Genomic DNA, 57,671 nt, shown 5'->3' with positions numbered 1-57,671 from the left:
TCCAACGTTAATCAGAAAATAGAGACCGAAGGAAGAACCAGAGAATATAAAATCGTCCTTGATTACGACACCAATTATGATTTGCTGAACGTTAATCTTAAAGACGTTTTATCTCCTGATGAGCTTAATGTTTCCTACAGTAATTGGGAAGAAATCAATGGAATCAGATTGCCTAAAAATGTTAAAATAATTATAAAAGGCTCAAAAAACAGTCAGATTTTACTGGAAAATACGAAATTTGACTTTTCGAGGATGGATACACCTTATTCTGTACCATCCAGTTATAAGAAAATTGAGATTAAATGATTAAAAAATTTAGCTTTTTAATAAGTATTTTACTGTTCGGACTGCACTATGGACAAGGTGGTAAAAAAGAACAATTGCAAAAACAAAATGCTGAACTTAAAAAACAAATTGCTCAGATAAATACAGATTTAGCAAAAACAAGAAATGAATCAAAACTTTCTATAGCTTATCTTGAAAATGTTAATAAAAAGTTGATGTTGAGAGAAAAGGTTTATAACAACACTCAGAAAGAAAAGAGATTTATTGAAGATGAAATCTACCTTCGTCAGCTTGAAATTAACCGCCAGAACAGAGAGCTTAAAATCCTTAGGGAAAATTACGCCAAAGTTTTGGTGAATGCCTATAAAAATAAGGGCGTCCAAAATAAAGTAACTTTTATTCTTTCTGCTAAAAACCTGGGTGAGGCAATAAGAAGGGTTCAGTATTTAAAACAATATTCCGATTATCAGGATAAAAAAGCGGCGGAAATCACCAACGCTGCAACTAAAATTAAAAAATCTATCGCCCAGAAACAGAATTCTGTAAAAGAAAAAGCAAATCTTCTTGTCAATCAGCAGAAAGATTTAACAACGATTAATGCGGAAAGATCTCAAAAAGAACAGCTGGTAGCAGAATTTAAGAAAAACGAATCCAAACTTACGTCAGAGCTCAGACAAAAACAGGCACAATCAAAAGCATTGGAAGGGCAGATCAGATCAATTATAGCAGAAGAAATCAGAATTGCCAAAGCAGAGGAAGAAACAAGAAAAAAAGCCGAAGCTGAAAAAATTCGTCTTGCCAAAATTGCTGCCGAAAGAGAAAAAGCCAGAATTGAAGCTGAAAATAAAGCCCGTGCAGAAGCACTTGAAAAAGAAAGACGGGCAGCAGAAACTGAAGCAAGAAAAGCATCCGAGCTGGCGGCAAAAAGAGCCGAAGAAGAGAGAAAACGAAATGAAGATGCTGCAAGATCAGAGGCTACAGCAAGAGATGAAGCCAGAAAAATAGCTGCTAAAAAAGCGTCTGACGAAGCAGCTGCGAAAGCAAAAGAAGCCTCCGATAAACTGATTGCAGCAAGAGCCGCAGAAGCAGCTCTGGCGAAAAAGAATGAGGATGATAAAAAAGCTGCGGAAACAAAAGCAATGACCAATTATGGCGTAACAACTGTTGCAGGAAGCAATTTTGCAGATAATAGAGGAAGATTGGGCTATCCGGCTGATAAAATAGGACAGATTACCCACCGATTCGGAAGACATCCCCATCCGGTATTTAAAAATATTGACGAGGAGAACAACGGTATTAAAATTTCAGTACCGTCCGGAACGCGGGCAAAATCGGTATTTCCAGGAACTGTTTCTTCAGTATTGGCCAATAGTGACGGAACGAAAACTGTTATCCTGAAACACGGGAATTATTTCACCATTTATTCTAATCTCGGAAGTGTTAGTGTTTCCAAAGGCCAGCAGGTTTCGGCAGGAACTCCGGTAGGAGTAATAGGACAGGATTTTGATGGAACTTATACCCTTGATTTCCAGGTATGGAACGGAAGCACACCTGTTGATCCTTTAGGTTGGGTTTCTTATTAAAAAAGATTAACTTTGTAAAAAATTTAGCAATGAATACATTAACAATATTGTCATTATCTTGGCAACACATTCTGATCGTAGCCATCATTCTTCTTTTACTTTTCGGAGGTAAAAAAATCCCTGAATTAATGAGAGGAGTTGGTTCCGGTATTAAAGAATTTAAAGATGCAGTAAAGGAAGAAGACAAGCCTGGTTCTGAAAACAAAACCACAAACAACAATCCTTCAAGCAACTAAAAAATTCTATAACCGATGAATTTTACAGAGACCGCATGGAAAGTCTTCAACAAATCTATTGAAGATTATCACGTGTCTGATGACGTTAACACTCTAATTAATAATCCGTTCGAAAAAGACACTTTGGAACGAATTTTGTATGCAAAAAACTGGATTGATACCGTTCAATGGCATTTGGAAGATATAATTAGAGATGAAAATATTGATCCGGCTGAAGCGCTTCAACTTAAAAGGGCGATAGATGCATCCAATCAGAAAAGAACTGATCTGGTAGAATTTATAGACAGCTGGTTTCTTAAAAAGTATGAAAGTGTAATTCCTAAACCTGAAGCAAAAATCAATACTGAAACTATCGCATGGGCGGTAGACAGATTATCAATTCTCGCACTCAAGGTTTATCATATGTCGTTAGAGGCAAACAGAGATTCGGCTTCCGAAGAACACAGAGCCAACTGTAAGGCAAAATTAGATGTTCTTCTTGCACAGCATGAAGATCTTTCAACTTCTATTAATCAGTTGCTTACTGATATTGAGAACGGTGATGTTAAGATGAAAGTGTACAAACAGATGAAAATGTACAACGATGAAAGTCTTAACCCAGTCCTGTATCAAAAGGGGCAACAAAAATGAAACGATCACTTTTTTTTGGGGTATTACTAATTATAACATCTTGTGCAACGGAAAAACAAAACTTTTCTCCGTTGTCTACCGGCTTTTATAGCGAAACCAAAGGATCAGATTCCGATAAAGGAACAAAAAACAGCATTGATATTAATGTAAAAAGTAATGTAAATGCTTCCGAAATTTCCAATCTGATCGCCACTTTTCCCAAATTCAAAAATACAGCTTTAAATAGCGAAATCATTACTTTGAAATACAGCCTGCAAAACTATCTTTATGCGATAGATGCGGATAATCTGAGCGGGAAAAATAAAGCTTTAAAAGACTTTGAAAAATCTTATAAAAAAGTTCAGAAGCTGAGAACAAGTCTTAACAAGGATGATAATGAAATCCTGAACCGGTATCTGGTAAGATTAAAAACCAATGTTTCTGCAATTGAAGATTATATTAAAGCAAATTAAACTAACTAAGGGTATCAATGATTAAAATTCAGGCGGAGTCCAATGTTCCTACGGAATATGGTACTTTCCGAATGATTGCTTTATCCGAAAATGAGAATGACTGGATGCCTCACATGGCTATTGTCGCAGATAAAACAGATTTTTCAAAACCTGTAAACGTGCGTTTCCATTCAGAATGTATTACCGGAGAAGTTTTCCATTCAAAAAAATGCGAATGTGGGCAGCAATTGGATGCAGCCATGAAATATATCCATGAAAATGGAGGAGTTATTATCTACCTTCGCCAGGAAGGCAGAAATATCGGGATCATTAACAAGTTAAAAGCATATTCTTTACAGGAAAAAGGATTTGACACAGTAGAAGCCAATCTAAAGCTGGGACTCCCTGCAGATGACAGAAACTTCGGTGTTGCTATTGAAATTCTTAATTTATTGGATATAAAAGATATTAATCTGCTTACCAATAATCCTGAAAAGGTAAAATATGTAGAAGAAAGCAATATCCATCTTAATTCCAGAATTCCTTTACAAATTCCCGCCAATGAAATCAGCAGAGGTTATTTGCAGACAAAGAAAGATTATTTTGGCCATTTGTTGGATGAAAATGATAAATAAAAAGCAAAGCTCCGGAAATTAATTCCGGAGCTTTTTTGTAATTATAAAAAACTGAAAAGATATGTCTTAATTAACTTTGATTGTCGTTATTTTAGACTCATCAAGGTTATAATATTTCACTACCGCATTATAATCACTTGTATCAACTGCTGATGCACCTTTCGCAGGGCTTGCAGGAACCAAAACTACTCTGAACGTCTGGCTCGTAAGATACTGTGATACCTCAGAAGAAGTCATTGTTGTCTGATCAAAATTGGCTTCAGTATAAATTTCCACATTTTGAGAATCAAACAAAGCATTGTAATCGAGCTCTCTTCCACCTGACAAATAATAGGTCTTCGGAATTAACTGCCATGCATTACTTGCTGCAGGATCTCTTCTGTATATTAATACAACATCTGTATTTTGTATATTAATCGGAACTGTAAAGGAATATCCGTTTGCATTGGTAAAGCTTCCACTTACATCCCTCATTTTAGGGTAAGTATCGCCGTCTCCCACAACGTTATCATTATCATCACAGCTGAATATAAATAAGCTTACAAAAGCTAACAGCAAAATTGGAAGATATTTTTTCATTTTATAAAAGTTTAATTGTTCTTGTTATTTATAAAGCGTATTCAAATCATATACCAAAAAACTTAAAAACATTGTTTTCATCATCTTTTTAATTGTATTTTTGTTATTATTCAAAATTATGAAGAAACTGGTCTGTACATCAATCTTTATTATCTCATTATTCAGCCCAAAAATTGCGGCACAATATGTCCCTAAAAACCTTTCCAGGGAAGATATAAAAAAAGCTAATCATTGGGTTGATAAAACATACAAAAATCTTTCACAGGATGAAAAGCTCGGACAGCTTTTTATCATTGCATTATACACCAATAAAGGTGAAAATGAGATCAATACCGTACGGAATATTGTTGTAAATGAAAAGATCGGCGGTCTTATCCTGATGCAGGATGACGCGGCAAGAGAAATCAATCTGGTTAATGAATTCCAGCAAAAATCCAAAATTCCCTTAATGATCGGGATGGATGCGGAATGGGGATTGTACCAGAGAATTGCTGCCGCACACAAATTTCCCTGGGCCATGACCCTGGGAGCTATTCAGGATAAAAATCTGATCCGCCAGATGTCTGCCAAAATAGCAGAAGACTGCCAAAGAATGGGAATCAACTGGGATTTTGCTCCCGTTGTTGACGTAAACACCAATCCTGACAACCCGATTATCGGCAACAGAAGCTTCGGATCTGAAGTGGGCAACGTTATCCGGTCTGCATCTGCTTATGCCAGCGGTCTTCAGGACAATACTATTCTGGCGGCCATAAAACATTTCCCGGGACATGGTGATACCAGCACAGATTCTCACCTGGATCTTCCGGTAATCTCCCACAACCTTGACAGGCTTAATACCGTTGAACTTGCTCCTTTTAAAGCATTAATGAAAGAAGGCATCGGAGGCGTAATGGTTGCCCATTTATATGTTCCTACTTTAGAATCAGGAAAAGGAATTCCTGCTTCGGTTTCAAAAAATATTATTACCGGTCTGCTGAAAGAAAAATTAGGTTATAAAGGACTCATTATTACCGATGCATTAAATATGGGTGCAGTGGCCAGCAAATATAAACCGGGCGAACTGGATGCGATGGCTTTTAAGGCCGGAAATGATATTATGCTTTTCTCCCAGGGTGTTGCAGAAGGAAAAAAACTTATTCAGAAAGCAATTGATAATGGCGAAATTTCGCAGTCAAGGGTTGAAGAAAGTGTAAAGAAAATCCTTCTGACAAAATATTTCTTAGGCTTGGATAAGTACAGCCCGAAAAATCCTGAAAACATCAATTCAGATTTAAACAATGATTCTCATAAAACATTGGTTCAGAATTTATATGCAAATGCTTTAACATTATTGAAAGATGATAAAAAATTGCTTCCCCTGAAAGGAAATACAGTCTATTATATTCCTCTGGAGGAGGCACCTTATCAAACTTTTGTTAATGAAATGGGTTCTGAATTGATAATTAAAAAAGCAAATGAGATCAGTACAATTCCTGCGAATTCTACAGTGATTATAGGGTTGCATAAGGACAATTCCACAGCATACAAATCTTACAAAATTTCAGAGGCATCAAAAAAGATATTATATGAATTATCAAAAAATCAAAATGTTATACTGAATGTTTTCGGAAGCGCTTACGCCCTTAAAGATATTGACCTTTCAAATATTTCTACAGTCTTAGTTTCTTATGAAAACAACGATGATTCTATGACTGCTACAGCCAATGCACTGAAAGGAAAAACAAAAATAGGCGGCAGGCTACCTGTTTTAGTAAATGATAAACTGAAAGCAGGAATGGGAATTGATCTGAATGATTCACAAAAATAAATCCTATTAAAGCAGATGATATCAAAAATTATTAAACTTTTACTTTTTTTAGCTGTTGCAGGTTCCTTCACCGTAAAAGCTCAGCAATTTGATGCCACTCTCTACTTTTTAGATGGAAGCAAAAGAACAGGAAAAGCAGATATAGTGTCTAATGAAGAAAACAAATTGGCCTTCATAGAAAATGGTTCTAAAAAGAAAGAAAAAATTAAGGTTAGCTTATTAGATAAAGTTGAATATATTAATCCTAAAAACAATCTCCCTGTTACAGCAGAATATAGAGAGCTTATTTATTACTTTTTATCTGATAAACCAAAATCGGATTATGGATGGATCAGAAAAATATCAACTTCGGGAGAAATCTCAACATATGTAGCATATTCTTATGATGGAGGAGTAAGAGACAGTTATCATTATATTGTAAAACCTTCTGAATTGACCAATTTCTTTTTCCAGTACAAAAATGAAAAACCACATTTGATTTATTTTGATAATAGTATGTGGACACCAAATAAAAAACAGGTTATGAGGAGATTGATTAAAAATTTTTTCACAGATATCTGTCCGAAACTTGTAAGTGATTTTAATGATGGAAAAATTCAGATTAAAAATAATGATGTTAAAGTTCTTATAGATTATTATGAAAAGAACTGCAGAACAAATAATTAAGAAATACCGACAAAATAAATGAAAATAGGCATACTTTGCTATCCCACCTACGGAGGAAGCGGAATTGTAGCAACAGAACTGGGAATGTCGCTTGCCAACAAAGGTTATGAAGTTCACTTCATCAGCAATGCACTTCCGGCGAGATTGGATATTACCAATCCGAATATTTTCTTTCACAGGGTAAATGTGCAGACCTATCCCCTGTTCCAGTATCAGCCTTATGACATTGCACTGAGCTCAATGATCTACCGTGTTGTAAATCTCTATAAGCTGGATCTTCTTCATGCCCATTATGCTATTCCTTATGCTTATGCCGCATTTACCGCAAAGCAGATGCTGAAGGAAGATGATAATGACATTCCGCTGGTTACTACCCTTCACGGTACTGATATCACACTGGTTGGGCAGCATCCGAGCTACAAACATGCTGTAGAATTTTCCATTAATCAGTCTGATGCGATCACTTCCGTATCCGAAAGCTTAAAAAAAGACACTCTTCAGTTTTTCAATATTAAAAAAGAAATTCAGGTGATTACCAATTTTATTGATAATTCTGAATTTGATGAACCTAGTGACTGTCAAAGGACACAATTTGCAAATCCTGATGAAAAGATCCTGATCCACGTTTCCAACTTACGACCTGTAAAAAGGGTGGATGAAGTGCTTCAGATATTCAAAAGTGTACAGAAAAAGGTAAAATCGAAATTAATCATTATCGGGGAAGGGCCGGATATGGAGAAGGTTAATCAGTTCCTTGAGGAAAATCCTGACCTAATCTCAAAAATCCGTTTGCTTGGAAAGGTAAACGACCTGTACCGAATTCTTCAGTTATCCGATGTCTTTTTACTGCCTTCGGAACAGGAAAGTTTCGGTCTTGCCGCACTGGAAGCGATGGCTGCCTATACACCGGTTATAAGTTCCAACGCGGGAGGAATTCCGGAAGTGAACATCCAGGGTGAAACCGGATTTTTAGCGGAAATCGGAAACGTGGAAGCCATGAGCAACTATACCATTAAACTGCTGAGCAATGAAGAACTTTTAATTGAAATGAAGAAAAATGCGAAAGAACAGGCCATTAAATTCGATCTGAAAAACATTCTTCCTATCTATGAGGAAATGTATAGAACGACTATTGAAAAATTTAAAAATGAACTAACTAAAGTATAGGGTTTTAGAATCTAAAATACAGGCTGCATTTTTGGTAATGCAGCCTTTTTTGTTTGATGTTATCAATTAAACGTTAAGATTTTTATAAGGTTTAGAGAGAGTTAATAAAATATCTTTAATATTCCATATGAATTAATGATTCATTTTTGATCTCCCAACCTCAACCCCTTCTCACATTTTACTTCTTACATCTTACTTCTCACTTTCACATCTCATTTCTGGCACCATTCTCCGGAGCAGCCGTATCCTTACGGTTCACCAGCAGTACATTATATTGATCCGTAAGCGCATTCAGCTGATTGATGACGGTGGCGTATGGCGACGGCGGTGTTTCCACCAGAAGATGAAGCGCATCGATCCTGTCACGCAAAGCATAGTATGCGGCATTCACCTCTTCCCTTTTAGACTTAATGGTTTCCGGACTGGCATCTCCGTATTCCTGGGTACGGGAAAGATATTTTGTATTGAACAATTCATTGGCATTCTTCAGTTCCGCCACCCATCCTGAGAGTTGAAAATAGGAAATAGCATCCGCCAATTCCGGCTTATTTTCCCAATCCCTAATGAGATTATTAAGCGTGGCGGTTTCTGCCTGGTAATTGAGACGCGCAATGCTGCTGCCGTACAACGAAATACTGTCGAGAAGCAATTGAGCGTTCTCTTTTCTTGTGCTTTCGAAATGGTAAGACTGGGACAAAAGGTAATAATTAATCCCTATCACTGCATTATCCCTTCTTTCATCCAAAAGCAAAAGCTCCTGTGTTTTCTCATTAGCCAACGCTTTCTTATACAGGTTTTCCAGCTCGGAAATTCGGGCATTGAACGCTGAAAGCTTGGCATCGATCTGTAAGGTTGCGGGGTTGTTCAGGGCGATAATTCCTGAGAAGTCTTTTACGTATTGCAGGTATTCTGCGTTGCGAAGTTTTGGTAAGTCGATAAAATTCATTTGTGTATTATTTTATTATTAAACCGTATGATGCGATTATTTTATTCCGGCAGGCTCTGGTATAAAAATCCCTTCGGACGTTCCCGAAAACCTCCTGCAGGCTGCAGGAAGCTTTCGGAGTTTCCCGAAAAGCCGTTGCGAGGGTGCGACAAACTTTCGGGTGTTCCCGAAAAGTCATTACAGGGGTGCAACAGCTTTTCGGGAAAACAGGAAATTACTTGCGGCTTTCAGCCTGGGTTTTCCAGAAAGCAAGCTGGTCTTTCAGCTCAAATAATTTTTCAGCTAATTTACTATTTTTTATAACCCGTTGTGCATTTTGATTTATTTTCGTCTCTTCGAGTAGATTTTTTAAAAAATCGTATCGAGAAGTTTATAATTTTGAAGAGAGATTCCATCTCGATACATTTTTCTCCACTTTGTTGCGAAAAAACACTCGAAGTGACGAAGCTACTATCAAAATTTTTCAAAATTCATAATCGTATTTTTTATATTCAAAAAATACAACTTTTGTTGGCGTTTTTACAACTTTAGTTCAGATGCATGTGAAATATTTTCTTTAGATTTGCCGCATAACTATAGATTGGTTTTTATCTCTTTCCAACCTTACGGATAAAACATGCATCTATAGGTAAGAATTAATTTAACACACAACAAATGCAAATGATGAGAAAGAAAATTTCATGGCTGTTTTTATTAACGGTGTTCCTCACTCTTGTTTCCTGTAGAAATGAGCAGGATATTTTAAATGAAATCTCTGCAAACAGAAATCAGGATATTATTTCCTTTTCTGTTTTCCAAAAAGAAACACAGATTCAAAAAGTTGGAGAGGTAATTTCTCCACTAAACACCGCACAAAAAAACAGTCAGCATGACGACCCACTTTCGGGATTCCTCATTGATACAGAAACGATCAACCGTATTAAAGCCAATGGGGATATTTCTACCTATGCCTTTAGAATCTATTCTCTGTTCGGCAATCCCCAGGATGTCTATAATATGGTATACCGCAAGAGAAATGATGGCACGCTTCATTATTCTATTATAAGGATAATAGGGAACACTCCCTATGTGTATTACGATTCGGAAGCGGCTTCCATAGCCCAGAAACACACCCACAAAAATGCGGTTGCCAAAACTTCAAGTTATGAAGACTGCCTGGCTTCTTACAGCGTGAGTGTATGGCATTGTAAAAACGGTTGCAGCTGGGATGCATGCGACAAATGTGAGAGCTGTCTGGAAACCTTAACTGTTTGTGTAGGAAGTGGAGGTGGAGATAACTCCGGTGGTTTTGGCGGACCAAGTAATGGAAACCCTTCCAATCCACCTCCTCCTGTAGACCCTATTACAGAGGGTGGCTCTGCTGCATATCTTACCGACCCGAGCGGATATGTTTTTGATCCTAATGTACCGCCTTCTACCGATGCAGGCTATGTAAGAGCATTGAGAGCTTATCTTTTTTGGGAACAGCTTCCCGGAGCGTTGTACCGACAATGGGCAAATGAGCATGTAGATATTTACCAGAATATCATTGAGAGCTACCTCAACAATTATTCTATTGCCAACAATACAGAAAATTTGAATTTTCATAATGAAGCGGTACAATATTTTATGGACCATCCTAATGCTACGTGGGAAGAGTTTTATAATCAATATCTGTCAGCAGACAGCCCTTGTAAAAAAACAAAACCGGTTATTGATAAAGTTAATCAGGTTCTTAAAAGCCCTGTAGGGCAGCAAAAAATAAAGCAGGTTTTGGAGAATAAAGCAAATGATAATATAGAATGGGGTGTTGCTATAGGCCAAAACACAGCTTCAGGAGAGTATGAAGCAACCAATCCTGCTTCCGGAAATGTTTCTTCGGTATCTCCACCATTTAATCAACTGCAAAACTCTACAGCTATAGGTTCTGCACACTCGCATGCCGGTACGCCTGGAAGTCCGTCTGGCGGAGATTTGTTTTCTTTGCTTGAAAGGATGATAAACAGCAATAATACTATTAAATTCAATTTGGTATATGGAGTAAGTAATGGAAATAATGAAACCTATGCACTTATAGTTACGGATCCTGCACTTGCAGCCCAGTTTTTGACAGATTTTCCAAGAAGTGAAAACTACGACACCTTAACGCATAGCATAAAAGAGAAAACTAAACTTGGAAAAGAATTTGAAAAGGTGAAATATATTTTCGCATATAACTATGCTAATTCAATAGTATCAGGAGAATATTATAATAAGCGTGCTATAGCAATGGCATACATTCTTGATCATTTTAATTCAGGAATAAGTTTAGCGAAAGCAGATAGCAATGGTAATTTAAAGAAATTACAAATTTCTCTAAACGAAATAACTCTTGCTAATGGTGTAATAGATGAAAAATTAATAATCTCTAAATGTCCATAATAAATAATAAGCACTATGAAAAAAACAATAATAAAGATCATTTTAAAGGTAACATTTGTTACGAACATATTATTTCTGCTTAATTGCAAAGCTCAAACAGCAACAGACTATATTAACCATTATAATGATGTCGTTCCAAAATTAAACGGTATTATCCCAAATAAAATACAGTTTTACAACCAAAACTTTTCAAGCTTACAAAATGAGATGCTTAATAAAAATGTTCAGCCTAACGGTTGGATATATGATACGAAAATATCGTCCAGCAATAAATATTATGTTCTAAAGTTATTTTTTGTTGATATGGCTATGCTTAGAGTTTCATCTAAGAATTCTTTTCAATATCCATTAGTAATAATAACCTTTGAAAATGAAATTCCATTTCCTCAGGTACAAAGTTTAATGGAACAGTATCATGCGGTTTGGGATCCCAATGTAGCTCAATTTTTTTCTAATATGAAAATAGAGAAAATAGAGTTTACGGGAGTTAAAGGATATGATAGTGAGGATTACTCTGAATAAATAATTGTAAACCGTTTTTGGACGGTTTTTATATAAAAGTTATGAAATTAAATATTCAGAAAAGAACTATTATTCTATTTTTAATCTTCTTTGTCTCTTTTTATAAATCTCAGAAAGTTACCGTAAAAAGTATTGCAAGAGATACCACCAAGAACCGAAATTTTGTCATGATTGTGGTTAATGATACTTTAAAAAAGTATAGAGATATGAGAACTGCCACTAAAAGTTGGAGTGAAGATGGAGATATTTACCAAAATCTTTGTAAAAACAAAAAATATGTTACCCAGGCGGATAAAAAAGGTAATTATGAAATAAAAGCTAAGCCTACCGATACTTTATATTTTTATAGTTATAAATATTTTACTCAAAAATATAAAGTTGCAGATATTATAACGAAAAAAATAAAAGTTTACCTTGAACCGGAGCCATGCGTTACTTACATTCCCTGTGAACAAAAGCAACCTTCTAATTTTTATATCTTCGTAGGAGAACAAATATCCAAAAAATATGAAGAAGATCCTTATTACTGCAATGTAGTTACATTAGATGGCGGAGGCATGAAATATAAGTACAGAATTATCGATGAAGTTTATGGTGACTATCCCAATGATACTATAGAATTTACATCAAACAGCCACCTTGGTAGGCCCATGATTGAATATTATGATAAAGTACTGTTATTTGTAGGTGAATATTGCGGAAAGCTATATCAGGAAAAATATCAGTTCTTTGACGTATATAAAACAAAAGACGGCAAATGGGCAAGTCCGGGCGATCCTTTTAAATTTGACAATTATGCTGATTATAAAAAAGATACAACAATAAAAGCCCAATTGATAGAATTTGATTCTTTCATTCGAATAAATACAATACCTTCTATAGATGAGGATTATCCGGAAAGATTTCAAAAATACGAAGCTCCTTATTATAGACTGATAGGTGACAAAGCTGTCCCATTAATGGGAACCTATGTTGAAGATCTAATAAAAATAAAGATGAATGGTGGTCTAAAACGTATAAATATAGACTTAAAAAAAATTAAGATTTCAAAATAAAATAAAGCTGCCTCAAAAGAAGGCAGCTTTATTATTATCAGCAACAATTTCCTAAATTAGCACAACATAAAAACACTCATGACTGAAAAGCTACTCCAATATCTTTGGAACCATAAGATCTTTAAACATTTCGACTTCAGGGATATGGGAGGAAATCCCATTGAAATTATTGACTTCGGGAAATGGAACACCGATTCCGGACCGGATTTTTTAGAGGCTAAAATTAAAGTCGGCGGCGTTATTTTAGCCGGACACATAGAACTTCATATAAAATCTTCCGACTGGATCTTCCACAATCATTCCCAGGATCCGAATTATCAGAACATTATCCTTCATGCCGTTTATGAACATAACATGGACATTGATGAACTGAATAATAAAAACATTCCGACATTGGAACTGAAACACCATATTGATGAGGGTATGCTTTGGAAATATGAAAAGCTGTTAAGTGGAAATCAGTTCATTGCCTGCGAAAGCAGCTTCAATCCAAAACATATTCCTGTTGGTTTTCATGAACAAAATATCCTGAAAAAACTGAATGAAAAAGCTGAAGACCTTGAAAAAAAGCTGAAGAAATTCAACAATAATTTTGAAGCCATTCTGTTCCACAGCCTTGCCTATTCTTTCGGACTGAAGATCAATGCTGAGATATTCAGGCAAATTGCAGAAAGCATTGAATTTTCAATTGTTCTTAAAGTACGCCAAAACAAAACGCAGCTTGAAGCTTTATTATTCGGGATTGCGGGGTGGCTGGAAGATCCGAAGGATGAATTAGTAAAAATCTGGAAAAGGGAATTTGATTTTTTGAAAGCAAAATTTAAAATATCTGATGTAAGAATCCATCCTAAATTTTTAAGGCTGCGTCCGCCTAATTTCCCCACGCTGCGTCTGTCTCAGCTGGCGGATTTGTATCATCAGCACCAGAATTTATTTTCAAAAGTTATTTATGCAAAATCCGCAGAAGAATTGTTCAGTTTATTTAAAGAAATCAAAACTTCGGAATATTGGGACAATCATTTCAACTTCGGAAAAATTTCCACGGTACATCAACCCAAAGTATTGAGCAGAGACTTTGTAGAACTTATCATCTTAAACACAATCCTGCCTCTGAAATATACGTACCACCGATACCACCATGAAGAAATTACAGAGGAACTCCTTGCTTTTTATAAAAATCTGCCCGCAGAAAAAAACGCGGTGATTGACAGTTGGAGTAAAATGAATATAAAAATCCTCAGCTCCCTGGAAAGCCAAAGTTTCATTTATCATTTCAATCATTTTTGTGTACAAAAAAATTGCTTAAATTGCAGTATTGGATTTACACTTTTAAAAGAATCTTAAAATGCTAGATAACATCCGCCACAAAATGGAAAGAGAATGGTTCGGTGTTCTTACGAGAACCGGCGCAAAACTGGGTATTCCGGTATCCAAACTCAGAGTATTTTTTATTTACTCTACTTTTGCTACGGCAGGATTTTTCTTCCTGATTTACCTCGGACTGGCATTTACACTATGGGTGAAAGATATTTTCATCACCAGAAGACCTAATGTTTTTGATCTTTAAACTATGGAATTTTTACAGATTACTTCCCCGGAAGATTACAGAGTTGAGCAGATTTACGGTTCATACTGCACCACTTTTTGTGAAAACGAACGAAGAGACTGGGAAAAACTGGTTCCTTTGTTTACAAATCCTAAAGTAAAAATCCTATCTGTCCTCCACGAATCAAACAATATTGGGTACCTCATTCTTTGGGAACTCAGCACTTATACTTTTGTGGAACATTTTGAAGTTTTCGAAGAATTCAGAAACCAGAAACTCGGCTCACATATTACAAAATATCTTTTTGAAAACTATCCCAGAATAATCCTGGAAATAGAACCGGAACATGTGAATGAAAATGCGGCAAGACGCTATGCCTTCTATCAGAGAAACGGCTTCCGCCTTATCGATGAAATGTATGTACAGCCAAGTTACGGAAAGGGTAAAAAACCTCTTAATTTATGGTTATTATCCAATTATACGCCAGAGAATGTAAAAGATATTAAAGATGAAATTTACGATATTGTGTATCATTAATATCTGAACATATTTATTTTCCGACAGAACTTTCCTTCAATCTTTCAACGAACACCGGAAGAGATTCTTCCATTCTTGATAAAGCACCTGTGAGGTTTTTAGCCCTTACAAAAGCTCTTGTCTGTGGTTTGTCTAAAAATGAAAATTCAATAAACTCGGAGATCCTTTCTTTGGGAATGCCTTCTTTGATGAAATAATCATCCTCCACCCTTTCGCGAATCCATGCAATATCTTCCTGGAGGTCATCATATTTATACTGCCTTTTCATTCGCCTCGCATCTCCGCTAATAACATCATAAAGTCCCTGAATATTGAGATTTCCCAGCAAAATAGGAAGTAACACCTGTTTTATATCTGCCGGCGTTTCCCTCATTTTCCCAACAGGTTGCGTAAGTCCTACTGCATCTTCCACCAACTTTCCTTTATCGATTTTGGCCATCGCGCGGGAATCCTTTTTGATATCGCCGGTAAGGTTGGCGATTTCTACTTCTTCAATCTGTTCAGCGATTCTTATCAGTTTAATCGTTGCTTTATTTTCTGTAAGATATTTTGCCTGTATAGAAGACCTTTCATAGCCGGAACGTATGAACCGTAATTCATCTTCAGGCGCTGCTTCGATTGAAAAAGTTCCGTCTAAGGCAGTATAGGTCCTTTTCTCTGAAGAGATATTCATGACCATCACAGCAGGAAGCGCAACGCCGTCTTCATCAGTAATGGATCCTTCTATCGTTTTTTGTGAAAATACATGGAGAAAAGGAAATATTACAAAAATTAAAAGTTTGATTCTCATTACTTTTAAGATATATAATGAACCTAGGGAGTTTTATAGGCCGAGATTCTGTTTAGTACAGCATTTTTAAACCTGTTCAGATCCGCTTCGGTAACATAGCCGTATTTAAGGATATTTTTTCTTTCAAAACCTGTTCTCAGTATATAAAGGATAAAATGCTGTATCTGTGCTTTTTCAATTTTAAGATCTTCAAAAAACTCTGTTCCAAGGGCATTCTGCAGGTAATTCAGGAGATCCATATCATCCCACTTGTTTTTAACTTTTCCCAGAGAAAATACACCTTTTGTTACCGGCTGTACAAATTCCCCCGCACGCGGTGCTAAAACCGAAGGTGCTGATTTTCGCTTCATGTAGACAGCAAGATCACTCTTAAGTTTCTGGACTTTCTTTGGAGGGTTAAGGTTTTTGGAATCAATTTTAAGATCTCCTGTAATTTCTTTTTTCAGTTCTACTTCTGCAATAAGTGTTGCCGATCTCATGAGCATAACATTAACAGGTGCACTGATGTTTTCTTTATTGATTTTTCTGTTGGCTCTTTCATAACCGTTTTTCACAAACCGAAGCTCATCTCCTGCTCTTCCGGATATCATAAAATGGCCGTCGCGATTGGTTGAAATTCTTTCGTCAGTCCTTATATTAATGACCGTAACATCGGAAATTTCATTATTATCTTCAGAAGTCACCTTCCCGAAAATATAATCCTGGGCCTGAATATTGATGAAAAGAACGGTAAATAAGACAAAAAGTAGTTTAATTTTCACGGAAAGTTTTTTATTAGAGCAAAACTATAATTATTTTTAAATATTTCGGGAAGTTTAACCACAGTTAACGCGTTTTAGCATTTCTTTTTGATTTATAGCTTTAAAACTGTTAAATCAACCGCTCAATTTGTTAAAATTTCACTTAAAAATTAAGTAACTTGCACATTGAATTCCAATCGAAATGCAAAATTCTTATACCGTTATCAATGCTTCAGCCGGCTCGGGGAAAACCTATGCGCTGGTGCAGCGGCTTTTGATGATCTGTCTCCGGTATCCTAATCAACAGCAATCGATCAGGAATATTCTGGCACTCACTTTTACCAACAAGGCAGCCAACGAAATGAAAGAAAGAATCCTGAGCTGGCTGGGAAATTTCTCGTCGGATGATTTCGCGGAAAATAGTGATCTGAAAAATATCCAGAAAGCATTTGAACTTGAAGGCATTAAGATTACCATTGATGAACTTCATATCCGTGCAAAAAAACTGCTGGATTATGTTCTTCATAATTATTCTACTCTGAATATCGGAACTATAGACCGTTTCAACTCCAGACTTGTAAGAAGCTTTTCTTATGAATTGGGTCTGGCTAAAAATTTTAATCTTGAAATTGAAGCCGAGCCCTTCCTTATTGAAGCCGTGGATAAAATGCTTGACCAGATCGGGGAAAATGAAGTGATTTCCGAATCGTTCATGGATTATGTGGATTACAGCCTTGAGAATAATGAAAGAATTAATTTAAATAAAAACCTGTATGATTCTGCGAAAGAATTTGTAAAGGATATTCATTATGAACATCTGAAAAACAATAAAGACTTCGACAGCACGAATTACGAAAATATTAAAAATACGCTTCGTAAAGAGATTGTATTAAACAAAAAACAGGCGAGTGATCTTGCCGCAAAATCGATAGAATTATTCAGGTCGAAAGGTATTGAGATTGAAGATTTCGCGCAGGGCAAAAATGGAATCGGCGGATTTTTCACTAAAGTATTAGATTTTTACCAGCAAAAAAGAACGGGTTTTCCTTTTCCTACCACTGCAGAGGAATCCGTTGTCAATAATTACCGTAAAGGTGCTTCTTCAAAATCAAAACACAAGGAAGGTGATATTTTAGAAATTCTTGATCAGCTTCTTGAAAACAGGATGCAGCTGATTCTTCTTTATATTGAAACACAGAAAAAAGAGAAAATCCTTTCCGCACTTTTACCACTGAAAGTAAATAAAGATATTCAGGATGAGCTGAGAAAAATTGAACAGGAAAATGATCTTGTGCTATTAAGCAAATTCAATATTCTGATCAACGAAAATCTTAAAAATGAGCCGTCTGCTTTCATCTATGAAAAGGTAGGATCCCAGTTTCAGCACTATTTTTTTGATGAATTTCAGGATACCTCCGAGCTTCAATGGCAGAATTTCCTTCCGCTGAGAGACCATTCCATCTCTACTGAAAATACTTCGTTTACCTTGGTTGGAGATCCGAAACAGAGTATTTACCGTTTCCGGGGCGGAGAAAGCAAACTGATGCTTGATATTATCAACAAAAAAGAAATTACTCCCAAGGAAGCCGAACTTCTGGTGCTGAAAGATAACTGGCGGAGCGCTAAGAATATAGTCCGTTTCAATAATGATCTATATCGCTTTCATTCTGATATCTTAGAAGAAGAGCATAAGAATATTTTCGGGACAGACGCAGAACAGACTCCGAGATCTTCAATGGAAGGTCGTGTAAAAGTAAATTTAATTGAAAATCTTACGAATGAAGATTTTTATAATGATACTTCTGAAAGAATGCGGAAAGATATCCAGGAAAGTCTGGATAATGGTTTCAGATTTTCAGACATTACCATTCTCTGCCGCGGGAATTTTGACATTTTCAGTTATTCCCAGAAATTAGGAAATCTGAAGGTAAATTATAAAGGAGAGGAAACGAATATTAAAACAATTTCTGACAAAGGTTTAACACTGGAGCTTTCCAATACGTTAAAAGCCGTGATCGAATTCCTGAAATGGGAGGTTAATCCGAAGAATAAACCCAACCTGATTATGATGATGTACTATCTTAACCAGCTGGGAAGAATTCATATGGCAGATTTTACTCTGGAGATGAAAGAAATCCTTGATCTTAGTTCTCATGAAGAAATTTTAGATTTCATCCAGAACAGGTATGCCTTAAAGCTTAAGCAGGATCATTTCCCGAGATTTAATCTTTATAATTTTGTAGAATATTACATCAATGAATTTTCCGTTGAAAGTAAAGAAACGGATTTCCTGCTGAACTTTCTGGAAATGCTTTTTAATTTTACCCAAAATGCAGGGGCAAGTACTAAAGAATTCCTTAAATATTGGGACGAAGAAGCTTCTGCGTATACAATTCAGGCTTCTGAAAATATTGATGCGGTACAGATCATGACCATTCATAAGGCTAAAGGTCTGGAATTCCCAATCGTTTTTATCCCGATGATGAATAAAAACCGTGATGCCGAATTTACCAACTGGTTTGAAACTTCAAAAGACACTCCGCTAAAGTCGGTCAACATTAATCAATTCAGCAAAAATCTGGAAGTTTACGATGAAGAAATTGAAAAATTCAACAGACAAAATTCATACAAAAACTTTGTAGACCGGCTTTGCCTGCAGTATGTTGCCACAACGCGACCTGTGGAACAGCTTTTTTTCTATATTCAGAAAGCCAATAAAACATCAAATAATCTTGAACTGCTGGAGTTTCTCCAGTCGAAAAATCCTGAAAATCTTGATGAATTTGATCTGTACGAGGTTAATCCTGAAATGCTGAAAAAATATTCGAAGGAAAAAATTTCATCTTTTAAAACCAAGGACATCCGGGTTCTGAAAAACATCAGTGAAAACAATACTTCGATAAAAATCGCAACCCCTTCCAAGAACTATCAGGTAAGAAATGAAAAGGTGAGAATCGGTCTTTTTGTGCATGAACTTTTATCTCAGATCAATACCGCAAAAGACGTTTCTAAAGTTCTGGAATGCTATATTCTTGAAGGTCAGGTAACCCTTGAGGAAAGCCGTACGATACATTCCGAACTTGAAAAAATCATAGAAACCCATGCCGAATTCTTTGATGAAAAATGGGAAGTTATCAATGAAAAAGACATTATGATTTCCGAAAACGGTGAAAGTAAAGTGTACCGGCCCGACCGTATGCTGAAAAGTGATGAAGGCTATATTATCGTTGATTTTAAAACGGGAGAAGAATCTTCCAAAGATGAACGCCAGATTGAGAATTATAAAAATATTCTTGAAAAACTGGGGAAAAAGGTGTTGAAGACAAGGTTGATTTATTTGTAAATCAAAAACATGATAAAAATTTTCGGCGGCACCTTTGGTGCCGCCGAAAATTTTTATCATTAAGTTAATTCAATTTATTCTCCTTTAGGATTAAAAACCCTTTGTGCCAGTTCCTGGTCAAAAAGATATAGTGCTGAAGGGTTATCAGATACCATCTTAATTTTTGTTACCAGTTGTGAAGCACTTGCTTCCTCTTCCACCTGCTCATTAATGAACCACTGTAGAAATGAAGTGGTGGCAAAATCACCTTCATCATTGGCATTTTTAACGATATTGAAAATACTTTTTGTTACTTTTCTTTCGTGCTCCAATGCTTTTTCAAAAATATCAATTGCTCCAAGGAATTCATGTGGAGGCTTAGGAATTTCACCGATGATTATTTCTCCCCCCACATCGTTAAGGTAATCAAACATTTTATCGGCATGCATTAATTCTTCCTTACTCTGCACTCTGAAATAATTGGCAATCCCATCAAGATCTTTCCCCGAAAACCATGCGGACATTGACAGATAATATTGTGCAGCGTACTGTTCGTGAGCTATTTGTTCGTTAATTAATTTTGCAATTTTCTCGCTAACCATAGGGTATAAATTTACTTTCAAAAGTAGGGAATAAACTCTTAAAACAAAAGTTTTAGTAAAAATTAATAAAAAAGGGCAGGATAAATCCCGCCCTTCAACACATTAAAAAATCAAAATTATAAACTACTTTGTTGCATCCGGAGCTACCGTATTCATCGGCTTATGCATTCTGGTACCTCTCTCTTTCATCGCCATTCTTCTTTGCTCCATTTTAGCTTTTCTGTCGGCCTGCCATTTATCATATTGCTGAGGTGTTAAAATCTGCTTCATTTCAGCATCCATTTGTGCTCTTTTAGCTTTCATCTGCTCCGCTCTCGCCTGTCTTTCACCTTTATTTTTCTCAAACTCAGTTTTCATTTCAGCTTTTCTCTTATCATGAAGCGCTTTAATTTTATCAACCTGTGCCTGATTTAAATTTAAATCTTTCTGCATTTGAGCCATATGCTCCTGTTCTTTTTGCTGAAACTTCTGCTGCATTTCAGCTTTTTTTGCCTGTCTGTCCTGTGGAGTAGTCTGTTGAGCCATTGCAAAACCTGCGAATCCGATAAATGCTACCGCTAATACTAATTTTTTCATATTACAAATTTTTAAATATTTCTTGTATATCTTTTTGATTATCCGTTAAAATAAAAGTTAAATAGAAAATATCACAATTATTGTTAAAATTAAATATGAATAATTCAACATTAAGTACTAAAAAAAAGGCAGAATTATTACTCTGCCTTCACACCACTTAAATATAATATATGAAAATCTATTATTCAATTATTCTCTCTATATCTTTTTGATAATTAGTTAAAACAAAAGTTAAATGCAAAATATTATAATTATTGTTAAAATTAAATATGAATTTTATAAATATAAAAAGAGCAGATTTATAAAAACCTGCCCTTCACACCACTTAAATATAATATATGAAAATTAATTCTTTGCAAATCCGTTTCTGAAACCGCCGTTACCTCTCTTTTCACCACCATTATTCTGCTGTCTCGGTGCGGTATTTTCATTTCTTCTGAAACTTCCTTCATTTCTGAAGCCTCCGTTATTTTCTCTTTTAGGAGCCTCTTCTCTTCTAACTTCTCCACCTCTGAATCCACCGCCTCTGTTGCCATTATTTTCAGCTCTTGGAGCACGGAATCCACCATCATTTCTTACGCCGCTATCATTACCTCCTCTGAAACCTCCGTTATTTCTCGGCGCATTACCATTATTTCTGAAACCTGAATTATCATTACTTTTATTTCCAGCATTATTGTTGCGGAACCCTCCGTTATTGCCATTATTACCATCTCTCACCGAACCCCGGAATCCATTATTTGGTCTGTCGCTGGATCTTACAATATTAAAGGTAGGATTGTCCATTCTTCTGAATTTCGCCCTGTCCACTCTGTAAATATTGATATTTACATTTCTGTATCTTGGCATCGGTCTGCAGATTGCAGCATAATGTGTTCTTCTGTAATTCTGGAAATATACTACCGGACTGTATCCTCTGTAATAATTATTCTGAAACACTACAAAAACCCTTGGACCCATGATTCTCTGTAAAGCATAGAATCTGTCATAATACCATCTGTCCGGATTGTATCTGTAGAATCTGTTCCATGATGAAAAACTTATATACAGATTATTCAGTCTCAGGATCTGATCGATCTGCCATGGATTTAGCCTGTTTTGGGTAAAAAATACATTCCAGTTAATATTAACGATACTGTTTCGGTAATCGTTGTAATTACTCTGATAATAATTTTGTGGATAATAATCCTGTGGATAATTATAATAGTAATCATCCGGGAAATAATTCTGGTCATCTTCATCGCTGTAATAGCCACCGTCATTCTGATAATATCCGTCATTGTCATATCCGTAATCCGGATACTGCTGAGCAAAGGAAAAAACTCCGAGACTCAAGGCAAAACCGATCAATATTTTTTTCATTTTTAAAGTCGTTAATTGGTTAATAATATAGTAGAATTATTCATTCTATCTTTTGGATATAAATAGAAAAAAGAAGTTAAATCTTTCGATAAAACTTCTTTTAATTATACGTTAATAAATTGATAATCAATTGTTAAATTTACAACCTTCCACTATCTTTGATCCAATATGCTATCTTTTTATTGAAGTCGGATTCATGTTTAAGGTCGTCAAGCTTTAGATGCATTCTATACCTCCAATAATGTGGAAAAACGGCAGGATTGTTAATTCTTTCGTTATCCATTTCAATATTAGCCAATCGCTGATCGGTTGCCAGAAATTCCTGTATCGGGAAAATAGCCAGCATTGCATCATTATAAAGATGTTGTTTCATAATAATTTCAGCAAGATAAGGATCAAGATTTTCCGGTGCCTGTCCGTACTGGATCAGTTGGAGGTTAAAATACTGCTGGGTAAGTGAGGGGTTTTCTTTCCACCACTGTCTCAATGTTGAGCTGTCATGAGAAGAGGCCGTTACCACATTCAGGTATCCTGCATTTTTAGGATTATAAAAAGGAATGTTATCCGAAGGCATTCTCTGAACTTTCAAAGCAACGATTGCCAATTCATCCATTACTACCGGAACACAATCCGGAACCAGCCCCAGATCTTCACCACAAATAAGCATTTTGGTGGCATTCAGGATTACAGGTAATTTTTCCATGGCTTTTTCATACCAGAGATGATCCTGCCTTTTAAAGAAATAATCATGGTACAGATCGTATATTGCTTTCTTTTCCCAATCCGAAAGATATTTGTACGATTCTGTGTTATATACATTAAATCTCGGATGATAAACTATCTGTCCGTTTCTTTCTTCAATTAAAAATAAAACATTGGCACAAAGTGATATAAGCTGGCTTTCAATTGGTCCGCGAGGATTTTTCCTGAAGAAATCCGACAATTTTCTTTGGGTATTGAATTCTTCTTTAAAAGAATAAGTGCCGTCGTAATTATTGTCAATAAATTCAAGCGCATTTGCGTTTTCTTCTCCGAAGTAATTCCAAAGAATCTGATCATTGATATACGGCTTACAATACCTGTCGAAATTAAAAGGAATATTCCATTTACCGAATTCCTCCAGCGTAACCGGAACGGCAGGGTAAAAATATCCTAAAATTCCCTGTGTTGCGGAAATCGGCATTCTCCAGATCCTGAAAAAACCTAAAATGTGATCAATCCTCATCGCATCAAAATACTGCTCCAATGCTTTGAACCTGTTTTTCCACCACTTGTAATCATCCGCTTTCATGGCTTCCCAGTTATAGGTTGGAAACTCCCAGTTCTGTCCAAGCTCTGTAAACTGATCCGGCGGTGCTCCTGCCTGAAAATCCATTCCGAATAACTCAGGCTCCGTCCATGCTTCTACCGAATATCTGTAAATCCCGATTGGAAGATCTCCTTTAACGGAAACACCAAGTCTATGCGTGTAGTCAATAGCATCTTTCAATTGCCTGTGAAGCTGATACTGCACCCAGGCATGCAGCATAGACGCATCATAATCTTTACTTTTTGCGCTGAAAAAAGGCGCAATTTTTCCGGCAATATATTTTTTATGCGTCTTCCACTCGTTGAAATTCGGGGTTTTATATTTATCTCTTAAAACACAGAATGCAGCATACGGAATCAGCCAGGATTCATTGTCTTTAATAAATTTTTTAAAGTTCCTGTCTTTATATATTTTCTCTTTATCAGCATCAAAAACCGCTCTCAGGTATTTCCATTTTCCTGAGATCATTTTCTCATAATCGATTAGATCAAGTGCATTCAATTCGGATTTTTCAGCTTTATATTCAGCAAAAAGATCCTCGGGCAACGGGAAGTCCAGCTGTTCCAGAGAAATATACTGCGGATGAAGCGCATAGACAGAAACTGCCGCGTAGGGATAAGAATCTGTCCAGGTATAATTTGCAGTGGTATCGTTGATCGGCAGAATCTGAATAATTCCCAAGTTGGTTTCTTTCGCCCAATCTGCCAGTTTTTTAAGATCTGAAAATTCTCCCACACCAAAGCCGTCCTCTGTTCTTAAAGAAAAGATAGGAACAGCCACTCCGGCATCGTGATACATCTGGTAAAGTTTGAATTTAAAATAATGGTCTGCAACGATATGCAAAACATCTTTGGATTGATTGGGAAGGGCAAAACGGTTTTCGCCAGCTTCTACATCAAATACTTTTCCGGATGCTTTATCATAAAGACAATATTTATATTGTATAAATTCATTTTCAGGAATTTCAACTGAAGTTTCCCAGATACCGAAATCCGTCTGCGACAACTGAATAACCTTATCATAATCCCAACTTCCAAGAGAAGCCGTACTGCCGAACAGGACAACCGCCCAGTCGGGATTATAGATGGGCGCTTCAATTCTGAATAAATGGGTATGCTTTTTTAAAACCGATATTTTTTCGGGTTTAAATGTATTCAGCTTATTGTAAAGTATTTTATTGTTAAGGTAATTTTCAGGAAAATTTTTGTTGTTCCAGTGATCAAAAATGATAAACTCTTTATAATTATGAGGGAAATTCAAACGATGCAGGACAAATTCTTCACGCAGCATACTTCCTTTTTCATCTATAACCTGATATTGATAAGAAATAGATTTTGAAAAGTAATCCACTTCACATTTCCATTGTCCGTTTTCTTCATAAAACATAGGATGCGTCTGCGATACAGCATTTTCTTCGCTGATAACCAGCTGAAGTCTTTCTCCGACTTTTGTACTGTAACCTACATTAAAGTATATCTTCATTTACATTTTTTTATAAAAATACATTATAATATCGAAAAATAAAACTTATTGAATATCAAATATTCATTAAAAAAAACCTTCTCAAATATTTTGAAAAGGCTTGATATATTGTAAAGATAATGATTATTCTGTCACTACAATTTTCTTATTGAGTAATACTTTTCCGGATTCATCCGTAATGTTTACGAGATAGGCTCCGCTTACAAGATTTCTGAGATACACCTGTTGTCTCAAAAACCCGTCTTTTACAGATAAAGCTTGTGTGAGGACATTCTTACCGGAAAGATCAAAAATATTAAGTTTTACAGATCCTTTTACCGTTTTGTCATTAACATTAATGTTGATTAATTTTTCATCTACTCTTGTAGGATAGAGATCAATATTTGCCAAGACATTTCCTAAAGCCGCTTTATCATTTGCAAAATACTTGCTTGCAAGATCATAAATATGCAGATTTTGCTCTCCCGGAAGCTGTTTGGCCTGTAAAGTATTGAGGTCCACTTCGTATAACGGAGCTCCTTTTGCACTGGCAATAACAACATTTCCTTTTGAATTAACTGCGGATCCATTTACCGAATAATTATCAGGAATTCCGGCAATTTTACCGATAAATTTAGCTTTTAATTCTTTTGTCACGACTTTAAATACATTCCCTGATGCGGAAAACACATAAAAATTACCTTCTGCATCAGCAATCATATCACCACCAAAACCGGTTTCCATGATCGTGAAAGAACTTTTGCCGTTGGCAGCATCATCTGTAATGATCCCCAGATCAGTGACGTTATATTGATTTCCCGATTTACTTATTTTGATAAACTGTGTCCCTACATTATTAATTGCGTAAATACTTCCGTCATAGCCTGCAGTCATTCTTGTAAAATGAGAATTGATATCGCAGGAAGTAACTCTTGCCACGTTATTTTCAACCAATGTTATTTCGCGTGATTTTGCGTTTAAAACATAGATATTTGAAGAAAACATTGGCATATAAACCAGATTATTGTTGGAAGCATCGTAAGCCAGAGTCGCCATATTCACAGCCTGGGCGTTGTTATACGTATTCTTATCTTCCGTTACAGCACCATTTCTGTTTTGGGAAAAAACTTTTGAAGAAGAATCTTCCGTAAAAATTACCTCTCCGGAAACTCCTCTGTTTGCATCAATAGTACGGAAATCATTAAAAATAATACTTGGTGAATCTTTACCGACAAGCGCAAAAAAATCCTGTTGCGCAGAAGCATTAATACCGATAAACAGCAAAAATAAAGGGAATAGATGTTTTTTCATAGTATATAAATTTTAATTTTTAATCATTTTATTATGACTAAGTTACGTATTTTTTGAATTCATTTTAAAAAAATTTAAGGTTAAAGAAGAATTTTGAATGTGAGCTTTCTGTCATTCCGCTTTGCTCCATTCAGAATGATATCTATACAAAAAAACTCCCACAAAACAACTGTGAGAGTTTATAATATAAATATTTAAAAAATTCTAATTTAAAACGTATGTTGTTCCATCCCTTCCGTCTTTCAGCTCGATGCCTTCCGCAAGAAGCCTGTCGCGGATCTGGTCTGACAGTTCAAAATTCTTTGATTTTCTAGCCTGATTTCTTAATTCAATCAAAACCTTCAGCGTCTGATCCAGTTTTTCGTTGTTATTTTCTTCAATAGTCTGAAGTCCTAAAACATCGAATATTAAAGCATTTAAAGTAGATTTCAAACCTTCCAAATCATTTTTTGAAATGGTTTCTTTTCCATCCTTTAGAGCAAAAATATATTTTACAGCTTCAAATAAATGCGCGATAAGAACCGGTGAATTAAAATCATCGGTTAATGCATCATAGGCTTTATTTTTCCATTCTTCAAGGCTAAAACCGGATTGCTTTTCATCGTTTGGAGTAACGGATTGTAAAACTTTAACGGCTTCCATTAACCTGATGAATCCTTTTTCGCTGGCCAGCATGGCATCATTGGAAATATCCAGGACACTTCTGTAATGTGCCTGCAGGAAACAGAAACGTACAATTGCCGGATGGAAAGGCTTTTCGAAAAAGTCATTTTCTCCGGTTACCAGCTGCATCGGCAAAATATAATTCCCCGTTGACTTACTCATACGCTGAGAATTCATGGTAAGCATATTGGCGTGCATCCAGTAGTTTACCGGAGCGGTATCATTGCATGCTTTACCCTGGGCAATTTCACATTCGTGGTGCGGGAACTTCAAATCCATCCCACCTCCGTGGATATCAAATGTTTCTCCCAAATATTTTGTACTCATTGCTGTACATTCCAGATGCCATCCCGGAAAACCTTCTCCCCAGGGAGAATTCCATCTCATGATATGTGCCGGGGAAGCTTTTTTCCAAAGAGCAAAATCCTGTGGATTTTTCTTTTCTCCCTGTCCGTCCAGATCACGGGTATTTGCGAAAAGTTCCTCGATATTTCTTTTAGATAATTCGCCATAATTTAATCCTCTCCTATTGTATTCCAACACATCGAAATAGACGGAGCCGTTGCTCTCATAGGCAAATCCTCTCTCAATCAATTTCTGTGTAAGTTCAATCTGCTCCACAATGTGACCCGTTGCGGTGGGTTCAATATTCGGAGGCAATAAATTAAACATTTCAAGAACTTTATGAAAATCTACCGTATATTTCTGTACGATTTCCATAGGTTCCAGCTTTTCAAGGCGGGTCTGCTTTACGAATCTGTCGTTGTTAACATCTCCGTCATCGGTAAGATGGCCTGCATCAGTTATATTTCTGACATATCTTACTTTATACCCCAGATGAGTAAGGCTACGGTAAATGAAATCAAAGGAAAGGAAAGTTCTTACATTTCCCAGATGGACATTGCTATAAACAGTTGGTCCACAGACGTACATCCCGACATTTCCATCTAAAATGGGTTTAAATATTTCTTTTTCGCCGGTAAGCGAGTTGTATATTTTTAGTTGCATGATTTAATAAGTAGTAATTAATGATTAATAAATGATTTTTAAATTTAATTCAAGATAAATCTTTCACAACAAATAATGGTTGTGATAAAAATTTTATCTGAGATTTTTTTAAATTTTATCATTATTAAATAGCTTTTAAATGGTGTTGTAAATGACTAATATAATCATTAATAATGAATTCCAGTGTGAAAATCTGAGGCTCTGTTTTTGTCATATCACAGGTTTTCTGTAAAGCTTCATCCTGCATATTTTCCACAATGCGGACAATCTGATAATTCAGAAGTTTCCAAAGGGCAATAATATCCAGGGTTGGCGTATTCTGATAATTCTGCGCTTTTACCCAAAAATCCTGATCATAAACAATATTTTCATTTTCTTTATATTGTGTGATGACGAACCTCCTGAGGTTGACCATAGCACTGTCGCAAAGGTGTCCTAAAATTTCTTTTTTAGACCAATTTTCAGGAGAGGTTTTATGAGACCAGTCTTCTTCATAGATTTCTTCAAATCTTAGAAGCTGTTCATCAACAATATTTTTAAGAATCTGATAATCCATTTAATTCAAATTTAATCCAATTTCGCATGACTTCCCACATAGTGAAGGAATTCCTGTCTTGTAATAGGATTGGTTCTGAAAATACCACTTAATTCTGCAGTAATGGTAGAGCTTGCCGTATCTTTTATTCCTCTGCAATTGACACAAAGATGTTTTGCATCAATGATACAGGCAACATCTTTTGTACCCAAAGCTTCTTTTAAAGCATCAACAATCTGCATTGTAAGCCTTTCCTGAACCTGTGGACGTTTTGCATAATAGTCTACGATTCTGTTGATTTTAGAAAGCCCGATCACTTCACCATTGGAAATATAGGCAACGTGTGCTCTTCCGATAATCGGCAAAAAATGATGCTCGCAGAATGAATATACGGTAATGTCTTTTTCCACCAGCATCTGGCGGTATTTGTATTTATTTGAAAAGGTAGAAATGCCCGGTTTATTTTCAGGTAGAAGTCCGCCAAAAATTTCGTTAACGTACATTTTGGCAACCCTGCGCGGGGAATCTTTCAGAGAATCATCCGTCATATCAAGTCCTAGTGTTTCCATGATTTCTCCAAAAAGTACGGTTATTTTTTCTATTTTCTCTTCTGGTGATTTCTCAAAAGCATCTTTCCTGATAGGCGTATGTTCTTTTCCAGTGAAAATATCATCGTCGTTGTCCGTAAAATCAACCATTTTTATTTAATTTGCACAAAAATACGGATAAAATCTGTTCGTCATATTTAATTTAGCCGAAAAACATTATCTTTCGCCGCCAACATCACTTTACGTTATGATTATTGCTGAAGAAGTACAAAGCAAAGCCCGGGAAAGGGAATTTTTAGAGTTTCCGGGAAGACTTTATCAAAATGACCCAAACTATATCAGACCTTTAGATAAAGACATAAAAGAAATCTTTAATCCTGAAAAAAACAGATTCTTTAAAAACGGAGAATGCGCCCGGTTTTTGTTTAAAAACAAGGAAAATGACACCGTAGGAAGAGTTGCCGTTTTTGTCAACAATTTTTACGAACAGCAGCAGCCGACCGGCGGAATAGGTTTTTTTGATTGTATTAATGATCAGAAAACGGCGGACTTTATTTTTAATTACTGTAAAGAATGGCTCCAAAAAAGAGGAATGGAAGCCATGGACGGATCCATCAATTTCGGGGAGCGGGATAAATTCTGGGGTGTACTAACGGATGGCTTTGAACAGCCTCTGTATGGAATGAACTATAATTTCCCTTATTATAAGGAGCTTTTTGAAAATTATGGATTCAGGACCTATTTTGAGCAGCTCTGTTTTTCAAGACCTATTTTTGCGGAAGTTTCACGCGTTTTTATGGTTATGCATGCAAAGCACCAACGAAATCCTGACATTTCGGCTCAACCCATGAAAAAGAATGCCCTGAAAAAATTCGCAAAAGATTTTACAGAAATCTACAATAAAGCCTGGGCGGCTCATGGTGAAGGAAAATGCATGGAAGAATCTAAGGTACTGAAGATGTTTAAAACCATGAAACCTATTATTAATGAGCATATTTCCTGGTTTGTGTATGAAAATGAAAAACCTATTGCCATGTGGATGAATATTCCCGATCTGAATCAATGGTTTAAATATATGAACGGAAAATTTGGCTTTTTTCAAAAACTTAAATTCTTATGGGTAAAAAGATTCAAGAAAAATGAAAAAATGGTAGGCCTTGTTTTCGGGGTGGTTCCGGAATGGCAGAGGAAAGGGATTGAAGGGTATATGATCTGGGAAGGGACACAGCATTTAAGAAAACATACTGATTTTAAGGTTACGGAAATGCAGTGGATCGGAGATTTCAATCCTAAAATGATTAAAATTGCTGAAAATCTTGATACTACGGTAACAAGGAAACTGGCAACCTATCGATATTTATTTGATCGTAATAAAGAATTTGAAAGACATCCTACACTATAATCTAAAAATATATTTTATGAATTCAGTATTTGTTTTACTTGTTTTTTTTCTTTTCATCATATTATTGATTCCTGCCATTATTTTTCTTATCGCCTATCTTGCTGCGAGAAGCCGAAAGAAAAAGCAGAAAGTACTGCTCGAAAAAATAGGAACTCCCCAATATTATGCTTTTGTAAGATACAATATGGGAAATACACAAAATGAATTCTTTAAGCTCAAAGCATTTCAGGGCAGTGGAATTTTATATGTTGAAGGCCGAAATATTTATTTTGAAGATACTCTACATCAAAATCCGCACGTATTTCCTATGAGTGAAAGCAACATCAAATGGGAAGATGTTAATATTGTAAACGGACTTTTGAAATGGTTTTCTATCGCCGATCAGGAGAAGAAATATTATTTCAATATTGAAAGCGGAATGTTTATTTTCAATCTTGATTCTTCGAAACCTACTACCAAAAGTGTTTTTGATAAATTATTACAACATCAGAATGAAATTTGATGCGTTTAGTTTTTGGCGGCGGCGGAGCCGCCGCCAAAAACTAAAATAAAAAAACCTCATCCTGGATGAGGTTTTTTTAGATCGTATGAGTTTATCAGAATAATGCTCCCGCTACTTTTTTAATATTATCACTTTTACCCATTGAATAAAAATGCAGTACCGGAACACCGAAGTCAAGCAATTCTTTGCATTGATTGATTGCCCATTCTATCCCGATTTGTTTTACAGCATCATTATTCCTGGCGTTTTCCACTTCGCTGATCAGTTCTTCGGGCAGGTCAATTTTAAAAACCTGGGGAAGAAGTTTCAGATGCTTCTTCGTAGCAATCGGTTTGATTCCCGGAATAATAGGTACAGTGATACCCATTTCGCGGGCTTTGGTTACAAATTCCATAAATTTTTTATTATCAAAAAACATCTGCGTTACGATATAATCGGCTCCGGCATCTACTTTCTGTTTCAGCCATTTTAAATCATAATTCATGGAAGGTGCTTCAATATGCTTTTCCGGATAACCTGCTATGCCGACACAGAATTTATTGTGTTCATCACACTCCTGGTCTTCATTGTGCAGATATTTACCTCTTCCCAAATTATTAATCTGATGAACTAAATCCATCGCACTGGCATGACCACCTATAGTGGGCTCAAAATACTGATGTCCTTTCATGGCATCGCCACGAAGCGCCATTACATTATCGATTCCGAGGTACATACAGTCTACCAGAAGATATTCTGTTTCTTCTTTGGTAAAGCCGCCACAAAGCAGGTGCGGAACCGTATCTACATTGTATTTATGCTGAATAGCAGCGCAAATTCCCAACGTTCCGGGACGCATCCTTGTAATACGGCGCTCCATCAAACCATTTCCTTTATCAATATAAATATATTCTTCCCTGGAAGTTGTTACGTCAATGAAAGGCGGTTTGAATTCCATTAAAGGATCAATATTTTTGTAAAGATCTTCGATTCCGATGCCTTTTTGTGGCGGAACAACTTCGAGCGAAAATAAGGTTTTTCCGTTTGCGTTTTTTATATGGTCGGTGATTTTCATTTAGCTTAAAATGTTGTTTTTTAAAGTTTCGTTTTTAATTTTTAAAATTTCTCCAACTCCAATAATTTTTGCCCCTTCAAGGAATTCAAATTTTACTCCTTCATATAATTTATTTTTAAAAAGGTGTGGAGACATTAGTGTTATTTCAGCTTCGACTTCTTCACCAGGGAAAACCCATTCTTTATTAATAAAAACCTGTCTTCCAGATGAGGTTGATTTCTCAAAATCAAATCTTACTTGAGGTCTGTAATTTGATTGAGCAGGAGTCATGCGTCCTCCTTCATCAGTTGTCCGATATTTTAAATACGCAATAAAGTCAAAATCGTCTTTCATAATTCTTATTTAAATTCCATCTGCCAAATTAGGATTTAACCATTTTCTTGCTTCCTGTAAAGAAATTCCTTTCCTTACCGAATAATCTTTCAGCTGGTCTTCTGCAATCTTTCCCAGTCCGAAATATTTTGCGTGCGGACTTCCGAAATAATATCCGGAAACCGAAGCAGTAGGAAACATCGCTAAACTTTCTGTTAAATAAACACCAATGTTTTCTTCCACTTTCAGCAAGTCCCAGATGGCGTGCTTTTCCAGGTGATCCGGACAGGCGGGATAACCAGGAGCCGGACGGATTCCTTTATATTTTTCGGCTATTAATTCTTCGTTGGTTAAATTTTCCTGATTGGCATAGCCCCAATATTCTGTTCTCACTTTTTTATGTAAAAATTCGGCGTAGGCCTCTGCGAAACGATCTGCCAAAGCTTTTACCATGATGGCGTTATAATCATCGTTTGCTTTTTCATATTCCTGCGCCAGTTCGTCAGTTCCGAAACCTGTTGTCACACAAAAAGCTCCGACATAATCTGTTTTACCTGAATTTTGTGGTGCAATAAAATCACTCAGCGCCAGATAATCTTTTCCTTTTGATCGTTGCGCCTGTTGCCTTAACGTAATGAATTTTGCTTTTTGTCGGTTGTCTTCGTCAAAGAGGAGAATATCGTCCGTTTCAGTGGAATTGGCTTTAAAAATTCCGAAAATGGCTTTTGCTGTTAAGAGCTTTTCATCCAGAATTCTTTTTAAAATGACCTGAGCATCTTTGAACAGTTCTTTAGCCTGAACTCCGACAACCTCATCTTCCAGAATATTCGGATATTTCCCATGAAGATCCCAGCTTCTGAAAAACGGCGACCAGTCAATAAAAGGCAATAACTCTTTTAAATCCTGATTTTCAACAACGGTAATTCCTAATTGATTTGGAGTAAAAATATCTTCGTTTTCCCAGTCAATTTTAAACTTATTTCCTCTGGCTTCTTCGATGGAGACATAATCTTTCTCCACCTGCCGGTTCAGGAATTTTTCTCTGAATTCGGAATAATCATTTTTTAAATCCGCAACATATTCTTTATTTCGGTCACCTAATAAAGAACTTACCACGTTTACCGCTCTGGAAGCATCATTTACGTGAACGACGGCATTTTTATATTTTAAATCAATTTTTACAGCGGTATGTGCCTTTGAAGTTGTTGCACCGCCGATTAGTAAAGGAAAATTTAAATTCTGTCTTTCCAGTTCCTGCGCGATATAAACCATTTCATCCAGGCTTGGTGTGATCAGTCCGCTTAATCCGATCACGTCTACTTTTTGTTCAATGGCGGTCTGAATAATTTTTTCAGCAGGAACCATTACTCCGAGATCCACAATTTCGTAATTGTTACAACCCAAAACCACACTCACAATATTTTTACCGATGTCATGAACATCTCCTTTTACCGTTGCCATCAGAATTTTCCCATTCGCTGGTTTCGAACCATCTTTTTCCGCTTCTATGAATGGCTGTAAATAGGCCACCGCTTTTTTCATGACCCTTGCTGATTTTACCACTTGGGGAAGAAACATTTTTCCGCTTCCGAACAGATCTCCCACAACGCCCATTCCGGTCATTAAATTAATTTCAATAACGTGAAGTGGCTTTTCCGCCTGCAATCTTGCTTCTTCAACATCTTCTTCAATAAAACGGTCGATTCCTTTTACCAAAGCATGGGTAATTCTTTCCTGCAAAGGATGATTTCTCCATTCTAAATCCTCAACTTTTTCTTTTTTTATGGATTTATGCTTTTCCGAATAATCTAAAAGTCTTTCGGTAGCATCTTCCCTTTTATCAAGGATAACGTCTTCCACCAGCTCAAGAAGTTCTTTATTGATTTCATCATACACTTCCAGCATCGCAGGATTCACGATTCCCATATTCATCCCGGCCTGAATGGCATGATATAAGAAAACGGAATGCATCGCTTCCCTCACCGTATCATTTCCACGGAATGAAAAAGAAACGTTTGAAACCCCTCCACTTACCGAGGCATACGGAAGATTTTGACGAACCCATCTTGTTGCTTCAATGAAATCAATTGCATTTCGGCGGTGCTCATCCATACCGGTAGCAACCGGGAAAATGTTTAAATCGAAAATAATATCTTCCGCAGGAAAATTTAAACGATTCACCAAAATATCGTAAGAACGCTTTGAAATTTCAATTCTTCGTTCGTAAGTATCTGCCTGTCCTAACTCATCAAATGCCATGACAATAACAGCGGCACCGTATCTTTTGATTGCTTTTGCCTGCCTGATAAATTCTTCTTCACCTCCTTTGAGACTGATTGAATTAACCACGCATTTTCCCTGTGCCACCTGAAGTCCTGCCTCCAAGATTTCCCACTTCGAAGAATCGATCATTATTGGGATTCTGGCAATATCCGGTTCGGATGCTATTAAATTTAAAAATTTGATCATGGAAGCTTTTCCGTCAATCAGTCCGTCGTCGAAATTGACATCCAGAATCTGCGCGCCACCTTCAACCTGATGGCGTGCTATATCCAATGCTTCAGCAAATTTTTCTTCTTTTATTAATCTTAAAAATTTCTTTGAGCCGGCAACATTGGTTCTTTCGCCAACATTGATAAAATTACTTTCCGGTGTTATGATCAAAGGCTCAAGCCCCGATAATCTTAAATATTTCATTAATTATTCTTCTAAAATAAAATAAGCGTTGTTTGCATTCTGCTTCAGCAATTCAACATGTTTTCCTAAAGCGGTCGCAATCGGAAATCGTTTATAATTTAATCCGTAATCTCTCGCAAACTGCTCAATTTCTTCTGTAATTTCATTATAATAAGCATAACTGTAATTTGGAAAAAGATGGTGGGCAACATGAAAATTGAAATTTCCCAGCACGTTTCTTACAAACCAGTTATTTTCCTGTAAATCATTCGTTACTTCAAACTGATGATGCAGCCAGCTGAAAGGCAATCCGTTTTTTCCATCCAGTTTCGGGAAAGCATTGTCAGGCAGCGGGTGTAATGGAAGCAATACAAAAAGTGCAAAAATACTTGCTGCAATTACCTGTAAAAACCAAGCTCCCAGTGCAAGACCTATTGAAACCTTAAAAAACAAAACCGGCACAGCAATCTGATAGAAAAAATAAAACAGTTTATAAGCAATCATCTTTACTTTTTCTTTTACCGGAATTGCTCCCTGCGTTTTCAGGATCACACGGTTGTTATCAAAAAAATCCCTGAAGTCCCTGATAAACATCCAGTTGAATAAATACAGCGGGTATACCAGGAAGAAAAACCGATGCTGATACTTCTGAACTCCTTTTGCTTTAATCCACGGAACAATCAGAAGCACACCACTTTGTTCAATATCAGTATCCCAACCGTCAACATTAGGATAAGCATGATGGCTTGCGATATGTCTTTTTTTCCAGATATAGGAATTAGCTCCTACAAAATCGAAAATCTGCAATACCAGACTGTTGAGTTTTTTACTTTTAAAAATATTATTATGTGCTGCTTCGTGAATCAGATTAAGATAAATTAAAACAAGCGATAATCCCATCAAAACAAAACTTAAAATATATAATCCGGCATTTTCCGCATTGAATAATGCAAAAACATACAGTCCGAAATACAACAAAGGCAATATAACGGCTTTGATCTGAATATAAATATCCCGGTTTTCAGGAATTGCTTCTACCCGCTGGTTCACTTTTTTTCTTAATTCATTAAACAATTTTGCATCCTCTGAATCTTTTAAGTAAATAGGTTTTTCCATTATATTTAAATTTTGTGTGATACTTAAAGATAATATTAAAAAACATTCCTTTTCTTCCTATTCAATTAAAAAATTCTATTAAATCAGACAAATTCCTTCAATTTTCTTGGTGGATATTGTGAAACCAGATCCGCAATCGCTTTGATATGATCCGGCGTTGTTCCACAGCATCCTCCGATAATGTTGATCAGTCCTTTTTCCACATACTCTTTGATCTGGGCAGCCATATCTTCAGGCGTTTCATCGTACTTTCCGAAAGCATTTGGTAAGCCGGCATTCGGATAGGCAGAAACATAAAATCCAGAGTTGTGCGCCAGAGTTTCCAGGTATGGCGTCAACTGATTTGCTCCCAAAGCACAGTTGAAACCTACGCTTAGTAAATTCAGATGCGAAACAGAGATTAAAAAAGCTTCTGCGGTTTGTCCGCTCAGTGTTCTTCCTGAAGCATCGGTAATCGTCCCTGAAACCATAATTGGAATGCTGATTCTTCTTTCATCTTGAATTTCATCAATAGCAAACAGGGCTGCTTTTGCATTCAAAGTATCAAAAATAGTTTCCACCAGTAAAATATCTGACCCTCCGTCTAATAATGCTTCGCACTGCTGTTTGTAGGCCACTCTCAATTCCTCGAATGTAATGGCCCTGTAACCGGGATCGTTCACATCCGGACTAAGGCTTGCCGTTCTGTTCGTTGGGCCGATAGATCCTGCAACGAATCGTGGTTTATCCGGGTTTTTAGCGGTGAATTCGTTACACACTTTTCTGGCGATTTTTGCAGATTCGTAATTTAATTCATATACCAGATCTTCCATATGATAATCTGCCATGGCAATCGTGGTGCCCGAAAATGTATTGGTTTCGATAATATCCGCTCCTGCTTCCAGGTATTTAATGTGAACTTCTTCGATGGCATGAGGCTGCGTTAAAGACAACAAATCATTGTTTCCTTTTACAGGATGTTCCCAGTTTTTGAAACGTTCGCCACGGTAATCCTCTTCTTCAAATTTATACCGCTGAAGCATGGTTCCCATCGCTCCGTCGAGAATTAAAATTCTTTCGGATAATGCTTTGTATAATTGTTCTGAATTTTTCATTTTTTATATTTTTTCTATAGGTTACACCTACGGCTATTATTGTTGAACCCTTCGGGTTCGTTGTTAATCCAATGCCTGTTTCAAGTCAGCAATAATATCATCTACATTTTCCAGACCAACAGAGCACCGTACCAAGCCTGCCGTGATTCCTACTTCATTCCTTTCGTGATCGGACAATTTGGAGTGCGTTGTTGATGCCGGATGCGTAACAATTGTTCTTGTATCGCCTAAATTTGCAGAAAGTGAACACATTTTTATTTTATCTAAGAAGTTCCTTCCCCCTTCAATTCCGCCTTTGATTTCGAAGGCTACGATATTTCCACCCAACTTCATCTGTTTTTTAGCGATTTCATACCCCGGATGGGATTTCAGGAATGGATATTTCACCAATTCTACATTGGGATGAGCTTCCAGAAATTCGGCAACTTTTAAAGCATTTTCACAATGTTTTTCAACACGGATCGCTAATGTTTCCAGACTTTTGGACAACACCCAGGCGTTGAAAGGCGACATGGCAGGCCCCGTATTCCTTGCAAAGAGGTAAATTTCGCGGATGAGATCTTCTCTTCCTACTGCCACTCCTCCTAAAACCCGACCCTGTCCGTCAATTAATTTTGTTGCGGAATGTACCACAATATCTGCCCCGTATTTTATCGGCTGCTGTAAATAAGGTGTAGCGAAGCAGTTATCCACAATAAAAATTAAATTGTGCTTCTTCGCAATCTGTCCGAAAAATTCTAAATCCAAAACCTCGATCGCAGGGTTGGTAGGTGTTTCCAGATATAAAATTTTTGTGTTCGGCTGAATATATTGTTCCACATTTTCAGCATCTTCCGCTTTGAAATAGGTTGTTTCAATATTCCACTTCGGGAAATATTTGGTAAACAATGTATGGGTAGAACCGAAAACCGACTGACAGCTTACGATGTGATCTCCCGCATTTAATAACGTGGCAAATGTTGAATAAATGGCCGCCATTCCCGTTGCAAAGGCATACCCTGCTTCGGCACCTTCCATTTTGGCTATTTTCTCTGTAAATTCTGTTACATTCGGGTTTGAAAACCGGCTGTACAGATTTTTCTGTTTTTCTTCCGCAAAACTCGCCCTCATATCTTCCGCATCCTGAAAAATAAAACTGGATGTTAAATATAAAGGTGTTGAATGCTCATCAAACTGAGTTCTTTCCGTCTGGGTTCTTATGGCGGAGGTTTCAAAATTATAATTTTCCATATTTTTTTGAAACCTTCAAGGTTTTCAAAACCTTGAAGGTTGTTTAGGTTGTTTAATTTATTTTGTTCTATAGGTTTCCCCTAAGGCTATTGATATTGAACCCTTTCGGGTTCAAATTATTTGTCCTATTTAGTTTCACTTACTCTTAAAATATCCCCAAAAACGCCTCTTGCAGTAACTTTGGCTCCGGCACCGGCTCCCATGATAACGATTGGATTTTCGCCATAACTTTCCGTGTAAATTTCAAAGATGGAGTCTGATCCTTTTAACTGTCCTAAAGCGGAGGTTGCAGGAACTGAGATCAGCTTCACATCAAGTTCGCCTTTTTCTTTTTGTAAATCACCGTGAAGATCTCCGACATATCTTAACACATGGCCGGATTTCTGATTGTTTTTGATCTTTTGATATTCTTCATCCAACTCGTTCAATCTTGAAAGAAATTCCGGTTTTGAAACGGAAAGCAAGCTTTCAGGAACTAAATTCTGGATATTGATGTCTTCAAATTCGTTGATTAAATCTAATTCTCTCGCCAAAATCAATAATTTTCTGGCGACATCATTTCCGGATAGGTCTTCTCTTGGGTCCGGTTCCGTATATCCTTTTTCCAGTGCTTCATTGATAATCGTTGAAAATGCGTCATCCCTCAAGGAAAAATTATTGAAAACATAACTCAGTGTTCCGGAAAAAACCCCTTTAATCCTGGTAATATTTTCTCCTGAAAGGTGTAGAAGCTTTATGGTGTCAATCAATGGTAAACCGGCTCCTACATTGGTTTCGTAAAGATAACGGCGGTTGTTTTTGTTCAATGTATATCGAAGCTGCTGATATTCCGAAATAGGGAGCGTGTTGAAAATCTTATTAGATGAAACCAGGTCAAATCCGTTTTCCGCTAATGCATGATAATTTTTAACAAATTCTTTGCTTGCCGTATTATCTACTACAATCAGATTTTCAAGTTGATTTTCTTTCGAAAAATTAATCAGTTCCTGAACATCTGACGGAATTTCCGCTGTTAAAACCTCATCATTCCAGTTGCTGTCAAACCCTTTTTTGTTAAAGGCAATTTTTTTTGAATTGGCAACAGCTACTACTTTAAGATCGATTTTTTTCCTTCTTTTAATTTCTTCTGAAGACTCCAGAACCTGTTCTATTAAGGTTTTTCCTACGTTTCCATGGCCGATAATGGCCAGATGAACTGTTTTTGGCTTTTTAGAAATTTCAGATTCTATGATATTTTTCGCTTTCTCGTCCTGAGAAGAAGTAACCACAATATTTACTCTTTTCTCTGCTGCAATCTGATTAAGCAACAGCGGGAAAACATTATTTCTGGCCAGCTCAGCCAGTATTTTATTTAAATCTTCCGCAACAAAGCCTAAAACCGATACGTTGTTGATACTATAAATCTGGGAAACCTTGCCCGATTTTCTTTCTGCTTCAAATTCATCAATAAGACAATTCACTGCTTTTTCGGAATCGCTTTCCTGTACAAGAATGGAAATCCCGTTTTCTATCGCCTGCTGTGAAATAACCCCAACACTGATTCTCGCTAACGTAAGCGCTTTAAAAATTCTTCCGTCAATACCGATTTCTCCTAAGAAATCCTCTCCTTCAAATTTGATGATTGACCTGTTTCTCAAAAATTTTATTTCGTTTGCATTGCTTTTCATCTCCTACAAAATATTTTTAATGATCGTATTTAATTGTTCATATTCCATTAGGAAAGCATCATGACCATGAATTGATTTAATTTCATGGTAGAATACATTCTCTTTATCTTTTTTTAATTTTTCAAAGCACATTCGGATTTCGGAAGCGGGAAAGAAAAGATCCGTATCTACAGCAATGAGATGTATCTGAGCCTTTATCCTTTTCAGTTCGGACTCATCCGCATCAATGGTCATCAGCAACTGATTCATTAACCGGTATGATGGTAAACTAAATCTTTCGTTCAGCGCATTACCGTGATAAATGAGCCAGTCTTCCGACTCCAACCTCTCCTTCTCATGATTGTATCTGTTTTGAAATCTGTCATTTAACGATTCCGGTGTTCTGTAACATAACATGGCATGAATTCTTGCCTTTTGCACGGGTTCTTCCTTATGATTTAATAAAAATTTCTGAACAAGACATTGCGCATGAAGCCAGTCGTGGGTTTTAAAATCACAGGCAATAGGAATAAATATTTCAGCGAGTGCCGGATTTTTAACCAGCATTTCCCAGCCGACACCTCCTCCCAGAGAGCCCCCGATAATAGTATGTAAGCTTTTAATATTTAAAATTTCAAGACCCTGTAAAAAGATATTGGCAATGTCTGATGCCGTAAAATATTCATAATCTTCTATGAAAAAATCATCATAGCCATTTCCCGGAATATTGAAGCACAAAACGGTGTACTGATGTGTATCAATAATCTGCTTTTTTCCAATCAATTTTTTCCACCATCCTTTTTCTCCAGCAACATCCGAATTTCCGGTTAAAGCATGATTTACGAGAATTACCGGTGCAGAAAACAATTCTCTCCCGAACAGCTGATAGCTTAACGAGATATTGTATTCCCTTCCGGAATTGGTGTGATACGAAAAATTAATATGTCTTAGTTCTGCTTTCAATTTTATTTATTTTAAATACAATTGAAAATGCCACAGGAAATGGCTGAAAAGAACTTCAGGTAAGTTATCTGTCCAAATTATTTGGTAGAACGTAGCACCTTCTTTGCTTGCGCAAAGGGTTGCTAAGGTTTCATCGGGTCTAATCCCTCAACCTTTCTTGATAACATTTTCAATATTTGAATGAACGAATGGTGCAAAGATAAAACTTTTATTTCAATTTTTTATAAAAATTTAACTTAACACTTCAACGCCTCATTTAAAAGGCTTTTCGGCATGATATTAAGTTTAATTCAAATTAAGGAAGTTGGAATTTTTTAACAAAAAGGCTACCTTCGTAATGAAAAATGATGAGATATGATTGCTGAAAAACATAGATTACAAAACACAGACTGGAAAAACTGGGGACCATACGTCAGTAACCGGCAATGGGGGAATGTAAGGGAAGATTACAGTCCCAATGGCGATGCATGGAATTTTGCCAACCATAATAATGCAGAAAGCTACGCTTACCGATGGGGGGAAGAAGGTATCGCGGGAATCTCAGACGCCAAACAGATTTTTTGTTTTGCCCTTTCATTCTGGAATAAGAAAGATAAGATGGTAAAAGAGCGTTTTTTCGGACTGAGTAATCCTCAGGGAAATCACGGTGAAGATATTAAGGAGATCTTTTACTACCTGGACAACACGCCCACTCACAGCTACATGAAAATGCTGTATAAATATCCTATCAACGCTTTCCCTTATGACGACATCCGTGCAGAAAATGCCAGAAGAGGCAAAAAGGAAGCAGAATACGAAATTTTCGATACCGGGATTTTTGACAAGGACGAATATTTTGATATTTTTATTGAATATGCCAAAGCGGATCACAACGACTTCTTAGTACGGGTAACGGTTTTTAACAGGAGTGATAATGCCGCCCCAATAATAATTGCACCAACAGTGTGGTTCAGAAATAACTGGAAATGGGGTTATAATACCTACAAAGGACAAACTGTGGCTTCGCACGACGGCTGCATTAATATTCAGCATGATAGTATTTCGATTAAAAAATTCTATTCAAGAGACACGGACGCGGAAAGTGTTTTTTGCGAAAATGAAACCAATAATCCCAAATTATACGGAGCTCCTTATCCCGGAAACACCTATTTTAAAGACGGGATTAATGATTATATTATTTATGGCAGCAATACTATAAATCCGGAAAAAACAGGGACTAAAGCTTCGTTCCTGCTGGATGAAATTATTGAAGCCGGAGAATCGAAATCTTTTGACTTCAGACTTTCTCCACAAGATCTTGACGAACCTTTTGAAAATTTTGATGAAATCTTCAGTGCACGAATTACTGAAGCCAACGAATTTTATGAGGAAATCCAGAATGATGTAACAAACGAAGATGAAAGAAATGTACAAAGGCAGGCTTTTGCCGGATTGCTCTGGAATAAACAGTTTTACCATTACAATGTCGGAAAATGGCTCAAAGGTGATCCTAATTATGAAGCGCCTCGTGATTTCTCAAATTATGTAAGAAATACGGAATGGAACCATCTCCATAATAAAGATATTATCTCAATGCCTGATAAGTGGGAATATCCTTGGTACGCTACCTGGGATCTTGCGTTTCATTGTGTTCCGTACGCTCTGATTGATGCCGAGTTTGCAAAAGGACAGCTTCTATTGCTTACAAAGGAATGGTATATGCACCCAAACGGACAGCTTCCTGCTTACGAATGGAACCTGAGCGATGTAAATCCGCCTGTACATGCCTGGTCTTGTTTCAGGGTTTTCAAGATTGATGAAAAACAGAACGGAAAGCCCGATCTTTTATTTTTAGAAAAAGTTTTCCAAAAGCTGCTTCTTAATTTCACATGGTGGGTAAACCGAAAGGATAAAAACGGAAAAAATATCTTCGGAGGAGGATTTTTGGGCCTTGATAATATTGGTGCTTTTGACCGGAATATGGTATTAAAAGACGGGCAGCATCTGGAACAGGCAGACGGAACCAGCTGGATGGCGATGTATGCATTGAATATGATGCGTATTGCAATGGAACTTGCCCAATATTATCAGGTGTACGAAGATATGGCCATTAAGTTCTTTGAACATTATCTTTATATTGCTGAAGCCATGGAGAACCTGGGCGACGGGACAAAAGGACTCTGGAATGAAGAAGACGGATTTTTCTATGATGTCTTACAGCTTGGAAACGGAGACAGTGTCTCCCTGAAACTGAGAAGCATTGTAGGCCTTATTCCGATGTTTGCCGTAGAAATTATAGATCATCACCTGCTTGATAAGATGCCTAATTTTGTTGAAAGAATGGATTGGGTGCTGAAAAATAAACCCGAACTTACAAAACTTGTTTCCCACTGGGAAGAAGAAGGCCAGGGAAGAAAGCACCTGATGAGCATTCTCAGAAAAACAAGACTTACAAAAGTACTGAGCCGTATGCTGGATGAAAAAGAATTTTTAAGCGATTATGGAATACGTGCTATGTCTAAGGTATATGAAGAAAATCCATTTGTCTTTTCTGTTCACGGAACACAGAATGTTGTATATTATACACCGGCAGAGAGTGACAGCCGAATGTTCGGAGGGAACAGCAACTGGAGAGGCCCGATATGGTTTCCTATCAATTTCCTTATTGTGGAGAGTTTACAGCGGTTCCATTTTTATTACGGAAACAGCATGAAGGTAGAACTTCCAACGGGAAGCGGAGATAAAAGAAATCTTGATGAGGTAGCCCAAAATATAAGCAATAGATTATGTTCTATTTTTCTAAAAGATGAGGTAGGACAGCGTCCTTTTAACGGAGGAAACGCCAAATTCAATTATGATGAAAATTTTAAAGATTATATTACATTCTTTGAATACTTCCATGGTGACAACGGCCGGGGAATAGGAGCATCCCATCAGACCGGATGGACAGCAACCGTTGCAAAGCTGCTGAAACCAAGAATGTCATTCTAAAAGTATTTTACTCATTACAAGCCTCTCTTCAGAGGCTTTTTTCATATACCACACTTTATTAATTCTTTCAATGATAGAATTCACAAATATAGTTAAAATCTATTTAATCATTAATATAAAAACATTATTACTGTAAAATAAATATAATATTTATAATATTTTTAAATTTGGATTGATTTTTTAACATTATAATATCTATATTAGCAAATAAATTTAATAAACTATTTCTTATGAAAGGAAAATTACTACCTCTTACAGCTTTGGTACTTTCAGCTGTATGCAATTATCAACTCAATGCCCAGGAATATCAGCCGCTGTCTATCCAGAGTGGTTTCAATGCTGATGTTATTGCCAATGGTGTTGGTCCTTCAGCATCTTCCACTAACAATGATGTAGATGGTGTAAGCTATGCTTTTATTTCACGGGATTTTCAACTGACCGCAACAAGCAATCCACTTACGTACGGACTTCCTACAAATGGAATTATCAATTCTGTTGTAGCTTCAACATCCGGCTTATCTTACCAACTTGGCGCTTACAGTTCAAACAATACCCTCAGACTTCAAAATGCCAACGACAACGGTACTTTAATTTTCACGACACCAATGCAGGCCATTACAGTATATATGCTGGCAACGGGAGGAAGCGGAGCCTGTACCGTAGATGTAGACGTCAATTTTACAGATAATACTTCTCAGACGTTCTCTGCAATTAGCATTTCCGACTGGTACGGCGGAAGCAGCTATGCGATTCAGGGAATCGGGAGAATCAATTTAAACAACGATAATCTTGAATCCGGTTCGGGAACCAATCCTAGGTTATATCAGATTCCTTTGGCTATCAGCACAGCCAATCAGTCGAAAAGTGTAAAGAGTGTAACGGTAACAAAAGTTGGAACGGGAGGTATTCCTAACATCTTTGCTTTTGCGGCAGACGCCTATAATGCATGCAGCACACCAACAAATATCACGGCTACCACTACCATGACAGAAGCAACACTAAGCTGGACAGCACCGGCAAGTGCGCCTGCTTCCGGGTATCAATATTATTACAGTACTTCACCTACAGCTCCTACAGCAACAACAGTTCCTACAGGAAATGTGACTTCAGGAACTACAGTAACTCTTAATCAACTTACAACAGGGCAAACATATTATTTCTGGGTAAGATCGAATTGCGGAGGTTCTTCACAAAGTTTCTGGAAAATGAAAGAATTTACACCGGGACAGATCAGCACACTTTATACAGCCGGCGACATCAATACACAATATAACAATTCCGGCGTTACCACTTCATCCACTACGAACTGCGCAGGAACCTTAAGTGTAAACGTGCCTTCGGGATATAAAATAAAATCTACAGCCGTTTCTTATAAAATGTCTACCGCTTCAAACGGATGGATGGGTGAGCAAAGAAGTCTTTTGGTTTGTACAACCAACAATGTTACAGAACCTTCAGTAACCTCAGGATCCGGATCTTCTTCAGGCACGTATTCTTACAACAGAACAGGACTCACGCTGGCTAATGATCTTACGGGAACCGTAAATTTCGAGCTGAGAGCATGGAGAACATACGGAGGATCAGATTGCACTGCAGAATATAATAAAGTTGATAACAACACATTTACCGTAACAGTTACCCTGGAACCTTTAGCTTTGGCAACAAATGAAGTTACCGTAAAAGAAAAAGAAAGAATTGCGCATCCTAACCCGTTTGTGGATACTTTATACCTTGAGAAGGCCGAAAATGTGAGAAAGGCAGTAATAACAGATCTTTCGGGAGTAGTGGTAAAAACCATTGAAAACCCTTCTTCAACAGTATTTTTAGGAGGACTAAAATCCGGAATGTACATCCTGACTTTACAAATGAAAGACGGCTCTCTGAAAAGCATGAAAACCATCAAGAAATAATAATTATAAATTATATTAAAAAACCCGCGGATAATTCTTATCCGCGGGTTTCTTTTTGTTAGTATAAACAGCCTAAGGCTGAACAACTTCTCCGTTAACCAAAACTTCAAATCCTATTTCTACAGTCGGTTCCAGGGTTTTGGAAACAGAACAGTATTTCTCAAATGACAACTGGGCTGCTTTCTGAGCTTTTTTAGGATCGATATTTCCTTCCAGTAAAAATTTTACTTTGATGGATTTAAAAGGTTTTGCATCGTCAACCTGAATTCTTTCTCCCTCTACCTCAGCTTTAAAGTCTGTAATTTCCTGTCTTTGCTTTTTCAGGATAGAAACAACATCAATCCCGCTGCAGCCTGCAACGGCCATCAGAACACTTTCCATAGGCGAAACACCTTTTGCGCCCGGTTGTGTTGTATTATCGAGAAGAATTGAATTTCCCTGAGCGTTGGTACATTCAAACAAAAAATCGTCGTTGATTCTGTTAAGTGTTATTTTCATTATTGCTTATTGCTTATTGCTTATTGCTTATTGCTTATTGCTTATTGCTTATTGCTTATTGCAAAATTATAAAATTCCTCTCGCTTTTATCTCCAGGTATTTATTGATAACATCGATATTCAAGTTTTCAGGAAGTGTATAAACCGTATAAATCCCGTATTTTCTAAGTTCCTGAATAATCAGTTTCTTTTCAAACTCAAATTTTTCGGCAATAATCTCATCATAAATTTCCTGCATATTTTCCGGATTTTTATTAATCAGCGTCTGAAGTTCAGAATTTTTAAAGAAAACCACTACCAACAGATGGTTTTTAGCGATGCCACGTAAATATTTCAACTGACGGTTAAGTCCGTCCAGCGTTTCGAAATTGGTGAACAGCAGTATAAGACTTCTCTGGTTCAAAGAATATTTCACATCCTGATACAGCCTGCTAAAATCACTTTCAAAAAAATCGGTTTTAATATTATAAAGCGCTTCTGATATTTTTCTGAGCTGACCCGATTTGTTTTCTGCGGCAATTTTATTTTCCGTTTTTTTAGAGAACGTCATCATCCCGGCCCGGTCTCCTTTTTTCAGGATAATATGGGATAAAGCCATTGTTGCATTGATGGAATAATCCAGCAGGCTCAATCCTTTAAAAGGCATCTTCATCGTTCTTCCGGTATCGATCAGCATAAAGATCCGTTGGGATTTTTCGTCCTGAAACTGGTTTACCATCAGCCGGTTTGTCTTGGATGTTGCTTTCCAGTTGATCGTCCTGATATCATCTCCCGGTACATATTCTTTAATCTGCTCAAACTCCATGGTATGGCCCAGCTTTCTTATTTTTTTAATTCCTCCTAATAGAAATTCGCTCTGAATAGCCATCAGTTCATATTTTCTCAGGTGGATGAAAGAAGGATAAGAAGGCAGATTGGCATCTTTCTGAAAATTAAATCTTTTAGACACAAAACCTAAAGGTGAAGAAACATACACATTCAGGCTTCCGAAATTATATTCTCCGCGCTCTTTAGGCTCAAGAATATATTGAAAAAAGGTATTTCTTCCCGGGAAAATTTGTTTTTCAATCAGAAAATCCCTCTTCTGAAATTGAAAAGGTATCTCATCGATTACCTTAACCGAAATTTTAAAATCATAATTATTTTTAATATCGATTTTCACAGGATTTTCATCTCCGTTGGATAATTTTTCAGGCAAAATCCTTTGTGCCGAAATTCCTTTATTTTTGTTAAAAACAAAGAGAGCATCTACCATTACCGCTAAAAAGCAAAGCAGTAAAGCAATATGCGCCGCCCACATAAGAAACGGGAAGAAGAATGCAAAGACATACAGGATTCCCACTCCGATGAGCACGTAAAAAAAGCGCGTATTGATGTATAAGTTTTTCATTTTTAAATGTCGGCTTTCAGGTTGCAGATAGCAGTTGAATGATCCTTCTATCTGGGAATTTCAATTCCTTCTAAAATTTGTCTGATAATTTCATCAGCGGTAAGGCCTTCCATTTCTCTTTCAGGCGATACGATTACTCTGTGTCTCAATACGGCATAACTCGATTCTTTGATATCCTCAGGAGTTATAAAATCCCTTCCTCTCAATGCAGCAAAAGCTTTAGAGGCTGTTAGCAATGCAAGACTTGCCCTTGGAGAAGCTCCCAGATACAGGAACTGATTTTCCCTTGTATTCACAATAATCTTGGCGATGTATTCCATCAAATGCGACTCAACAATAATCTCTTTTACAAGCTGTTGGTAATTTTTAAACTGCTGAGCCGTGATAACGCGGTTTACTACATCTGTTTTGTCTTCCGTTTTATTTTCGTGCTGATTTTTTATGATGGCAATTTCCTGCTGCAGATCAGGATATCCTACATTGATTTTAAACAGGAAACGATCAAGCTGCGCTTCCGGCAGTCGATAGGTACCTTCATGTTCAATAGGATTCTGGGTTGCCACTACAAGAAAGGGTTCTTCCATAATGTAGCGTGTTCCATCCATCGTAATCTGTCTTTCTTCCATTACCTCGAACAAGGCGGCCTGTGTTTTTGCGGGTGACCTGTTGATCTCGTCAATCAAAATAAAGTTTGAAAAAATAGGGCCTTTTTTAAATTCAAATTCGGAATTTTTTACATTAAAAACCGAAGTACCCAAAATATCAGAAGGCATAAGATCCGGCGTAAACTGGATTCTGCTAAAGCCTACATCAATGGTTTTTGCCAGCAATTTTGCAGTAATGGTTTTTGCAACTCCGGGAACACCTTCGATAAGAACGTGTCCGTTTGATAAAAGTGCAGCCAAAAGATGTTCTACCATGCTTTCCTGCCCCACGATTACTTTGGCAATTTCGGACTTTACTTTTTCCAGACTTGTTCTAAGCTCAATCATATCTATCCTAGACTGAAACTGGTCTTCTTTTTTATCAAGATGTATAGAATGCTGGTCTTCTGTATTGGGGTTTTCAAAATTTTCCATATAATATAATTTAACAATTTACCGATGTACCACCCAGGAGAGTTGTTACATTGTGATATTTTTAGATTGTTATACTTTTTTAAATTATTTCGTCAAGCAATTTATTCATTTTTCCAAGATCTTCTTTCATTACCTGTGCATACGGATCTTGTGCCTTTTTGATCAGATTCATTGCTTCATCAATCATTTCCATAGGTTTGCCGGTTTTTAGCTGAAGTTTCTTGGCAAATTCAGCGTCCAGATGCTGTGTGTCGATGAGGAGATCCATCCTTACTTTATTAAGGAAGTATTGTGCTTTTTTAGCCATCATATCATGAAAATCACCCTCCTGAAGGTATAGGTTTCCAATACTTTTCACAAAATCAACGGATGTATTTTTCAACGGTTCTATAATTGGAACAATACGCTGCTTTCTTTTAGCATTAAAGAAAATAAATAGAACCAGCCCTCCTAATAGCACCCACCATGCATATTTCAATGCCGGATTGGAAAGAATAAATCTCAGGAAAAACTGTGAAACTTTTGCATCGTTTTCTACAAACCAGATTGTTTCACGTTCATCAAGGTAAGAAAAAACATCCTGGGCGTACCTTACATTCCCACGTTTTAACAGATAATAGTTGGTAATGAAAAGGGGTTCGCAATGCACATAAATTTTTCCTTTTCCGAATGCAATCTTAATAAAATTGGCCTGGTCTGAATTGTTTTTCTCAACTGTTTTTCCCAAAACCTCAACACCCGGCTTTATAAAGGTGAAACCTCTTCCTGAAGGAAATTTATCCAAATGGATAAAATCGTTGCTGAATTTTTTGTCCGTAAGCTTCAGCACATTTTCATCTTCGAAAGAAATCTGTGAATCATAATAACCGATACTATCCGAGATTTGTTTAGGCATTTCACTCACGATAAGCATCGCATCCGAACCCTTGGATACCTGATCCAGAATCTTATTCCATGACGGTCTGTCGATTGTCTCTTCTATAACCAAAATATTATGCGGCTTCTTATCAGCCTGATAATAATCGTATGGTGTCTCTGATATTTTTTTGATTTTATTTTTAAAAAGCGTATTTACCTCATTGTTAAAAACAAACAAACCGAAAGGTGATTTCTGGTTGATATCAAAATTTTTCCTCCAGTCCGTTCTTTCCGTTTTATTCGCTTCAAACAATACCAGAATAATCATCACAACGATGAAAATTACAGCATATATTTTGAAAGTTTTATTCATGGCAAGATTTACGGTTTAAACGATTGATACTGGGTTTTAAATTTCTGATAGCTTTCTTCCGAAATGCTGAATTCTCCGTACCATACGTAATCAAAAATGTATGAAAGCTGAAAGAATTCGTCCTTAAGATGCGGGGCTTTTAGTTCTGCCACATAGTCTTTATTGGTTTTTTCAGGATTCCAGCCAATGAGTTTTTTATCACTGAGTTTTTTTAATACAAATAAAAACTGGTAACGCACCGCGGAACGGAAATCACCGGATTTTTCAAACTTCAGGATGCTTTCCGGAAAATTAATTTCGTGGATATTTTCATGAAGCTCTTCATCTTTAAGATCAACCTTTTTGTTTTTCTTCCCGAAAAGAAAACCTCCATCTTTACCGATAAGATATTTAATAATAAAGTACAGCAGGAAGCCTGCGAGAATAATTGCGAACAGCCTTACAAGCATTCCTGCAATATTGGCTGAGTTCGTAAAAACCGTTTCTCCGAAAATGCTGTTCAGGATTTCAACGATTTTTTTCATCAGCTTTTCCCATACTGACATTCTCGGTTTTGTTGTGGTATAGTCAAAATCTTCACCTTTATATCTTGACGGAACGTTTTCTTTAAATTTTTTAGGATAAACCGTATTATCTGTAAGCGGTTTGTTCTGCAATACAGAATCTGCCCGGTACATATTTTTGTAGTGGCTTGTACTGACAGAATCTACATACACTTCTGCAGTCGGCGGCGGATCATCCTGTGCATGAACATATCCTGCAGCTAAAAAAATCAGTAAAAAAATAAAAAACTTATTCATTAATCCCGATGGTATCTATTTCTGCCAGTTCCATTTTCTGATGAAGATCTGTGCGGCTGTCATAATACATTAATCCCGAGTTGATGTACAAAACATTCATCAGCAGGGTTGAAATAACGGAAGAAATCCCGTACATAACAAAAAACAAAGTTCCGAAGTTTCCGGCAAAAGGATTTTGCTCAAATTGTGCATCAGGAGCTGTTGTTGAAAGTTTCATAATAAATAGGATCATTGGAATAGATGAAAAGAACAGGCTCACAATGTAAAACAACACCATCATAATGATGGTTGCTCCCCAATATTTCCAATACGGAGAATTTTCTCTCACGTTTTTATAGGAGAACTGCGATCTTATGGCATAACTTAGTGATTCAAAAAATCCTCTTTTCCCGTTAAAATAATCAAAGCAGAAAAATAAAATGATATTAAACAAATTAGGCACCACAAAAAGCATAATTACCAATCCTATAATAATAAAAATAAGAATATATGAAATCCCGAAAATGACAAATGCTATGGGCAACACCAAAAATGTTAATCCGAAATAAGCAGCGGCTACTTTTTTACCGTTTGATTTAAAATCACTGAGGATATCATCTGCCTTTATATTTGTTTTTCCTTCCGCAATTCTTTTCATGTAAAAAACAGGAAACAGAAAGTTTACGATCATGAGCGCTGAAGAAAGAACGAATAACAAAATTCCGCATACAATAAGCATTCCCATATTATCACTGAGAAACTGCTCAAAATAATAACTCTGCCCTGCCATATTGGAACCGAAAATTGCTCCAAGGAATTCTTTATACCCGAAAACAATAACTACCAACATCAGAATCAGCAGCAATCCGTTCAGGAGCAGAAAATTTTTAAAATAATTCTTACCGTATAATTTGAAAAAAGTGAAACTGTCTGTGATAAAAGTTCCGAAATCTCTCTTTTTATAAAACTGCATCATGGATCTGGTTATTGATTTTTCTGTTAACGATGGAAGGATATATAAAATAGTAAAATCCGATAGTGAGAAGTGATCCGAAGATAATAATAAGGTTTAAAGACAAGGGCATATTCAGGGCATGTCTTGTGACGTAACCTTCGATAATTCCGGCACAGATGGTAAAGGGTACCGTACTTAAAAATATTTTAAATGAATCTTTAAAACCGTTCTTAAAAGAATTGAACCTTGAAAACGTTCTTGGAAATAAGATGGACGCTCCCAGAATAAGCCCACACATGGCTTCCACCACCATGGAAAAGATCTCAAAAACACCATGAAGCCATATTCCGCGTGCACTGTCGCACAAAGCTCCGTAATCATAGAAAAAATACTGGAAAGAACCGAGCATTACACTGTTTGACAAAAGCGCCCACAAAGTACCAACTCCTCCAAAAATCCCATAAATATAAAGTTTGGCTCCTACTCCAATATTATTGAATATAATCCCAATTGTACTTCCCCAGGTAGATCCGCTCTGATAAACGCCAACAGCATTACCTTTTTTGATATTTTCAATGGTCTGGTTTACATAATCTTCTCCCAAAATAATTTTAGCAAAATCTTTATCATAGACTGCAGAAAGCAAACCGATGAGGGTAAATAACGTAAAGAATAAAAATGCATAGACTAAATATCTTCGGTATTGGTATACAAGCAAAGGGACTTCCGTTTTGAAGAAATATACCATACGGTTTTCTTCTACTCTTTTAGTTTTATAAATTTTCTGAAAGATCTGTGAAGAGAGGTGATTCAGATAAACGGTTGTATTGCTTTTAGGATAATAGGTCTGTGCAAAAGAAAGATCGTTGATAAGATTAATGTACAGCGAAGAGAGGTCATCAGGATTTTTTTTAACTTTCCCCTGGATAACCTGTTCGATTCCCAACCATTTTTCTTTATTTTGTTTAATAAAATAAACTTCTCTCATAACTATAAGGCTAAAATAATAAAATTATGTCTCAAATTGCGATTAATACTTCACAAAATGTAAATATTAATTTCAACATCGCCAGTGTTGGAGACCGGCTGATTGCTTTCTTTATTGATCTTTTAATAAAAATAGCTTATGGGATCGCTGTTGTGTATATTTTCTTCACGGTTCTGAATCTTGGTTATTTATTACAGGGGTTGGATCAATGGTCAATTGCAGCAGTTTACATCATCCTGCTTTTCCCTACGGTAGTGTATCCCGTGGTTTTTGAAAGCCTTATGGAGGGTCAGACTCCCGGAAAAAAAGTTATGAAAATCCGTGTTGTAAAGATTGACGGTTACCAGGCGGGATTCGGAGATTACCTGATCCGATGGGTTTTCAGAATCATAGATACTTCTTTTGCAGGAGTTGTTGCACTTGTTTCGATGGTTGTTTCCAAAAATAATCAGCGATTAGGGGATATTGCTTCAGGAACTGCTGTAATTTCCTTAAAAAACAAGATTAATATTTCACATACTATTTTAGAAAATATCCGGGAAGATTATGTTCCTACTTTTCCCCAGGTGATTGCTCTGAGTGACAATGATATGAGAATCATCAAAGATAATTATCTCAAAGCCCTGAGAATTGATGACAGACATGTTATCAGTAAACTTTCCGATAAGATTAAAAGCATTCTCAAATTGGAAATAGATCCTACAAAAATGACGGAAAGGCAGTTTATAGGAATTATTATCAAAGACTACAATTACTACACCGGTAAAGATAGCTAAAGCAAAATGGTCAATCTAATTAAGATCTAAATCATATCATTATCAGAAATTGACAAGTACAGTGAGTTGACTGTTGACTATTACAATTAACGAATCAAAATCCACCATTTTCCTTTCTTAACGTACATCAAAAATTCCGCGGTGCAGTTTTTGTATTTTTACTTTACATAAAAACTTAGATTATGAGATTTGAAAATAATAAGTCAGGAAACGGCGGTGTGATTACTTTAAATAATGAGTTAAAAGAAATCGGAAGGTTAACCTATACTATTTTTCCGGATGAAAATAAATTTATCATTTCATTTGTTTTGGTACATCCAGAATTTGAAGGCCGCGGAATGGGAAAATATCTTGTAGAAGAAGCTATAAAATTTGCCCGGGAAAATAACTGGAAAGTTTATCCGCATTGTTCTTATGCAAGATCTGTTATGATGAGAATGAATGATGTGGATGATGTTTTTTTACAACGCTAAAACTTCATTCACTAAGATTTCTTCAATATCATCAGGATAATCCACTTTCAGATGGCGGTCTGAAGCTACCCAATTACGAATTTCTTCAAGATTTAAAATTTTAGAATTCGGTATTCCCATTTTGTCTAAAGCGCAGGCATTGCATTCCTGCTCATACTGATTATGAATAGGAATCACAAATAGTTTCTTATCCATGAAAAGGGCTTCTGCAGGAGTTTCAAATCCCGCATTGCAAAGAATTCCATCGCAATTTTCAAAACTTCTAAGATATTGAATTTCATCAATAGGAAAAATTTCAACATTACTATCTTTAAACTGGAGTTTCGAGTATTTGGAAAAAACTTTCCATTCAACCGGAATTTGTTTTAAAACTTTAATGATATTTTCATCTGAAAAACTTGGAAGATAGACCAGATAAAAGCCTTTTTTATTTGGGTTAAGGTTTCTTATTTTCCTTCTGATGACGGGCTTTTTAATCTGAGGATGATAATTTTCGAAATGAAATCCTATTCTTCTCTCACCAGGAACGTAATATTTCAGTACAAGTTCTCCAAAAAAATCTTTTTTTTCCGGCCTAGGTGTTTCTTTAAATAGCATGGAAGCCTGATGGCTCAATTCAATCATGGGGTACTTTTTGAATTTGCATGCCCAGCCGGTAAGCGGTTCATAATCATTAATAATAAGATCATATTCAGAAAGATCTATTTCCCTGATCGTTTTGAAAGCTTCCAGAAAATTATTATCCACAAAAGTTTTACGGTAGGATAATCCTCCTGTTTTATTGTACAAGAGGGAAATTCCTTTATGCTGGTAATTAATGTCAAAATCAGCCTTTAACTGTGACTGGTGACCGCTGATCAGTGTTTCAACAGACGCATACTTTTTCAGGATGGGAACAATTTCCTGAGCACGGGCAACATGCCCGTTTCCTGTTCCCTGAAATGCATATAAGATTTTCATTTCGTGAAATTGGTTACTATTTTTAAAAGATCGGTACTTTTAATATCCTGAATTTCGTCCGAAGCATCATCTTTCAAAGAATGCTTATGATCTTCATAATAAAAAATTTTCCATTCTTTATCATGATACTCCAAAGCAGAAAGATTTTCAATCCAGTCCCCGGAATTAAGATAAATGCAGGAACCTTTTTTATTAACTACTTCACGTATCTGTGGCTGATGAATATGCCCGCATACTACATAATCATAATGATTGTCAATAGCCAGTTCGGAAGCGGTCAGTTCAAAATCTCCGATATACTTAACTGCTTTTTTTACGTTATTTTTGATCTTTTTGGAGAATGAATATTTTTCTTTTCCCATCTTTTCCAAAAACCAATTTACGATATTATTGATAACAATTAACAGATCATACCCCTTTCCGCCGAGCTTAGCAATCCATTTAGAGTGCTGAACGGAAGCATCAAAAACATCGCCATGGAAAATCCATGTTTTTTTATCATCAATATTTAAACAGATTTTATTGCAGACTTTCAGATTACCCAATTCGAAATCGGTAAATTTCCGGAACATTTCATCATGATTTCCGGTGATGTAGTACACATCTGTATTTTTTGTAGCAAATGAAAGGATCTTTTTAATTACTTTCAGATGAGGCTTAGGAAAATATGACTTTTTGAATTGCCAGATGTCGATGATATCGCCATTTAAAACCAGCGTTTTCGGCTGAATAGAATTGAGATACCGCATCAATTCTTTAGCCTTGCATCCATAAGTTCCCAAATGCACATCCGATATCACAACTAATTCAACGTTTCTTTTCATAGTTTTATGCAAAGAAACTACTTGAAAATTAACTGTATATGAATGTTATATTATTTTTATGTATTGTTAAAAACCTCACAGGTTTTAAAAACCCGTGAGGCTTATATTGTATATGCTCCAATATTAAAGAGTATTCATCAGCTCTTCTAAAACCTCCATATTGTGATAAACATTCTGCACGTCGTCGTCATCTTCGAAACGCTCAAGCATTTTCATATTAGCTTTGAACTGTTCTTCGTTCACTTCTTTTGTGTTATTAGGAATCCTCTGAAGCTCTGCGCTTTTTGCCTCAATTCCAAGCTCATCTAATTTATGGGATAACGAACCGAAATCTTCGAAAGCAGTAGTGATCATAACTTCTTCTTCATCTTTTTCAACATCCTCCGCACCGCCGTCGATCATTTCCATTTCAAAATCGTCCCAATCCATTTTGATCTGAGACAAATCGATGGTAAAAATTCCTTTTCTGTCGAAGATAAAAGCCAATTCTCCGTTTTTGCCAAGATTACCGTCAAACTTATTGAAAACAGCTCTTACATTCGCAACGGTTCTTGTAGGATTATTGGTAGTACACTCAATAAAAAATGCGACTCCTCCCTGACCATAGCCTTCATAAGTAATTTCCTCATAGTTTTCAGCATCTGCACCACTTGCTTTTTTGATAGCTCTCTCCACATTATCTTTCGGCATGTTTGCTCCTTTCGCATTCTGGATACACCTTCTCAATGCAGGATTTGATTCCGGATCAGAACCGCCGGCTTTTACCGCTAGTGCGATATCCTTTCCTATCTTAGAAAAAGTTTTGGCCATCTTATCCCATCTGGCCATTTTAGAAGCTTTTCTATATTCAAATGCTCTTCCCATTTTATTTTTTAATTTTCAACAAAAATAATTAAAAGTGAACGAAAAAAAAATACCTCCAGAAAACTGGAGGTATTTATTATTTAGAAAAATTGATTATTTTTTCTTTTTAACTACTTTTTTCTTAGTAGTTTTCTTAGCAGGAGCTTTTTTCACTGGAGCATCTTCATAATCTTTCTTCTTCATTGCATTCCATTCGTTCATATCTTCGATAGCTCTTACCACTACTTTTCTGTCAACTTGTCTTTCAGCATCAGAAGCTGTAGCTGGAACTGTAGCTTTAGCTTTACCAACACCTACAGATTTAAGTGCGTTAGCATCTACACCTCTTGCATCTAAAGCAGCAACTACTGCAGCAGCTCTTTCTCTAGATAATTTCAGGTTGTAAGCTTCAGAACCTTTAGCATCAGTTTGACCTTCTAATAGATAGTTACCTCCATCTTTAACGATGATAGCAGCTGCTCTATCTAATGCTGGAGTTGATTCAGCTTTGATTGTAGCTTTGTTGAAATCGAAATATACATTTCTGAATTCTTTTTCAACTTCTTCAGCAGTTACTTTTTTAGGCTTAGGACATCCGTTGTATTCTGGAAGACCTGGAACCGTAGGACAAGCATCATCTTTATCTAAGATACCGTCACCATCTGTATCTGGCCAAGGACATCCGTTGTTTTCTGCAGGACCTGCAACTGTAGGACAAGCATCATCTTTATCGATTACACCGTCAC

Annotated in this window: 53 protein-coding genes and 1 riboswitch (2 of these 54 cut by a window edge); of the genes, 22 read left to right on the top strand and 31 right to left on the bottom strand. The window is 36.5% G+C overall.

The window, feature by feature from the left end; translation table 11 throughout:
• The 6 genes in view from lolB1 to ribA are tightly spaced (at most 29 nt apart) and all read left to right on the top strand, a layout consistent with a single transcriptional unit that may run on beyond the window.
• Positions 1 to 306, top strand: partial view of a lipoprotein insertase outer membrane protein LolB1 gene (gene lolB1, locus M0D58_RS13700; protein WP_248390410.1) — the 3' portion only. 543 nt of this gene lie to the left of the window's left edge; 306 of the gene's 849 nt are visible here — the last part of the coding sequence; its start codon lies beyond the left edge, outside the window; its stop codon occupies positions 304 to 306.
• Positions 303 to 1,868, top strand: coding sequence for a peptidoglycan DD-metalloendopeptidase family protein (locus M0D58_RS13695; RefSeq protein ID WP_248390407.1), 1,566 nt, complete (start codon positions 303 to 305; stop codon positions 1,866 to 1,868). Before lolB1 ends, M0D58_RS13695 begins: the two co-directional genes overlap by 4 nt.
• A gap of 29 nt (positions 1,869 to 1,897) precedes the next feature.
• On the top strand, positions 1,898 to 2,104 hold the full coding sequence (locus M0D58_RS13690; protein ID WP_029297620.1) for a twin-arginine translocase TatA/TatE family subunit: 207 nt from the start codon (positions 1,898 to 1,900) through the stop codon (positions 2,102 to 2,104).
• A 15-nt stretch (positions 2,105 to 2,119) separates the two neighbouring features.
• Positions 2,120 to 2,734: a DUF4254 domain-containing protein gene (locus M0D58_RS13685; RefSeq protein ID WP_248390405.1), complete on the top strand. Its 615-nt coding sequence runs from the start codon at positions 2,120 to 2,122 to the stop codon at positions 2,732 to 2,734.
• The gene (locus M0D58_RS13680) at positions 2,731 to 3,186 is read left to right on the top strand and encodes a hypothetical protein (RefSeq protein WP_248390402.1); all 456 of its coding nucleotides are present in this window, start codon (positions 2,731 to 2,733) and stop codon (positions 3,184 to 3,186) included. The genes M0D58_RS13685 and M0D58_RS13680 overlap by 4 nt, the downstream gene beginning before the upstream one ends.
• Positions 3,187 to 3,203: 17 nt before the next feature.
• Positions 3,204 to 3,800 (top strand): GTP cyclohydrolase II, encoded by a 597-nt coding sequence (ribA, locus tag M0D58_RS13675; RefSeq protein ID WP_248390399.1) that lies wholly within the window; start codon positions 3,204 to 3,206, stop codon positions 3,798 to 3,800.
• A gap of 66 nt (positions 3,801 to 3,866) precedes the next feature.
• Here ribA and M0D58_RS13670 read toward each other — a convergent pair whose 3' ends face one another.
• Positions 3,867 to 4,379, bottom strand: a complete 513-nt coding sequence (locus M0D58_RS13670; protein WP_248390396.1) for a hypothetical protein — start codon at positions 4,377 to 4,379, stop codon at positions 3,867 to 3,869.
• A 118-nt stretch (positions 4,380 to 4,497) separates the two neighbouring features.
• On the opposite strand from M0D58_RS13670, the gene M0D58_RS13665 reads away from it, so the two are divergent.
• Genes M0D58_RS13665 through bshA form a run of 3 tightly spaced genes read left to right on the top strand, consistent with a single transcriptional unit; the run spans position 4,498 to position 8,022 of the window.
• Complete coding sequence (locus M0D58_RS13665) at positions 4,498 to 6,189, top strand: glycoside hydrolase family 3 protein (protein WP_248390394.1); 1,692 nt, start codon at positions 4,498 to 4,500, stop codon at positions 6,187 to 6,189.
• A 15-nt stretch (positions 6,190 to 6,204) separates the two neighbouring features.
• A complete protein-coding gene (locus M0D58_RS13660; protein WP_248390391.1) occupies positions 6,205 to 6,855 on the top strand; it encodes a hypothetical protein in 651 nt (216 codons plus the stop codon).
• A gap of 18 nt (positions 6,856 to 6,873) precedes the next feature.
• Positions 6,874 to 8,022 carry an N-acetyl-alpha-D-glucosaminyl L-malate synthase BshA gene (gene bshA / locus M0D58_RS13655; RefSeq protein ID WP_248390388.1) on the top strand — a complete coding sequence of 383 codons (1,149 nt, stop codon included), beginning with the start codon at positions 6,874 to 6,876 and terminating at the stop codon, positions 8,020 to 8,022.
• A gap of 205 nt (positions 8,023 to 8,227) precedes the next feature.
• Here bshA and M0D58_RS13650 read toward each other — a convergent pair whose 3' ends face one another.
• Positions 8,228 to 8,968 carry a DUF6261 family protein gene (locus M0D58_RS13650; protein WP_248390385.1) on the bottom strand — a complete coding sequence of 247 codons (741 nt, stop codon included), beginning with the start codon at positions 8,966 to 8,968 and terminating at the stop codon, positions 8,228 to 8,230.
• 660 nt (positions 8,969 to 9,628) lie between these two features.
• Between M0D58_RS13650 and M0D58_RS13645 the strand changes: the two genes are divergently transcribed.
• From M0D58_RS13645 to M0D58_RS13620, 6 genes are all read left to right on the top strand, one after another.
• The gene (locus M0D58_RS13645) at positions 9,629 to 11,368 is read left to right on the top strand and encodes a hypothetical protein (protein ID WP_248390383.1); all 1,740 of its coding nucleotides are present in this window, start codon (positions 9,629 to 9,631) and stop codon (positions 11,366 to 11,368) included.
• Positions 11,369 to 11,383: 15 nt separating this feature from the next.
• Positions 11,384 to 11,890 (top strand): hypothetical protein, encoded by a 507-nt coding sequence (locus M0D58_RS13640; protein WP_248390380.1) that lies wholly within the window; start codon positions 11,384 to 11,386, stop codon positions 11,888 to 11,890.
• A gap of 41 nt (positions 11,891 to 11,931) precedes the next feature.
• Positions 11,932 to 12,945 carry a hypothetical protein gene (locus M0D58_RS13635; RefSeq protein ID WP_248390377.1) on the top strand — a complete coding sequence of 338 codons (1,014 nt, stop codon included), beginning with the start codon at positions 11,932 to 11,934 and terminating at the stop codon, positions 12,943 to 12,945.
• 78 nt (positions 12,946 to 13,023) lie between these two features.
• Positions 13,024 to 14,289: a DUF2851 family protein gene (locus tag M0D58_RS13630; protein ID WP_248390374.1), complete on the top strand. Its 1,266-nt coding sequence runs from the start codon at positions 13,024 to 13,026 to the stop codon at positions 14,287 to 14,289.
• Between the two features lies 1 nt (position 14,290).
• Entirely contained in the window at positions 14,291 to 14,512 is a 222-nt protein-coding gene (locus M0D58_RS13625; RefSeq protein ID WP_029297636.1) for a PspC family transcriptional regulator, read from the top strand.
• Positions 14,513 to 14,515: 3 nt separating this feature from the next.
• Entirely contained in the window at positions 14,516 to 15,028 is a 513-nt protein-coding gene (locus tag M0D58_RS13620) for a GNAT family N-acetyltransferase (RefSeq protein WP_248390371.1), read from the top strand.
• 13 nt (positions 15,029 to 15,041) lie between these two features.
• Here M0D58_RS13620 and M0D58_RS13615 read toward each other — a convergent pair whose 3' ends face one another.
• Both M0D58_RS13615 and M0D58_RS13610 read right to left on the bottom strand, forming a co-directional pair.
• Positions 15,042 to 15,818, bottom strand: coding sequence for a carboxypeptidase-like regulatory domain-containing protein (locus tag M0D58_RS13615; protein ID WP_248390368.1), 777 nt, complete (start codon positions 15,816 to 15,818; stop codon positions 15,042 to 15,044).
• Positions 15,819 to 15,841: 23 nt separating this feature from the next.
• Positions 15,842 to 16,579 carry a carboxypeptidase-like regulatory domain-containing protein gene (locus M0D58_RS13610; RefSeq protein ID WP_248390366.1) on the bottom strand — a complete coding sequence of 246 codons (738 nt, stop codon included), beginning with the start codon at positions 16,577 to 16,579 and terminating at the stop codon, positions 15,842 to 15,844.
• 181 nt (positions 16,580 to 16,760) lie between these two features.
• On the opposite strand from M0D58_RS13610, the gene M0D58_RS13605 reads away from it, so the two are divergent.
• Positions 16,761 to 19,901 carry a UvrD-helicase domain-containing protein gene (locus M0D58_RS13605; RefSeq protein WP_248390363.1) on the top strand — a complete coding sequence of 1,047 codons (3,141 nt, stop codon included), beginning with the start codon at positions 16,761 to 16,763 and terminating at the stop codon, positions 19,899 to 19,901.
• A gap of 74 nt (positions 19,902 to 19,975) precedes the next feature.
• On the opposite strand, the gene M0D58_RS13600 is transcribed toward M0D58_RS13605, so the two are convergent.
• The 8 genes from M0D58_RS13600 to folE form a co-directional block, all read right to left on the bottom strand.
• Positions 19,976 to 20,482 (bottom strand): ferritin, encoded by a 507-nt coding sequence (locus M0D58_RS13600; RefSeq protein WP_072883991.1) that lies wholly within the window; start codon positions 20,480 to 20,482, stop codon positions 19,976 to 19,978.
• 123 nt (positions 20,483 to 20,605) lie between these two features.
• Positions 20,606 to 21,058: a hypothetical protein gene (locus tag M0D58_RS13595; RefSeq protein ID WP_248390360.1), complete on the bottom strand. Its 453-nt coding sequence runs from the start codon at positions 21,056 to 21,058 to the stop codon at positions 20,606 to 20,608.
• 345 nt (positions 21,059 to 21,403) lie between these two features.
• Positions 21,404 to 22,420, bottom strand: a complete 1,017-nt coding sequence (locus tag M0D58_RS13590) for a hypothetical protein (protein WP_248390357.1) — start codon at positions 22,418 to 22,420, stop codon at positions 21,404 to 21,406.
• Between the two features lie 139 nt (positions 22,421 to 22,559).
• Complete coding sequence (locus M0D58_RS13585; protein WP_248390354.1) at positions 22,560 to 25,211, bottom strand: 4-alpha-glucanotransferase; 2,652 nt, start codon at positions 25,209 to 25,211, stop codon at positions 22,560 to 22,562.
• Positions 25,212 to 25,334: 123 nt separating this feature from the next.
• Positions 25,335 to 26,501: a T9SS type A sorting domain-containing protein gene (locus M0D58_RS13580; RefSeq protein WP_248390346.1), complete on the bottom strand. Its 1,167-nt coding sequence runs from the start codon at positions 26,499 to 26,501 to the stop codon at positions 25,335 to 25,337.
• A gap of 204 nt (positions 26,502 to 26,705) precedes the next feature.
• A complete protein-coding gene (gene cysS / locus M0D58_RS13575; RefSeq protein ID WP_248390344.1) occupies positions 26,706 to 28,172 on the bottom strand; it encodes a cysteine--tRNA ligase in 1,467 nt (488 codons plus the stop codon).
• 124 nt (positions 28,173 to 28,296) lie between these two features.
• The gene (locus M0D58_RS13570; RefSeq protein ID WP_248390341.1) at positions 28,297 to 28,728 is read right to left on the bottom strand and encodes a DinB family protein; all 432 of its coding nucleotides are present in this window, start codon (positions 28,726 to 28,728) and stop codon (positions 28,297 to 28,299) included.
• A gap of 11 nt (positions 28,729 to 28,739) precedes the next feature.
• A complete protein-coding gene (gene folE, locus M0D58_RS13565; RefSeq protein ID WP_248390338.1) occupies positions 28,740 to 29,405 on the bottom strand; it encodes a GTP cyclohydrolase I FolE in 666 nt (221 codons plus the stop codon).
• Positions 29,406 to 29,502: 97 nt separating this feature from the next.
• On the opposite strand from folE, the gene M0D58_RS13560 reads away from it, so the two are divergent.
• Together M0D58_RS13560 and M0D58_RS13555 are read left to right on the top strand one after the other, a co-directional pair.
• On the top strand, positions 29,503 to 30,657 hold the full coding sequence (locus tag M0D58_RS13560) for a hypothetical protein (RefSeq protein WP_248390337.1): 1,155 nt from the start codon (positions 29,503 to 29,505) through the stop codon (positions 30,655 to 30,657).
• Positions 30,658 to 30,673: 16 nt separating this feature from the next.
• Positions 30,674 to 31,159, top strand: a complete 486-nt coding sequence (locus tag M0D58_RS13555; RefSeq protein ID WP_248390335.1) for a hypothetical protein — start codon at positions 30,674 to 30,676, stop codon at positions 31,157 to 31,159.
• 94 nt (positions 31,160 to 31,253) lie between these two features.
• Here M0D58_RS13555 and metF read toward each other — a convergent pair whose 3' ends face one another.
• From metF to M0D58_RS18180, 8 genes are all read right to left on the bottom strand, one after another.
• The gene (gene metF, locus M0D58_RS13550; RefSeq protein WP_248390333.1) at positions 31,254 to 32,213 is read right to left on the bottom strand and encodes a methylenetetrahydrofolate reductase [NAD(P)H]; all 960 of its coding nucleotides are present in this window, start codon (positions 32,211 to 32,213) and stop codon (positions 31,254 to 31,256) included.
• A complete protein-coding gene (locus tag M0D58_RS13545) occupies positions 32,214 to 32,546 on the bottom strand; it encodes an EF-Tu C-terminal domain-related protein (RefSeq protein WP_248390324.1) in 333 nt (110 codons plus the stop codon).
• A 9-nt stretch (positions 32,547 to 32,555) separates the two neighbouring features.
• Positions 32,556 to 35,222, bottom strand: a complete 2,667-nt coding sequence (metH, locus tag M0D58_RS13540; RefSeq protein ID WP_248390322.1) for a methionine synthase — start codon at positions 35,220 to 35,222, stop codon at positions 32,556 to 32,558.
• 3 nt (positions 35,223 to 35,225) lie between these two features.
• Positions 35,226 to 36,317: a fatty acid desaturase family protein gene (locus tag M0D58_RS13535; protein WP_248390320.1), complete on the bottom strand. Its 1,092-nt coding sequence runs from the start codon at positions 36,315 to 36,317 to the stop codon at positions 35,226 to 35,228.
• 83 nt (positions 36,318 to 36,400) lie between these two features.
• Positions 36,401 to 37,411: a homocysteine S-methyltransferase family protein gene (locus M0D58_RS13530; RefSeq protein WP_248390315.1), complete on the bottom strand. Its 1,011-nt coding sequence runs from the start codon at positions 37,409 to 37,411 to the stop codon at positions 36,401 to 36,403.
• A 63-nt stretch (positions 37,412 to 37,474) separates the two neighbouring features.
• Positions 37,475 to 38,641, bottom strand: coding sequence for an O-succinylhomoserine sulfhydrylase (locus M0D58_RS13525; protein WP_248390313.1), 1,167 nt, complete (start codon positions 38,639 to 38,641; stop codon positions 37,475 to 37,477).
• 125 nt (positions 38,642 to 38,766) lie between these two features.
• The gene (locus M0D58_RS18185; RefSeq protein ID WP_428037162.1) at positions 38,767 to 40,308 is read right to left on the bottom strand and encodes an ACT domain-containing protein; all 1,542 of its coding nucleotides are present in this window, start codon (positions 40,306 to 40,308) and stop codon (positions 38,767 to 38,769) included.
• A 3-nt stretch (positions 40,309 to 40,311) separates the two neighbouring features.
• Entirely contained in the window at positions 40,312 to 41,250 is a 939-nt protein-coding gene (locus tag M0D58_RS18180; RefSeq protein ID WP_428037161.1) for an alpha/beta fold hydrolase, read from the bottom strand.
• Between the two features lie 61 nt (positions 41,251 to 41,311).
• Positions 41,312 to 41,417, bottom strand: a riboswitch (SAM riboswitch).
• A gap of 187 nt (positions 41,418 to 41,604) precedes the next feature.
• On the opposite strand from M0D58_RS18180, the gene M0D58_RS13515 reads away from it, so the two are divergent.
• Both M0D58_RS13515 and M0D58_RS13510 read left to right on the top strand, forming a co-directional pair.
• Entirely contained in the window at positions 41,605 to 44,220 is a 2,616-nt protein-coding gene (locus M0D58_RS13515) for an MGH1-like glycoside hydrolase domain-containing protein (RefSeq protein WP_248390310.1), read from the top strand.
• A gap of 230 nt (positions 44,221 to 44,450) precedes the next feature.
• Positions 44,451 to 46,130, top strand: coding sequence for a T9SS type A sorting domain-containing protein (locus tag M0D58_RS13510; protein ID WP_248390308.1), 1,680 nt, complete (start codon positions 44,451 to 44,453; stop codon positions 46,128 to 46,130).
• Between the two features lie 72 nt (positions 46,131 to 46,202).
• Here M0D58_RS13510 and M0D58_RS13505 read toward each other — a convergent pair whose 3' ends face one another.
• The 7 genes from M0D58_RS13505 to M0D58_RS13475 form a co-directional block, all read right to left on the bottom strand.
• Complete coding sequence (locus M0D58_RS13505; protein WP_248390306.1) at positions 46,203 to 46,628, bottom strand: OsmC family protein; 426 nt, start codon at positions 46,626 to 46,628, stop codon at positions 46,203 to 46,205.
• A gap of 66 nt (positions 46,629 to 46,694) precedes the next feature.
• Entirely contained in the window at positions 46,695 to 48,017 is a 1,323-nt protein-coding gene (locus M0D58_RS13500) for a DUF58 domain-containing protein (protein ID WP_248390304.1), read from the bottom strand.
• Between the two features lie 47 nt (positions 48,018 to 48,064).
• Entirely contained in the window at positions 48,065 to 49,096 is a 1,032-nt protein-coding gene (locus M0D58_RS13495; protein WP_248390303.1) for an AAA family ATPase, read from the bottom strand.
• Positions 49,097 to 49,175: 79 nt separating this feature from the next.
• Positions 49,176 to 50,327: a hypothetical protein gene (locus M0D58_RS13490; protein ID WP_248390301.1), complete on the bottom strand. Its 1,152-nt coding sequence runs from the start codon at positions 50,325 to 50,327 to the stop codon at positions 49,176 to 49,178.
• 8 nt (positions 50,328 to 50,335) lie between these two features.
• The gene (locus tag M0D58_RS13485) at positions 50,336 to 51,127 is read right to left on the bottom strand and encodes a DUF4129 domain-containing protein (protein ID WP_248390299.1); all 792 of its coding nucleotides are present in this window, start codon (positions 51,125 to 51,127) and stop codon (positions 50,336 to 50,338) included.
• Positions 51,120 to 52,082 carry a DUF4013 domain-containing protein gene (locus M0D58_RS13480; protein WP_248390297.1) on the bottom strand — a complete coding sequence of 321 codons (963 nt, stop codon included), beginning with the start codon at positions 52,080 to 52,082 and terminating at the stop codon, positions 51,120 to 51,122. The genes M0D58_RS13485 and M0D58_RS13480 overlap by 8 nt, the downstream gene beginning before the upstream one ends.
• A complete protein-coding gene (locus M0D58_RS13475; protein ID WP_248390295.1) occupies positions 52,066 to 53,049 on the bottom strand; it encodes a stage II sporulation protein M in 984 nt (327 codons plus the stop codon). The genes M0D58_RS13480 and M0D58_RS13475 overlap by 17 nt, the downstream gene beginning before the upstream one ends.
• A gap of 26 nt (positions 53,050 to 53,075) precedes the next feature.
• Here M0D58_RS13475 and M0D58_RS13470 point away from each other — a divergent pair, with 26 nt between their 5' ends.
• The gene (locus M0D58_RS13470; RefSeq protein ID WP_248390292.1) at positions 53,076 to 53,825 is read left to right on the top strand and encodes an RDD family protein; all 750 of its coding nucleotides are present in this window, start codon (positions 53,076 to 53,078) and stop codon (positions 53,823 to 53,825) included.
• A gap of 182 nt (positions 53,826 to 54,007) precedes the next feature.
• Positions 54,008 to 54,298 carry a GNAT family N-acetyltransferase gene (locus tag M0D58_RS13465; RefSeq protein WP_248390289.1) on the top strand — a complete coding sequence of 97 codons (291 nt, stop codon included), beginning with the start codon at positions 54,008 to 54,010 and terminating at the stop codon, positions 54,296 to 54,298.
• On the opposite strand, the gene M0D58_RS13460 is transcribed toward M0D58_RS13465, so the two are convergent.
• The 4 genes from M0D58_RS13460 to M0D58_RS13445 all read right to left on the bottom strand — a co-directional run.
• Entirely contained in the window at positions 54,287 to 55,258 is a 972-nt protein-coding gene (locus tag M0D58_RS13460) for a glycosyltransferase family protein (protein WP_248390286.1), read from the bottom strand. The genes M0D58_RS13465 and M0D58_RS13460 overlap by 12 nt on opposite strands.
• Complete coding sequence (locus tag M0D58_RS13455) at positions 55,255 to 56,082, bottom strand: UDP-2,3-diacylglucosamine diphosphatase (protein ID WP_248390283.1); 828 nt, start codon at positions 56,080 to 56,082, stop codon at positions 55,255 to 55,257. Before M0D58_RS13455 ends, M0D58_RS13460 begins: the two co-directional genes overlap by 4 nt.
• A gap of 123 nt (positions 56,083 to 56,205) precedes the next feature.
• Complete coding sequence (locus M0D58_RS13450) at positions 56,206 to 56,946, bottom strand: YebC/PmpR family DNA-binding transcriptional regulator (protein WP_248390280.1); 741 nt, start codon at positions 56,944 to 56,946, stop codon at positions 56,206 to 56,208.
• Positions 56,947 to 57,039: 93 nt separating this feature from the next.
• Positions 57,040 to 57,671 carry the end of an OmpA family protein gene (locus tag M0D58_RS13445; protein ID WP_248390277.1) on the bottom strand. Its footprint extends 868 nt past the window's final position, so the window shows 632 of its 1,500 coding nt (coding positions 869–1,500); its start codon lies beyond the right edge, outside the window; its stop codon occupies positions 57,040 to 57,042.

The sequence above is a fragment of the Chryseobacterium nepalense genome, from assembly GCF_023195755.1.
Taxonomy (GTDB): Bacteria; Bacteroidota; Bacteroidia; order Flavobacteriales; family Weeksellaceae; genus Chryseobacterium; species Chryseobacterium nepalense.
This window is presented reverse-complemented; position numbering and strand designations above follow the sequence as displayed.

What these genes read in the sequence shown, in the direction of transcription:
- M0D58_RS13605 (WP_248390363.1), top strand. Translation starts at nt 16,761, where the DNA reads ATGCAAAATTCTTATACCGTTATCAATGCTTCAGCCGGCTCGGGGAAA.
- M0D58_RS13690 (WP_029297620.1), top strand. Translation starts at nt 1,898, where the DNA reads ATGAATACATTAACAATATTGTCATTATCTTGGCAACACATTCTGATC.
- M0D58_RS13670 (WP_248390396.1), bottom strand. Translation starts at nt 4,379, where the DNA reads ATGAAAAAATATCTTCCAATTTTGCTGTTAGCTTTTGTAAGCTTATTT.
- M0D58_RS13495 (WP_248390303.1), bottom strand. Translation starts at nt 49,096, where the DNA reads ATGGAAAATTTTGAAAACCCCAATACAGAAGACCAGCATTCTATACAT.
- M0D58_RS13685 (WP_248390405.1), top strand. Translation starts at nt 2,120, where the DNA reads ATGAATTTTACAGAGACCGCATGGAAAGTCTTCAACAAATCTATTGAA.
- M0D58_RS13615 (WP_248390368.1), bottom strand. Translation starts at nt 15,818, where the DNA reads ATGAGAATCAAACTTTTAATTTTTGTAATATTTCCTTTTCTCCATGTA.
- M0D58_RS13545 (WP_248390324.1), bottom strand. Translation starts at nt 32,546, where the DNA reads ATGAAAGACGATTTTGACTTTATTGCGTATTTAAAATATCGGACAACT.
- M0D58_RS13515 (WP_248390310.1), top strand. Translation starts at nt 41,605, where the DNA reads ATGATTGCTGAAAAACATAGATTACAAAACACAGACTGGAAAAACTGG.
- folE (WP_248390338.1), bottom strand. Translation starts at nt 29,405, where the DNA reads ATGGTTGATTTTACGGACAACGACGATGATATTTTCACTGGAAAAGAA.
- M0D58_RS13695 (WP_248390407.1), top strand. Translation starts at nt 303, where the DNA reads ATGATTAAAAAATTTAGCTTTTTAATAAGTATTTTACTGTTCGGACTG.
- M0D58_RS13475 (WP_248390295.1), bottom strand. Translation starts at nt 53,049, where the DNA reads ATGAGAGAAGTTTATTTTATTAAACAAAATAAAGAAAAATGGTTGGGA.
- M0D58_RS13560 (WP_248390337.1), top strand. Translation starts at nt 29,503, where the DNA reads ATGATTATTGCTGAAGAAGTACAAAGCAAAGCCCGGGAAAGGGAATTT.
- ribA (WP_248390399.1), top strand. Translation starts at nt 3,204, where the DNA reads ATGATTAAAATTCAGGCGGAGTCCAATGTTCCTACGGAATATGGTACT.
- M0D58_RS13465 (WP_248390289.1), top strand. Translation starts at nt 54,008, where the DNA reads ATGAGATTTGAAAATAATAAGTCAGGAAACGGCGGTGTGATTACTTTA.
- M0D58_RS13500 (WP_248390304.1), bottom strand. Translation starts at nt 48,017, where the DNA reads ATGAAAAACTTATACATCAATACGCGCTTTTTTTACGTGCTCATCGGA.
- M0D58_RS13580 (WP_248390346.1), bottom strand. Translation starts at nt 26,501, where the DNA reads ATGAAAAAACATCTATTCCCTTTATTTTTGCTGTTTATCGGTATTAAT.
- M0D58_RS13460 (WP_248390286.1), bottom strand. Translation starts at nt 55,258, where the DNA reads ATGAAAATCTTATATGCATTTCAGGGAACAGGAAACGGGCATGTTGCC.
- M0D58_RS13630 (WP_248390374.1), top strand. Translation starts at nt 13,024, where the DNA reads ATGACTGAAAAGCTACTCCAATATCTTTGGAACCATAAGATCTTTAAA.
- M0D58_RS13600 (WP_072883991.1), bottom strand. Translation starts at nt 20,482, where the DNA reads ATGGTTAGCGAGAAAATTGCAAAATTAATTAACGAACAAATAGCTCAC.
- M0D58_RS13455 (WP_248390283.1), bottom strand. Translation starts at nt 56,082, where the DNA reads ATGAAAAGAAACGTTGAATTAGTTGTGATATCGGATGTGCATTTGGGA.
- M0D58_RS18185 (WP_428037162.1), bottom strand. Translation starts at nt 40,308, where the DNA reads ATGAAAAGCAATGCAAACGAAATAAAATTTTTGAGAAACAGGTCAATC.
- M0D58_RS13680 (WP_248390402.1), top strand. Translation starts at nt 2,731, where the DNA reads ATGAAACGATCACTTTTTTTTGGGGTATTACTAATTATAACATCTTGT.
- M0D58_RS13530 (WP_248390315.1), bottom strand. Translation starts at nt 37,411, where the DNA reads ATGAAAAATTCAGAACAATTATACAAAGCATTATCCGAAAGAATTTTA.
- M0D58_RS13535 (WP_248390320.1), bottom strand. Translation starts at nt 36,317, where the DNA reads ATGGAAAAACCTATTTACTTAAAAGATTCAGAGGATGCAAAATTGTTT.
- M0D58_RS13625 (WP_029297636.1), top strand. Translation starts at nt 14,291, where the DNA reads ATGCTAGATAACATCCGCCACAAAATGGAAAGAGAATGGTTCGGTGTT.
- M0D58_RS13510 (WP_248390308.1), top strand. Translation starts at nt 44,451, where the DNA reads ATGAAAGGAAAATTACTACCTCTTACAGCTTTGGTACTTTCAGCTGTA.
- M0D58_RS13470 (WP_248390292.1), top strand. Translation starts at nt 53,076, where the DNA reads ATGTCTCAAATTGCGATTAATACTTCACAAAATGTAAATATTAATTTC.
- M0D58_RS13555 (WP_248390335.1), top strand. Translation starts at nt 30,674, where the DNA reads ATGAATTCAGTATTTGTTTTACTTGTTTTTTTTCTTTTCATCATATTA.
- M0D58_RS13450 (WP_248390280.1), bottom strand. Translation starts at nt 56,946, where the DNA reads ATGGGAAGAGCATTTGAATATAGAAAAGCTTCTAAAATGGCCAGATGG.
- M0D58_RS13525 (WP_248390313.1), bottom strand. Translation starts at nt 38,641, where the DNA reads ATGGAAAATTATAATTTTGAAACCTCCGCCATAAGAACCCAGACGGAA.
- M0D58_RS13490 (WP_248390301.1), bottom strand. Translation starts at nt 50,327, where the DNA reads ATGAATAAAACTTTCAAAATATATGCTGTAATTTTCATCGTTGTGATG.
- M0D58_RS13480 (WP_248390297.1), bottom strand. Translation starts at nt 52,082, where the DNA reads ATGATGCAGTTTTATAAAAAGAGAGATTTCGGAACTTTTATCACAGAC.
- M0D58_RS13590 (WP_248390357.1), bottom strand. Translation starts at nt 22,420, where the DNA reads ATGAAAAAAATATTGATCGGTTTTGCCTTGAGTCTCGGAGTTTTTTCC.
- M0D58_RS13505 (WP_248390306.1), bottom strand. Translation starts at nt 46,628, where the DNA reads ATGAAAATAACACTTAACAGAATCAACGACGATTTTTTGTTTGAATGT.
- cysS (WP_248390344.1), bottom strand. Translation starts at nt 28,172, where the DNA reads ATGCAACTAAAAATATACAACTCGCTTACCGGCGAAAAAGAAATATTT.
- M0D58_RS13660 (WP_248390391.1), top strand. Translation starts at nt 6,205, where the DNA reads ATGATATCAAAAATTATTAAACTTTTACTTTTTTTAGCTGTTGCAGGT.
- M0D58_RS13650 (WP_248390385.1), bottom strand. Translation starts at nt 8,968, where the DNA reads ATGAATTTTATCGACTTACCAAAACTTCGCAACGCAGAATACCTGCAA.
- M0D58_RS13595 (WP_248390360.1), bottom strand. Translation starts at nt 21,058, where the DNA reads ATGAAAAAATTAGTATTAGCGGTAGCATTTATCGGATTCGCAGGTTTT.
- M0D58_RS13645 (WP_248390383.1), top strand. Translation starts at nt 9,629, where the DNA reads ATGATGAGAAAGAAAATTTCATGGCTGTTTTTATTAACGGTGTTCCTC.
- metH (WP_248390322.1), bottom strand. Translation starts at nt 35,222, where the DNA reads ATGAAATATTTAAGATTATCGGGGCTTGAGCCTTTGATCATAACACCG.
- bshA (WP_248390388.1), top strand. Translation starts at nt 6,874, where the DNA reads ATGAAAATAGGCATACTTTGCTATCCCACCTACGGAGGAAGCGGAATT.
- M0D58_RS13635 (WP_248390377.1), top strand. Translation starts at nt 11,932, where the DNA reads ATGAAATTAAATATTCAGAAAAGAACTATTATTCTATTTTTAATCTTC.
- M0D58_RS13585 (WP_248390354.1), bottom strand. Translation starts at nt 25,211, where the DNA reads ATGAAGATATACTTTAATGTAGGTTACAGTACAAAAGTCGGAGAAAGA.
- M0D58_RS13485 (WP_248390299.1), bottom strand. Translation starts at nt 51,127, where the DNA reads ATGAATAAGTTTTTTATTTTTTTACTGATTTTTTTAGCTGCAGGATAT.
- metF (WP_248390333.1), bottom strand. Translation starts at nt 32,213, where the DNA reads ATGAAAATCACCGACCATATAAAAAACGCAAACGGAAAAACCTTATTT.
- M0D58_RS13640 (WP_248390380.1), top strand. Translation starts at nt 11,384, where the DNA reads ATGAAAAAAACAATAATAAAGATCATTTTAAAGGTAACATTTGTTACG.
- M0D58_RS13620 (WP_248390371.1), top strand. Translation starts at nt 14,516, where the DNA reads ATGGAATTTTTACAGATTACTTCCCCGGAAGATTACAGAGTTGAGCAG.
- M0D58_RS13665 (WP_248390394.1), top strand. Translation starts at nt 4,498, where the DNA reads ATGAAGAAACTGGTCTGTACATCAATCTTTATTATCTCATTATTCAGC.
- M0D58_RS13570 (WP_248390341.1), bottom strand. Translation starts at nt 28,728, where the DNA reads ATGGATTATCAGATTCTTAAAAATATTGTTGATGAACAGCTTCTAAGA.